The 56,036-nt window shown below is 69.2% G+C and carries 55 protein-coding genes and 1 tRNA gene (2 of these 56 only partly in view); 37 read left to right on the forward strand and 19 right to left on the reverse strand.

Going from position 1 to position 56,036, the window contains the following annotated elements; translation table 11 throughout:
• Both metG and AKH00_RS11060 read left to right on the forward strand, forming a co-directional pair.
• On the forward strand, positions 1-229 hold the 3' end of the coding sequence (metG, locus tag AKH00_RS11055; RefSeq protein ID WP_050722733.1) for a methionine--tRNA ligase. It extends 1,346 nt beyond the left edge of the window; only the last 229 of its 1,575 coding nucleotides appear in the window; its start codon lies off the left edge, out of view; it ends in the stop codon at positions 227-229.
• A gap of 27 nt (positions 230-256) precedes the next feature.
• Positions 257-1,132 carry a TatD family hydrolase gene (locus AKH00_RS11060; RefSeq protein WP_050722734.1) on the forward strand — a complete coding sequence of 292 codons (876 nt, stop codon included), beginning with the start codon at positions 257-259 and terminating at the stop codon, positions 1,130-1,132.
• Here AKH00_RS11060 and AKH00_RS11065 read toward each other — a convergent pair.
• Complete coding sequence (locus AKH00_RS11065) at positions 1,114-2,394, reverse strand: MFS transporter (RefSeq protein WP_050722735.1); 1,281 nt, start codon at positions 2,392-2,394, stop codon at positions 1,114-1,116. The genes AKH00_RS11060 and AKH00_RS11065 overlap by 19 nt on opposite strands.
• Positions 2,395-2,448: 54 nt before the next feature.
• On the opposite strand from AKH00_RS11065, the gene rsmA reads away from it, so the two are divergent.
• The 7 genes from rsmA to AKH00_RS11100 all read left to right on the forward strand — a co-directional run bounded on the left by rsmA (position 2,449) and on the right by AKH00_RS11100 (position 10,661).
• Positions 2,449-3,318, forward strand: a complete 870-nt coding sequence (gene rsmA / locus AKH00_RS11070; RefSeq protein ID WP_050722736.1) for a 16S rRNA (adenine(1518)-N(6)/adenine(1519)-N(6))-dimethyltransferase RsmA — start codon at positions 2,449-2,451, stop codon at positions 3,316-3,318.
• A 9-nt stretch (positions 3,319-3,327) separates the two neighbouring features.
• Positions 3,328-4,395 (forward strand): L-glyceraldehyde 3-phosphate reductase, encoded by a 1,068-nt coding sequence (mgrA, locus tag AKH00_RS11075; RefSeq protein WP_050722737.1) that lies wholly within the window; start codon positions 3,328-3,330, stop codon positions 4,393-4,395.
• A gap of 9 nt (positions 4,396-4,404) precedes the next feature.
• Positions 4,405-5,337 (forward strand): 4-(cytidine 5'-diphospho)-2-C-methyl-D-erythritol kinase, encoded by a 933-nt coding sequence (locus tag AKH00_RS11080; RefSeq protein ID WP_050722738.1) that lies wholly within the window; start codon positions 4,405-4,407, stop codon positions 5,335-5,337.
• 79 nt (positions 5,338-5,416) lie between these two features.
• The gene (locus tag AKH00_RS11085) at positions 5,417-6,457 is read left to right on the forward strand and encodes a LacI family DNA-binding transcriptional regulator (protein WP_050722739.1); all 1,041 of its coding nucleotides are present in this window, start codon (positions 5,417-5,419) and stop codon (positions 6,455-6,457) included.
• A 154-nt stretch (positions 6,458-6,611) separates the two neighbouring features.
• Positions 6,612-8,132, forward strand: coding sequence for a multiple monosaccharide ABC transporter ATP-binding protein (gene mmsA / locus AKH00_RS11090; protein WP_050722954.1), 1,521 nt, complete (start codon positions 6,612-6,614; stop codon positions 8,130-8,132).
• Complete coding sequence (gene mmsB, locus AKH00_RS11095; protein ID WP_050722740.1) at positions 8,129-9,481, forward strand: multiple monosaccharide ABC transporter permease; 1,353 nt, start codon at positions 8,129-8,131, stop codon at positions 9,479-9,481. The genes mmsA and mmsB overlap by 4 nt, the downstream gene beginning before the upstream one ends.
• A 58-nt stretch (positions 9,482-9,539) precedes the next feature.
• Entirely contained in the window at positions 9,540-10,661 is a 1,122-nt protein-coding gene (locus AKH00_RS11100) for a substrate-binding domain-containing protein (RefSeq protein ID WP_050722741.1), read from the forward strand.
• 188 nt (positions 10,662-10,849) lie between these two features.
• On the opposite strand, the gene AKH00_RS11105 is transcribed toward AKH00_RS11100, so the two are convergent.
• From AKH00_RS11105 to AKH00_RS11115, 3 genes are all read right to left on the reverse strand, one after another.
• Complete coding sequence (locus AKH00_RS11105; protein ID WP_050722742.1) at positions 10,850-11,089, reverse strand: hypothetical protein; 240 nt, start codon at positions 11,087-11,089, stop codon at positions 10,850-10,852.
• A 53-nt stretch (positions 11,090-11,142) separates the two neighbouring features.
• Entirely contained in the window at positions 11,143-12,528 is a 1,386-nt protein-coding gene (locus AKH00_RS11110; RefSeq protein ID WP_050722743.1) for an HNH endonuclease signature motif containing protein, read from the reverse strand.
• Positions 12,529-12,599: 71 nt separating this feature from the next.
• The gene (locus AKH00_RS11115) at positions 12,600-13,115 is read right to left on the reverse strand and encodes a GNAT family N-acetyltransferase (protein WP_050722744.1); all 516 of its coding nucleotides are present in this window, start codon (positions 13,113-13,115) and stop codon (positions 12,600-12,602) included.
• A 72-nt stretch (positions 13,116-13,187) separates the two neighbouring features.
• Here AKH00_RS11115 and AKH00_RS11120 point away from each other — a divergent pair, with 72 nt between their 5' ends.
• The 11 genes from AKH00_RS11120 (at position 13,188) to AKH00_RS11170 (ending at position 25,133) form a co-directional block, all read left to right on the forward strand.
• Positions 13,188-14,099, forward strand: a complete 912-nt coding sequence (locus AKH00_RS11120; protein WP_050722745.1) for a phosphotransferase — start codon at positions 13,188-13,190, stop codon at positions 14,097-14,099.
• Positions 14,100-14,113: 14 nt separating this feature from the next.
• Entirely contained in the window at positions 14,114-14,593 is a 480-nt protein-coding gene (locus tag AKH00_RS11125; RefSeq protein WP_050722746.1) for a mycothiol transferase, read from the forward strand.
• A 45-nt stretch (positions 14,594-14,638) separates the two neighbouring features.
• On the forward strand, positions 14,639-16,462 hold the full coding sequence (locus tag AKH00_RS11130) for an ABC-F family ATP-binding cassette domain-containing protein (RefSeq protein WP_050722747.1): 1,824 nt from the start codon (positions 14,639-14,641) through the stop codon (positions 16,460-16,462).
• Positions 16,463-16,560: 98 nt separating this feature from the next.
• Positions 16,561-17,520, forward strand: a complete 960-nt coding sequence (locus AKH00_RS11135; RefSeq protein ID WP_050722748.1) for an ABC transporter substrate-binding protein — start codon at positions 16,561-16,563, stop codon at positions 17,518-17,520.
• Positions 17,521-17,542: 22 nt separating this feature from the next.
• Positions 17,543-18,586, forward strand: coding sequence for a FecCD family ABC transporter permease (locus AKH00_RS11140; protein ID WP_050722749.1), 1,044 nt, complete (start codon positions 17,543-17,545; stop codon positions 18,584-18,586).
• A 3-nt stretch (positions 18,587-18,589) separates the two neighbouring features.
• A complete protein-coding gene (locus AKH00_RS11145) occupies positions 18,590-19,642 on the forward strand; it encodes a FecCD family ABC transporter permease (RefSeq protein WP_050722750.1) in 1,053 nt (350 codons plus the stop codon).
• Entirely contained in the window at positions 19,639-20,424 is a 786-nt protein-coding gene (locus AKH00_RS11150) for an ABC transporter ATP-binding protein (RefSeq protein ID WP_050722751.1), read from the forward strand. Before AKH00_RS11145 ends, AKH00_RS11150 begins: the two co-directional genes overlap by 4 nt.
• A gap of 40 nt (positions 20,425-20,464) precedes the next feature.
• Entirely contained in the window at positions 20,465-22,264 is a 1,800-nt protein-coding gene (locus AKH00_RS11155; protein WP_050722752.1) for a Na+/H+ antiporter, read from the forward strand.
• 138 nt (positions 22,265-22,402) lie between these two features.
• Positions 22,403-23,311 (forward strand): MetQ/NlpA family ABC transporter substrate-binding protein, encoded by a 909-nt coding sequence (locus AKH00_RS11160; RefSeq protein ID WP_050722753.1) that lies wholly within the window; start codon positions 22,403-22,405, stop codon positions 23,309-23,311.
• Positions 23,312-23,430: 119 nt separating this feature from the next.
• Positions 23,431-24,474 carry a methionine ABC transporter ATP-binding protein gene (locus AKH00_RS11165; protein WP_050722754.1) on the forward strand — a complete coding sequence of 348 codons (1,044 nt, stop codon included), beginning with the start codon at positions 23,431-23,433 and terminating at the stop codon, positions 24,472-24,474.
• Positions 24,474-25,133, forward strand: coding sequence for a methionine ABC transporter permease (locus AKH00_RS11170; RefSeq protein WP_050722755.1), 660 nt, complete (start codon positions 24,474-24,476; stop codon positions 25,131-25,133). Before AKH00_RS11165 ends, AKH00_RS11170 begins: the two co-directional genes overlap by 1 nt.
• An 18-nt stretch (positions 25,134-25,151) precedes the next feature.
• Here AKH00_RS11170 and AKH00_RS11175 read toward each other — a convergent pair whose 3' ends face one another.
• Positions 25,152-26,084: a pseudouridine synthase gene (locus AKH00_RS11175; RefSeq protein WP_200903838.1), complete on the reverse strand. Its 933-nt coding sequence runs from the start codon at positions 26,082-26,084 to the stop codon at positions 25,152-25,154.
• A 16-nt stretch (positions 26,085-26,100) separates the two neighbouring features.
• Complete coding sequence (locus AKH00_RS11180) at positions 26,101-27,036, reverse strand: GlxA family transcriptional regulator (protein WP_050722757.1); 936 nt, start codon at positions 27,034-27,036, stop codon at positions 26,101-26,103.
• A 116-nt stretch (positions 27,037-27,152) separates the two neighbouring features.
• On the opposite strand from AKH00_RS11180, the gene AKH00_RS11185 reads away from it, so the two are divergent.
• Positions 27,153-28,106 (forward strand): zinc-binding dehydrogenase, encoded by a 954-nt coding sequence (locus AKH00_RS11185; RefSeq protein WP_161804388.1) that lies wholly within the window; start codon positions 27,153-27,155, stop codon positions 28,104-28,106.
• Between the two features lie 22 nt (positions 28,107-28,128).
• On the opposite strand, the gene AKH00_RS11190 is transcribed toward AKH00_RS11185, so the two are convergent.
• Entirely contained in the window at positions 28,129-28,623 is a 495-nt protein-coding gene (locus AKH00_RS11190; RefSeq protein ID WP_050722759.1) for a MarR family winged helix-turn-helix transcriptional regulator, read from the reverse strand.
• A gap of 72 nt (positions 28,624-28,695) precedes the next feature.
• Between AKH00_RS11190 and AKH00_RS11195 the strand changes: the two genes are divergently transcribed.
• The 6 genes from AKH00_RS11195 (at position 28,696) to AKH00_RS11220 (ending at position 34,316) form a co-directional block, all read left to right on the forward strand.
• Positions 28,696-28,767, forward strand: a tRNA-Gln gene (locus tag AKH00_RS11195).
• 1 nt (position 28,768) lies between these two features.
• Positions 28,769-30,217 carry a bifunctional UDP-N-acetylglucosamine diphosphorylase/glucosamine-1-phosphate N-acetyltransferase GlmU gene (glmU, locus tag AKH00_RS11200; RefSeq protein ID WP_050722760.1) on the forward strand — a complete coding sequence of 483 codons (1,449 nt, stop codon included), beginning with the start codon at positions 28,769-28,771 and terminating at the stop codon, positions 30,215-30,217.
• A gap of 8 nt (positions 30,218-30,225) precedes the next feature.
• Complete coding sequence (locus AKH00_RS11205) at positions 30,226-31,260, forward strand: ribose-phosphate diphosphokinase (RefSeq protein WP_050722761.1); 1,035 nt, start codon at positions 30,226-30,228, stop codon at positions 31,258-31,260.
• 105 nt (positions 31,261-31,365) lie between these two features.
• Positions 31,366-31,821 (forward strand): FMN-binding protein, encoded by a 456-nt coding sequence (locus AKH00_RS11210; protein WP_050722762.1) that lies wholly within the window; start codon positions 31,366-31,368, stop codon positions 31,819-31,821.
• A gap of 18 nt (positions 31,822-31,839) precedes the next feature.
• A complete protein-coding gene (locus AKH00_RS11215; RefSeq protein ID WP_050722763.1) occupies positions 31,840-32,697 on the forward strand; it encodes an FAD:protein FMN transferase in 858 nt (285 codons plus the stop codon).
• A gap of 44 nt (positions 32,698-32,741) precedes the next feature.
• Positions 32,742-34,316: an FAD-dependent oxidoreductase gene (locus tag AKH00_RS11220; RefSeq protein ID WP_050722764.1), complete on the forward strand. Its 1,575-nt coding sequence runs from the start codon at positions 32,742-32,744 to the stop codon at positions 34,314-34,316.
• 131 nt (positions 34,317-34,447) lie between these two features.
• Here the strand turns inward: AKH00_RS11220 and AKH00_RS11225 are convergent, their stop codons facing one another.
• The 4 genes from AKH00_RS11225 to AKH00_RS18385 form a co-directional block, all read right to left on the reverse strand.
• Positions 34,448-35,920, reverse strand: coding sequence for a sensor histidine kinase (locus AKH00_RS11225; RefSeq protein WP_050722765.1), 1,473 nt, complete (start codon positions 35,918-35,920; stop codon positions 34,448-34,450).
• A 26-nt stretch (positions 35,921-35,946) separates the two neighbouring features.
• A complete protein-coding gene (locus tag AKH00_RS11230) occupies positions 35,947-36,675 on the reverse strand; it encodes a response regulator transcription factor (protein ID WP_050722766.1) in 729 nt (242 codons plus the stop codon).
• A 113-nt stretch (positions 36,676-36,788) separates the two neighbouring features.
• Entirely contained in the window at positions 36,789-38,243 is a 1,455-nt protein-coding gene (gene gndA / locus AKH00_RS11235; RefSeq protein ID WP_152926158.1) for an NADP-dependent phosphogluconate dehydrogenase, read from the reverse strand.
• A gap of 79 nt (positions 38,244-38,322) precedes the next feature.
• Positions 38,323-38,448, reverse strand: coding sequence for a hypothetical protein (locus AKH00_RS18385; RefSeq protein ID WP_268768105.1), 126 nt, complete (start codon positions 38,446-38,448; stop codon positions 38,323-38,325).
• Positions 38,449-38,668: 220 nt separating this feature from the next.
• Here AKH00_RS18385 and AKH00_RS11240 point away from each other — a divergent pair, with 220 nt between their 5' ends.
• Together AKH00_RS11240 and pth are read left to right on the forward strand one after the other, a co-directional pair.
• Entirely contained in the window at positions 38,669-39,298 is a 630-nt protein-coding gene (locus AKH00_RS11240) for a 50S ribosomal protein L25/general stress protein Ctc (RefSeq protein WP_050722768.1), read from the forward strand.
• Positions 39,299-39,414: 116 nt separating this feature from the next.
• Entirely contained in the window at positions 39,415-39,996 is a 582-nt protein-coding gene (gene pth / locus AKH00_RS11245) for an aminoacyl-tRNA hydrolase (protein ID WP_050722769.1), read from the forward strand.
• A gap of 44 nt (positions 39,997-40,040) precedes the next feature.
• Here the strand turns inward: pth and AKH00_RS18450 are convergent, their stop codons facing one another.
• Together AKH00_RS18450 and trpS are read right to left on the reverse strand one after the other, a co-directional pair.
• Positions 40,041-40,769: a hypothetical protein gene (locus AKH00_RS18450; RefSeq protein ID WP_327037268.1), complete on the reverse strand. Its 729-nt coding sequence runs from the start codon at positions 40,767-40,769 to the stop codon at positions 40,041-40,043.
• Between the two features lie 37 nt (positions 40,770-40,806).
• On the reverse strand, positions 40,807-41,811 hold the full coding sequence (gene trpS / locus AKH00_RS11255; protein ID WP_082297557.1) for a tryptophan--tRNA ligase: 1,005 nt from the start codon (positions 41,809-41,811) through the stop codon (positions 40,807-40,809).
• A 63-nt stretch (positions 41,812-41,874) separates the two neighbouring features.
• On the opposite strand from trpS, the gene AKH00_RS11260 reads away from it, so the two are divergent.
• From AKH00_RS11260 to AKH00_RS11270, 3 genes are read left to right on the forward strand one after another with little or no spacing between them, the layout of a single operon-like run.
• Positions 41,875-42,534: an SRPBCC family protein gene (locus AKH00_RS11260; protein ID WP_235556748.1), complete on the forward strand. Its 660-nt coding sequence runs from the start codon at positions 41,875-41,877 to the stop codon at positions 42,532-42,534.
• Positions 42,531-43,217 (forward strand): DUF4166 domain-containing protein, encoded by a 687-nt coding sequence (locus AKH00_RS11265; protein WP_050722773.1) that lies wholly within the window; start codon positions 42,531-42,533, stop codon positions 43,215-43,217. The genes AKH00_RS11260 and AKH00_RS11265 overlap by 4 nt, the downstream gene beginning before the upstream one ends.
• Positions 43,214-43,858: a DUF4166 domain-containing protein gene (locus AKH00_RS11270; RefSeq protein ID WP_050722774.1), complete on the forward strand. Its 645-nt coding sequence runs from the start codon at positions 43,214-43,216 to the stop codon at positions 43,856-43,858. The genes AKH00_RS11265 and AKH00_RS11270 overlap by 4 nt, the downstream gene beginning before the upstream one ends.
• Here AKH00_RS11270 and AKH00_RS11275 read toward each other — a convergent pair.
• The 6 genes from AKH00_RS11275 to sdhC all read right to left on the reverse strand — a co-directional run bounded on the left by AKH00_RS11275 (position 43,852) and on the right by sdhC (position 49,506).
• Positions 43,852-44,691, reverse strand: a complete 840-nt coding sequence (locus AKH00_RS11275; RefSeq protein WP_050722775.1) for an exodeoxyribonuclease III — start codon at positions 44,689-44,691, stop codon at positions 43,852-43,854. The two genes, AKH00_RS11270 and AKH00_RS11275, sit on opposite strands and share 7 nt — an antisense overlap.
• A 10-nt stretch (positions 44,692-44,701) precedes the next feature.
• On the reverse strand, positions 44,702-45,916 hold the full coding sequence (locus tag AKH00_RS11280; protein ID WP_050722776.1) for a YihY/virulence factor BrkB family protein: 1,215 nt from the start codon (positions 45,914-45,916) through the stop codon (positions 44,702-44,704).
• Between the two features lie 89 nt (positions 45,917-46,005).
• A complete protein-coding gene (locus tag AKH00_RS11285; RefSeq protein ID WP_050722777.1) occupies positions 46,006-46,773 on the reverse strand; it encodes a succinate dehydrogenase iron-sulfur subunit in 768 nt (255 codons plus the stop codon).
• Positions 46,774-46,775: 2 nt separating this feature from the next.
• Positions 46,776-48,602: a succinate dehydrogenase flavoprotein subunit gene (gene sdhA, locus AKH00_RS11290; RefSeq protein WP_050722778.1), complete on the reverse strand. Its 1,827-nt coding sequence runs from the start codon at positions 48,600-48,602 to the stop codon at positions 46,776-46,778.
• A 20-nt stretch (positions 48,603-48,622) separates the two neighbouring features.
• Entirely contained in the window at positions 48,623-49,066 is a 444-nt protein-coding gene (locus AKH00_RS11295; RefSeq protein ID WP_050722779.1) for a succinate dehydrogenase hydrophobic membrane anchor subunit, read from the reverse strand.
• Positions 49,066-49,506, reverse strand: a complete 441-nt coding sequence (gene sdhC, locus AKH00_RS11300) for a succinate dehydrogenase, cytochrome b556 subunit (RefSeq protein ID WP_082297558.1) — start codon at positions 49,504-49,506, stop codon at positions 49,066-49,068. Before sdhC ends, AKH00_RS11295 begins: the two co-directional genes overlap by 1 nt.
• A gap of 179 nt (positions 49,507-49,685) precedes the next feature.
• Here sdhC and AKH00_RS11305 point away from each other — a divergent pair, with 179 nt between their 5' ends.
• From AKH00_RS11305 to AKH00_RS11325, 5 genes are all read left to right on the forward strand, one after another.
• Positions 49,686-50,801: a mannose-1-phosphate guanylyltransferase gene (locus tag AKH00_RS11305; RefSeq protein WP_050722781.1), complete on the forward strand. Its 1,116-nt coding sequence runs from the start codon at positions 49,686-49,688 to the stop codon at positions 50,799-50,801.
• Positions 50,802-50,949: 148 nt separating this feature from the next.
• Positions 50,950-52,062 (forward strand): BMP family lipoprotein, encoded by a 1,113-nt coding sequence (locus AKH00_RS11310; protein WP_050722782.1) that lies wholly within the window; start codon positions 50,950-50,952, stop codon positions 52,060-52,062.
• Positions 52,063-52,204: 142 nt separating this feature from the next.
• Positions 52,205-53,719: an ABC transporter ATP-binding protein gene (locus AKH00_RS11315; protein WP_050722783.1), complete on the forward strand. Its 1,515-nt coding sequence runs from the start codon at positions 52,205-52,207 to the stop codon at positions 53,717-53,719.
• Positions 53,716-55,026 carry an ABC transporter permease gene (locus AKH00_RS11320; RefSeq protein ID WP_050722784.1) on the forward strand — a complete coding sequence of 437 codons (1,311 nt, stop codon included), beginning with the start codon at positions 53,716-53,718 and terminating at the stop codon, positions 55,024-55,026. Before AKH00_RS11315 ends, AKH00_RS11320 begins: the two co-directional genes overlap by 4 nt.
• Positions 55,026-56,036 carry the 5' portion of an ABC transporter permease gene (locus AKH00_RS11325; protein ID WP_442922393.1) on the forward strand. The gene runs 273 nt beyond the window's last position, so the window shows 1,011 of its 1,284 coding nt (coding positions 1-1,011); the start codon lies at positions 55,026-55,028; its stop codon lies beyond the right edge, outside the window. Before AKH00_RS11320 ends, AKH00_RS11325 begins: the two co-directional genes overlap by 1 nt.

The following is a 56,036-nucleotide window of genomic DNA, read 5'->3' on the forward strand; positions in this document are numbered from 1 at the left end:
CGGCACCGTGCTGTACACGTGCGCGGAGGGTCTGCGCGCGCTCGCGGTGCTGCTGTCGCCGGTCATGCCGGTGTCGACCGAGAAGCTGTGGATCGCGCTGGGCGCGGCCGAGACGCTCGGACGCCTGCAGGATCAGCCGATCCGCGAGTCCGGGGCGTGGGGCGTACTGAAGCCGGGCACGAGCGTCAACGGTCTCGCGCCGCTGTTCCCGCGCGTCGAACAGGCCTGATCGCGTCTCGTCCCGCCTGAGACAGCCATGCCTGAGACCTACGTGCAGCGCCGGGACGGCGACGGGCGCAAGGACCTGCGGTATCCCGCAGCTCCCGAGCCCCTCGCCGTGCCCGTGTACGACAACCACGCGCACCTCGAGATCCTCGACGGCGACGAGCCGCTGTCGCTGACCGAGCAGCTCGACCGCGCGGAGGCGGTGGGGATCGCCGGCGTCGTGCAGGCCTCGGGTGATATCGAGTCCTCGCGTTGGGCCGTGGAGGCCGCCGCGTCCGACCGTCGCGTGCTGGCCGCGGTCGCGATCCATCCGAACGACGCGCCGGCCTACGCCGAAGAGGGGCGTCTCGAGGAGGCGCTCGCGGTGATCGACGAGCTCGCGGCGCACCCGCGCACGCGGGCGATCGGCGAGACCGGACTCGACTTCTTCCGCACTGAGCCGGAGCGCCGCGACCCCCAGTTCGCGTCGTTCGAGGCGCACATCGCCCTCGCCAAGAAGCACGGGATCGCGATGCAGATCCACGACCGCGACGCGCACGACGCGGTGCTCGAGACGCTCGCCCGCGTGGGCGCGCCGGAGACGACGGTGTTCCACTGCTTCTCGGGCGACGACGCGATGGCGCGGGTGTGCGCGGATGCCGGATTCCACCTGTCGTTCGCGGGCAACGTCACGTTCAAGAACGCCCAGAACCTGCGCGACGCGCTCGCGGTGACGCCGCTCGACCGCATCCTCGTCGAGACCGACGCGCCGTTCCTCACGCCGACACCGCTGCGCGGCCGCCCCAACGCGCCGTACCTCGTGCCGATCACGGTGCGCTTCATGGCCGCCGAGCTCGGACTCGACGTCGACGAACTGTGCGCGCAGCTTGCCGCGAACACCCTGAGGGTCTACGGCTCGTTCGACTGAGGCTCTGCTCCTTCGACCGGCTTCGCGCTCACGATGTGCGAGATCGGACGCCACACGAGCAGCAGGGTGAGAGCCGATCCGGCGAACGCGAACCACCACGGCGCGGTCAGACCCCAGAGCTGCGCGATCACCCCGCCCAGGGCCTGGCCGATCACCAGACCGGCGAACACGCCGACCATGTTGACGGAAGAGACGCGGCCCTGGAGTTGGGCGGGCACGAGACGCTGCCGGACGGTCGTGGAGATCGTCGCCCACACGAACGCGTACGCGCCGAAGACGACCATGATGACGAGCGCGACCCACCCGGTGGTCGTGAGCGCGAAGGCCAGGTGCATGAGCACCTCGAGCGACAGCACGACCCGCATGAGCGTCGCGAACGAGACGTGCCGCTCGAGCCAGCCGAAGCTCACGGTCGCGAGGATGCCGCCAGCGGCCGACGCCGTGGTCAGGGCGCCATAGCCGATCGCGCCCATGTGGAGGTGCTCCGTGGCGTACAGCACGAGCACGCCCCACGGCGCCGCCCACGTCACGTTGAACACGAGGATGATGATCACCAGCATCCGGACGGGCGGGTTGCGCCACAGCCAGCGCAGTCCCTCGGCGATGTCGGTGTGCACGGGCGAGCGCGAGGCGGAGTCGCCGTCTGCGGCGGATCCGCGCGGCGGGACGGGGGTGCGCGCCATCCGCGAGATCAGCACGATCGCGAGCGTCACGCAGAGCACCTCGACGAGGAACGGCCATGCGGAGCCCGCCGCGAACAGGAACGCGCCGAGCGGCGGGCCGGCGAACTGGTTCGCGACGAGGTACCCGGCCTGCAGGCGCGCGTTGCCGATGCCGAGGTCGGCGGGCTTCACGAGCATCGGGAGCAGCGTGCTCCCCGCGGTGTCCACGAACACCTCGGCCGTCCCGTAGAGGAAGGCCACCGCGAGGACGATGCCGATGTTCGCCGTGCCCGTCACGAGGAACACGCACAGCGCGGCGAGCACGACGGCCCGCGCGGCGTTCGCGACCATCACGAGGCGTCTGCGGTCGAAGCGGTCGGCGATCGCGCCCGCGTGCAGCCCGAAGATCAGCCACGGGAGGAACTGCAGGATCGCCCCCGAGGCGACGAGGAGCGGCGAGGAGGTCATCGAGGCGATCAGCAGCGGGGCGGCGGCGAGGGCGACGCCGTCGCCGACGTTGCTGGTCCACGACGAGGCGAGCAGCCAGCGGAAGTCCCTGCCCATGCGGCGGGGCGCGACGAGTTCACCGAGAGAGGGCATCACTGAAGAGTAGTGGGGGCGGGGGACATCCAGGGGGTAGGGGACAATGGACACATGACCGTCACGCTGCTCGGCGCCTCCGAGATCCGCCGCCTCGCCGCCGAGCTCGATGTCACCCCCACCAAGAAGCTCGGCCAGAACTTCGTGGTCGACGCCAACACGGTCCGCAAGATCGTGCACGCCGCTCGGGTCCAGCCGGGGGAGCGCGTGGTCGAGGTGGGACCGGGCCTCGGCTCGCTCACCCTCGCGATCCTCGAGGCCGGGGCCTCGGTGACCGCGGTCGAGATCGACCACCGGCTCGCCGCCCGGCTGCCGCAGACCGCGGTCGAGCACGGCGTCGAGCCCGAGAGGCTCACGGTCGTGGATGCCGACGCGCTGCGTGTCACCGCGCTGCCGGGAGAGCCGTCCGTGCTCGTCGCGAACCTCCCGTACAACGTCTCGGTGCCGGTCCTCCTGCACTTCCTCGAGACGTTCCCCTATCTGCAGCGCGGCGTCGTGATGGTGCAGGCCGAGGTCGCGGAGCGCATCGCCGCGAAGCCCGGCTCGAAGATCTACGGCTCGCCCAGCGTCAAAGCCGCCTGGTACGGCGAATGGAAGCTCGCCGGAAACGTGTCCCGTCAGGTCTTCTGGCCCGTGCCCAACGTCGACAGTCTGCTCGTGGGCTTCGACCGCACCGAGAGCGAGCGCGGTTCCGAGGACGAACGGCGTCGCACTTTCGCGATAGTCGACGCGGCCTTCAACCAGCGGCGCAAGATGCTGAGGCAGGCCCTCTCGGGCCTGCTCGGCGGCTCCGCGGCGGCATCCGAGGTGCTGATCGCCGCCGGCGTCGCCCCCACCGCCCGGGGGGAGGACCTCACGGTCGACGACTATCAGCGTGTTGCGCAGGAGGTCGCCCGGGTCGGCGCCACCGCCGGCACGGACTAATCTGGCACCGTGACCGACTCTCCGCGCTTCCGCCCGAACGTCCCCGAACTCCACCGCCCGTACGCCGCCGACGAGGGCCGCTACCAGCAGTTCGACTACCGCCAGGTCGGCTCATCCGGCCTCTATCTGCCGCCCATCTCGCTGGGTCTGTGGTGGAACTTCGGCGACAACATCCCGCTCGACAACCAGCGCGCGCTCCTGCGCCACGCGTTCGACCGGGGCATCACGCACTTCGACCTCGCCAACAACTACGGGCCGCCGTACGGCTCGGCCGAGAAGAACTTCGGGCGCATCTTCGCCGAGGACTTCCGCCCCTACCGCGACGAGCTCATCATCTCGTCGAAGGCCGGCTGGGACATGTGGCCCGGACCCTACGGCGACTTCGCGAGCCGCAAGTACATCCTGGCGAGCGCCGAGCAGTCGCTGACCCGCATGGGCCTCGACTACGTCGACATCTTCTACTCGCACCGCGTCGACCCCGTCACGCCGATCGCCGAGACCGTCGGAGCGCTCGACACCCTGGTGCGCCAGGGCAAGGCGCTGTACGTCGGCATCTCCTCGTACAGCGCGGAGCGCACGGCCGAGGCCGTCGCCGTGGCGAACGAGCTCGGCACGCCGCTCGTGATCCACCAGCCCGCGTATTCGATCCTCAACCGCTGGGTCGAGGACGGGCTCACCGAGACGCTCGAGCAGTCAGGCCTCGGCGCGATCGCGTTCACGCCCCTCGCGCAGGGACTGCTCACCGACAAGTACCTCGGCGACGGCACCGCCGACCGTGCGCAGAAGCGCGGCTCGCTGCCGGACGCGCCGCTGAGCGACGAGGCCGTGCGCATCCTCCGGTCGCTGAACGAGATCGCCCGTGATCGCGGTCAGAGCCTCGCGCAGCTGGCGCTGCAGTGGACGCTGCGCAACCCGGTCGTCGCCTCCGCGCTGATCGGCGCCTCGCGGCCCGAGCAGCTCGATGAGAACATCGCGGCGGTGAACGGCCCCGCGTTCACCGACGAGGAGCTGTCGCGCATCGACGAGCTCTCCGGCTCGATCGACGTCGACCTCTGGGCGACCTCCACGGAGCTCTGACACTCCCGCATGACCTTCGCCGCCTCCACCGAATCCGTACACGTCCGCGCCCCGGGCAAGATCAACGTGTACCTCGGCGTGGGTGGCCGTCACGAGGACGGGTATCACGCGCTGGCGACGGTGTTCCAGGCGGTGTCGTTGTACGAGGACGTGATCGCGCGTCACGCCGACGACTTCTCGATCACGGTGTCGGGCGTCGACGATCCCGACAGTGTGCCGCTGGACGATCGCAACCTCGCGATGAGGGCGGCCAAGCTGCTCGCCGCCGCCGCCGACTACGAGGGCGGTGTCGCGCTCGAGCTGCGCAAGAGCGTGCCGGTCGCCGGCGGCATGGGCGGGGGCTCGGCCGACGCCGCGGCCGCGCTCGTGGCATGCGACGCGCTGTGGGGGACCGGGTTCTCGAACGCGCGTCTTCACGAACTGGCCGCGCGTCTCGGGGCGGACGTGCCGTTCGCGCTGCACGGCGGCACCGCGGTGGGCACGGGGCGTGGCGATCAGCTCAACCCGGCGCTCGCCCGCGGGCGCTTCGACTGGGTGCTGGTGCCGAGCGACCGCGGACTGTCCACCCCGCTCGTCTACACGCGCCTCGACGAGCTGCGCGACGACGAGGGCGCCCTCGCCGACGACCCGCCGCTCTCGCTCGACGTCCCCATCCCTGTGCTCCAGGCGCTGCGCTCCGGCGACCCCGTGCTTCTCTCCGAGAGCATCTACAACGACCTCCAGGAAGCCGCCCTGCACGAGCGTCCCGAGCTGGAGACGACGATCCTGCGCGGCATCCACGCAGGTGCCCTGCAGGGGATCGTGTCCGGCTCCGGACCGACCGTCGCGCTGCTGTGCGCGGACCCGGGTGCCGCCCGTGTAGTGCAGGACACGCTCCGGGGCCAGGGGATCGAGTCCCTCCACGTGCACGGTCCGGTGCCGGGGGCGCGCATCCTCTCCTGAGCCGTCTCCGAGGTGCGCCGAGCGCGTCGGAGAGCCATAATGGTGTGACGATGTGACCGTGCACATGCGAGGAGGCGTGATGTCCACCGCCTCCGACCGTGCCCGCTCTCCGAGCATCCGCGACGTCGCCCGCCTCGCCGGGGTCTCGCACCAGACGGTCTCCCGCGTGCTCAACGACCACCCGAGCATCCGGCCGGAGACCAAGGCCAAGGTGCTCGACGCGATCGCCGTGCTGGACTACCGCCCCAACCTCGCCGCGCGAGCGCTCGTCACGAGCCGGTCGAACATGCTCGGGGTGCTGTCCGCGACGATCGGCGAGTTCGGCCCGACGTCGTCGATCGCCTCGATCGAGGAGGCGGCGCGCGAGGAAGGGTACTCCGTCTCGACCCTGAACCTGCCGGCGACGTCGCCCGAGGCGATCGGCAGTGCTGTGCGGCAGCTGGCGCGGGAGCAGGTCGACGGAATCGTCGTGCTCGCCCCGCAGGTGCGCGTGTTCCACGTTCTGCGGGGGATGGCCGTCGACTTCCCGTTCGTCACGCTGCAGACCGCCTCCGGGTCCGATGGGGTGAGTCTCTCGGCCGATCAGGTCGCGGGTGCGAGGGCGGCGACCGAGCATCTGATCAGACTCGGACACACCGACATCCTGCATCTCGCGGGACCTCAGGACTGGATCGAGGCCGAGTCGCGCATGCGCGGATACCTCGACGCCCTGCGTGAGGCCGACCTCCCCACGTTCCCGCCGATCCGCGGCGACTGGACCGCGGACTTCGGCTACTTCGCGGGGCAGGAGCTGTCGCGCCGACGCGACTTCACCGCCGTGTTCGCCGCCAACGACCTCATGGCGATCGGGCTCCTGCACGGGTTCCGGGATGCGGGGATCCGCGTGCCCGATGACGTCAGCGTCGTCGGATTCGACGACATCCCCGTCGCGGCGCACGTCGCTCCCACGCTGACGACCGTTCATCAGGACTTCACGGAGCTGGGCCGCCGGGCCGTGCGGATCCTGCTGGCGCAGATCCGCGGGGAGCAGTCTCCGGTCTTCGGCCCCGTGCAGGCATCGCTCCGGGATCGGGAGTCCGCGGGTCCCCATGTCGCGCGCGTCGCGCACGTGTCACGGTAACGACACGAATTCGCGCGTCGGACTTGACATCGTTCCGTCCACCGGAGTTACATATACCAATGTGAACGGTCACATCGCACGTGACCGCACGTAGCGAGGAAGAACCGTGAGCACCACAGCAACGTTGCCGGTCGTGTCAGGCCCCATCCTGGAGATGCGCAGCATCACCAAGGAGTTCCCGGGCGTCAAGGCACTGTCTGACGTCTCGATCACCGTCCGCGCGGGGGAGATCCACGCCATCTGCGGCGAGAACGGCGCCGGGAAGTCGACCCTCATGAAGGTCCTCTCCGGCGTCTACCCGTACGGCTCCTACGATGGCGACATCCTGCTGTACGGCGAGGAGCAGCGATACAAGGACATCGCCGCGAGCGAGCAGGCCGGGATCGCGATCATCCACCAGGAGCTCGCGCTGATCCCCGAACTCTCCGTCACTGAGAACATCTTCCTCGGCAACGAGATCCGCAGCTTCGGCCGCATCGACTGGCAGGCGCAGAAGCAGCGCGCGATCGAGCTCCTCGCCCGCGTCGGGCTCAAGGAGGACCCGGACGTCGCGATCAAGACGCTCGGCGTCGGCAAGCAGCAGCTCATCGAGATCGCGAAGGCGCTCAACAAGGACGTCAAGCTGTTGATCCTCGACGAGCCGACCGCGGCGCTCAACGAGAACGACTCGCAGCACCTGCTCGACCTGATCCTGGGCCTCAAGGCCAAGGGCATCGCGTCGATCATGATCAGCCACAAGCTCAACGAGATCGAGCAGATCGCCGACGAGATCACGATCATCCGCGACGGACGCACGGTCGAGACCCTCGATATCTCGCGCGGCGAGATCAACGAGGACCGGATCATCCGCGGCATGGTCGGCCGTTCGCTCGAGAGCCGGTACCCCGACCGCACGCCCGAGATCGGCGAGGTCTTCTTCGAGGTCAAGGACTGGTGGGTGCAGCATCCCTCCGTCGCAGAGCGCATGGTCGTCAAGGGATCGAGCATGAACGTCCGCCGCGGCGAGGTCGTCGGCATCGCCGGGCTCATGGGCGCCGGCCGCACCGAGTTCATGATGAGCCTGTTCGGGCGCTCCTACGGCAACTTCCAGTCCGGGACGATCGTGAAGGACGGCGAGGAGATCGTCATCCCCGACGTCTCGACCGCGATCAAGAACGGTCTCGCCTACGTGAGCGAGGACCGCAAGGTGCTCGGCCTCAACCTGCTCGACACCATCAAGCGCTCGGTGGTCGCCGCCAAGCTGTCGAAGATCACCCACCGCGGTGTCGTCGACGAGCGCGAGGAGTTCTCGGTCGCCGAGCGCTACCGTAAGGCGCTGCGCATCAAGACCCCGTCCGTGGAGGAGGGCGTCGGCAAGCTCTCGGGAGGCAACCAGCAGAAGGTCGTCCTGGCGAAGTGGATGTTCACCGACCCCGACCTGCTGATCCTCGACGAGCCCACCCGCGGCATCGACGTCGGCGCCAAGTACGAGATCTACGCGATCATCAACGAGCTCGCCTCCCAGGGCAAGGGCGTCATCGTCATCTCGAGCGAGCTGCCCGAGCTCCTCGGCATCTCCGACCGCATCTACACCGTCTTCGAAGGTCGGGTCACCGACTGCATCCCCGCCGATCAGGCCACACCCGAGGCCCTCATGCGCAGCATGACCTCCGCGACCCAGAAAGCATCCGCATGACCACCGACCTCACGACAACGAAGCGCGGCTTCCACTTCGGCGACATCCGCAAGATGTTCGGGAGCAACGGCACCTCGACGCTGCGCCAGTTCGGCATCCTCGGCAGCCTCATCGTCATCATCGTGCTGTTCGAGATCTTCACGCTGCTGCGCAACGGTCCGAACGGCGCGACGCTGACCCCGGGCAACGTCATCAACGTCATCAACCAGTACTCGTTCATCCTGATCCTGGCGATCGGCATGGTGATGGTCATCATCATGGGCCACATCGACCTGTCGGTCGGCTCGGTCGCCGCCTTCACCGGCATCATCGTCGCGAAGTCGATGGCCGAGTGGAACCTCCCCTGGCCGCTCGCGATCGTGCTCGGCCTCGGGGTGGGAGCTCTGGTCGGCGCCTGGCAGGGATTCTGGGTGGCCTACGTCGGAGTACCCGCGTTCATCGTCACGCTGGCCGGCATGCTGTTCTTCCGCGGCGCTCAGCAGTGGATCGGCGACGCGCAGACCATCCCGGTGCCGAAGGGCTTCCAGTACATCGGCACCGGCTACCTCCCCGAGGTGGGCCTGCCGCTGCCGTTCAACGTGCCGACCATGATCCTCGCGCTGCTCGCCGTCGTCTGGCTGATCTTCTGGGAGATCCGCACGCGCCGCGTCCAGCACAAGATGGGCTCCGAGAGCGCCCCTGTCTGGGTGAGCTCTGTCAAGGTCGTGCTCCTCTCGGTCGTCGTTCTCGCCGCGGGGTGGATGTTCGCGACCGGTCGTCCCGGCACGAGCTTCCCGGTTCCCGGACTCATCCTCCTGGCGCTCGTCATCATCTACTCGTTCGTCACCCGCAACACGGTGTTCGGCCGTCACATCTACGCGGTCGGCGGCAACCGTCAGGCGGCGCGTCTGTCGGGCGTCAAGGACCGCTGGGTCGACTTCTTCGTCATGATGAACATGTCGGTCATGGCAGCGCTCGCCGGCATGATCTTCGTCGCCCGCTCGCAGGCCTCCGGCCCGAACGACGGCACAGGCTGGGAGCTCGACGCGATCGCCTCGGTGTTCATCGGCGGCGCGGCCGTCGCGGGCGGCATCGGCACCGTGATCGGCTCGATCATCGGTGGTCTCGTCATGGCCTTCCTCAACAACGGCCTCGCGCTGCTCGGTCAGGGCGCCGACGTCGTCTCGATGATCAAGGGTCTCGTGCTTCTGATCGCCGTCGGCATCGACGTCTGGAACAAGCAGCAGGGCCGCCCGTCGATCATCGGCTTCATGACGCGTCGCTTCCGCCAGCAGGAGGCCGCGACCGAGACGTTCGAGCCCAACAAGACCTATCAGGCCCCACCCGTCGACAAGACGAGCGGAAAGTAAGCGGTTCCACAGCGCACAGCACGCGCCGGATCCGTCACACATCAGAGAAAGAGATCACATGAAGAAGATCATCGTCACCGCGACAGCGCTCGTCGCGACGGCTGCCTTCGCGCTCACCGGCTGCTCGGCCGAGCGTGGCGGCGACACCGGATCGGGTTCGAGCGACGAGGCCTCGAAGGGCTTCGCAGCCGACGCCACGATCGGTGTCGCCCTTCCGGACAAGACCTCGGAGAACTGGGTCCTCGCCGGCAAGCTGTTCGAGGACGGACTCAAGGAGGCCGGCTTCAAGGCGGACGTGCAGTACGCACCGGCCACCAACACGGTCGCCGAGCAGCAGAACCAGATCCAGGCCATGGTCACCAACGGCGCCAAGGTCATCATCATCGGCGCGAAGGACGGCAAGCAGCTGGCCACGCAGGTGCAGGCAGCCAAGGATGCCGGCGCCTACGTGATCGCGTACGACCGCCTGATCGAGAACACCGACGCGCTCGACTACTACGTCGCGTTCGACAACTTCAAGGTCGGCAACCTGCAGGGCCAGGCGCTGCTCGACGGTCTCGCCGAGCGTGCGGGCCACGAGGCTCCGTACAACATCGAGCTGTTCTCGGGCTCCCCGGACGACGCGAACTCCGCGGTCTTCTTCGACGGCGCCATGGAGGTTCTGCAGCCGAAGATCGACGACGGCACGCTGAAGGTCGTCTCGGGTCAGACCGAGATCGCCCAGACCGCGACCGAGGGCTGGCTCGCCGAGAACGCCCAGAACCGCATGGACACGCTGCTGACCGGCTCGTACAGCGGTGACACCGTGCTCGACGGCGTCCTTTCGCCGAACGACACCCTCGCCCGCGCCATCATCACCTCGGTGCAGCAGGCCGGTCGTCCCGTCCCGGTCGTCACGGGTCAGGACTCCGAGGTCGAGTCCGTGAAGTCGATCATGGAGGGCATCCAGTACTCCACGATCAACAAGGACACCACGCTGCTCGTCGCGCAGGCCATCAAGATGGTCGGCGAGCTGCAGAAGGGCGACGAGGTCGACGTGAACGACACCGAGTCCTACGACAACGGCTCCAAGGTCGTCCCGTCGTACCTGCTCGACCCGGTGATCGTCACCAAGGAGAACGCCGCCGAGGCGTACGCGAACGTCCCGAGCCTGCTCGAGATCGTGAAGTCGTACCAGTAAGCACTTCGCGCACGACGGGAGCCGCCCGGGTCACACGACCCGGGCGGCTCCTTCGCGTGCGGCGGTTCGTTCGCGCGCAGCAGTGACGTCGCCTGCAGCGGCTTCTTGGCCCGCAGCGGTGCTTTCACGCGCAGCGACGATCGTGTCGGCGGCCTGGCCGGCGCGCGGTCAGCAGTGGTCGTCGGGCGTCACGACTTCGGCTTCCAGGACCGGCGCCCCATGTTCCTGGACGAACCGGAGTTCGAACTGCTGTGCTTCGGGCGCGTAGCCGACTGCTGTGCTTCGGGCGGGTAGCCGAGAGGCATGGTGGTTCCGGTCGAATCCTGGAAAGCGACGGTCGACACGTCCAGGCATGCGGTCGCCATGGCGGATCCGTCGGATCGGGTGCTGAGCACGTCGAACCACTCGATGACGATCTCGCCGGTCATCGTGAGTTCGTGGGCGTGAGTCAGAAGGAGCGCGCGTCAGAGGGGAGTGCGCGTCAGAACGGCGCGCGCGCAGGCGCAGGTGCTGTCGGCTCCGGTGTGAACGTCACGGTGTTCTGAGCCGGCGGCTTGTCTATGTAGACGCGACCCGTCGGGCTGGTCCACTCCAGGATGCCGCCGCGCCGTTGACTGACGTGCCAGGGGGAGTGGTGCTTCAGCACATGGTGTCGTCGGCAGAATTGCGCGAGGTTCGTGTCCCGGGTCTCGCCGCCGGTTGCGGCATCGTGATTGTGGTCGAGATCGCATTTGCTCGCTGCGATCCCGCACGCCGGGAATCGGCACCGACGATCTCGCGCCCGGAGGTGCCGCCGCAGATGCTCGCTCGGCCGGTAGCGGTCGACGGCGAGCATGCGCCCGGTGACCGGGTGAGTGAGCACACGATCCCATCCCGCCGTGGAGCCCGCGAGGACGCGAGCGGTGTCGACGTCGATCGGCACGACACCATCGAGCTCTGCGGGAGGAAGCGCCGGCACGTCGTCGAACGCGAGCGAGGTCGATGCCTGATCGTCCATCAGAGTCAGCGCCGGCACGGTGATCTCGACCCGCGCCCGGATCGCACCGAGCATCCCGTCGATGGTGTCATGACCGCTGGGCGTGCCGGTGAGCACGAGATCGGTCAGCAGGTCGGCGCGGATCTCATCGACCGTGCGCTCATCGACCGTGCGCCCGTCGGGCGATGACTCATCCTTGCCCGAGCCACCGTCTTCGCTCGCGCTCTCCCGTGCAAGGCGGCGGTTCTCGTCTCGCACGGCGTGAGCAGCTTGCGAGAGGCGGTCGAACATGCCGTGCACGAGCACAGCAGGAGCGTGGACGTGGAGATCTGCCATGCCGTCATCGGCGTCCGTCATCCAGACGCGGCGCGTTGCACGCGCCTCGCGGTGTCGCTCGTCGATTGAGCGCGCGAGCAACCGCTCAGCCTCACGCCGAGCGCGGGGCCGCAGCCTGTTCGCTGACTCCTCCGCGGCGAGCGGCACCATGGTCTCCGCATACGCCTCGCGATCTGCGTCATCGACGAGATGGGATCCGGCATCGACGATCACCCTCGAGTGCGCGGCGCTGATGCGACCGGCGCCCTGAGCGGCCCACACGGTCGGGAACTGCTCGACGAGCAGGGTCGCGTCGGCCATGCGTCGTTCGATCGTGCGGTCGCTCACGCGCTGCACGGCTCCGATCTCGGCCGCCACCGAACGGATCGCATGGTCGCCCCGGTCGGGATGGTCGCCCTGCCGGGCGATGTCGATGGCCAGACGCCCGGCGATGGCCAGCAGTCCGTCGCGCGCCGCCTGCATCGCGGCGAGCGTCTGCTCGGCCACCTGCAGCGACTCGACCAGGCCGGCGAGCGCAGCCATCTGCGAGTCCGTCGCGTCGATCAGTGCTGTCATGACCTGAGTCAACCATCTACCACTGACATTCGAACGAAGATTCGAACAAGCACGCGCCATATGCCGGAACGCTAGATGGCGACGCGTCCCATCCGTACCATCACCTGGCGTCCACCCTTCAGCGGTGCCAGGTGTTGCCAGCCTCGAGACTCGTAGAGTCGAACCGCCGGATCGTCGGCGGCATCAGACGTCTCGAGCAGCGCACGCTCGTGGGCGAGACCCGCGAGGAGTGCATCGTGAAGGCGCCCGCCGACACCGGACCGTCGTGCGCCAGGGAGCACGGCCAGCTCCACGATCTCGAAGTGTCCTCCGCCCCACTCCGTGATTCGCGGACCGACCTCCGCGAGGATCCGATCAGACCAATACTGTCCTCGTTCGCCGGTGTACCCCCACCCGAAGCCCGCGAGCTGCTCGTCCTCCCACGCGAGCACCAGTCGATATCCCGCACGCGAACGATGCCGATCCCACAGTGAGACGCGCCACGCCTCTGGGTCGCTCACGGGTCCGAACACCGACTCCCACACCGTGAGCACGGCGTCCCGGTGCGTGTCGGCTTCCGCCGCGGCCCGCGTCTCGATCGTGACCATGCCCCCATGGTGGCACCTGCCGGCGACGCGGGCGAGCCGTCGGCCGTACCCCTGCACGGCTAGGGTGGCCCGATGGCACGACTCGAATGGACGGATCTCCCCGACGGCATCCGCCAGCGTGTCGAGAAGGTCGCCGGATCGCCGGCGAGCGGGGCTCGTACTCAGCCCGGCGGATTCTCGGCGGGTATGGCGTCACGGATGTCGTTCGAGGATGGCCGGCGTCTCTTCGTGAAGGCTGTGCACGCGTCGTCGCAGGGAACCTTCGACCTGTACGAGAGGGAAGTCGGCATCCTTCGCACCATCCCGCGAGAGCTCCCCGCCGCCCATCTCGTCGAGTCGTTCACGCAGGACGATTGGACGGTTCTGGTGATCGAGGACGTCGAGGGGCGGCATCCGCGAAAAGACGCACCCTCCGATACCGCGACCGTGCTCGATGCGATCGCGGCGCTCGCCGCCGTGCCGCCACCGGCCGATCTGCCCTCTCTCGCGGATGAACTCGCGGAGGATGCGGAGTCGTGGAGGCGTCTCGAGGCCGCTGGTCTCCTGGATGAGACGACCCCGTGGTGCGTGGAGCACCTCGCCTTCCTCCGCACGCATGCGGAACGCGTCGATGCCGCGGTCGCCGGCGACCGTCTCGTGCACGGCGACCTGCGCACCGACAACATCCTCATCGACCCGTCCGGACGTGCCCGGCTGCTCGACTGGCCCTGGGCGGCCAGGGGTGCGGGGTGGGAGGACGCTCTGCTCTACCTCCTCGATCTGCGCGTGGCGGATGCCGAAGCCGATGTCGATCCCTTCCTCGCTCATCCCGTGTTCCACGGTTCCACCACCGAGGACCACATGTCCCTGCTCGCCGCGATCGGCGGGAACTGGTTCGAGAAGTGCCGGTGGCCGGCACCTCCGGGCATGACGGCTCTGCGCGACTTCCAGCGGCGGGAGGCGATCGCCTCCGTCGCCTGGATCGCGCAGATGTCGGAGGGGTGAGGGAGGATGCGCGCATGAGCCATCACCACGACGCCGACGCGCGGGTCTCCGCGCGGGATGACCTCGAGGCGCGCATCGAGCAGAGCCGCAGCCTGATCCTCGGCAGCCTCGACGGGCTGTCCGACGGGGAGGCGCGCGAGATCCTCATCCCCGGGCGGCCATCGATCCTCGGCGTCGTGCGGCACACCGCCTACGTCGAAGGGGTGTGGTTCGGCGAGGCGATCACCGGCCGTCCGCGCGCCGAGCTCGGGCTGCCCGTCGCCACCGCGAACTCCTGGAAGGCCAGGAAGACCGACACGATCGAGTCGGTCAGGGCCCACTGCCTGGAGATCCGCGAGCACGCCCGCTCGAACCTCGCGGATCTCGACCTCGACGACGTCGTCACCGGACGCCATCCGCGCACGGTCCTGAGCCTGTACACGCACGTGCTCGACGAACTCGCCTGGAACACCGGGCAGCTCGACATCCTCCGCTCGCTCGCCGACAGCCGCTGACCGCGGCCGTCGACGCCGTCACGCCCGACTACCCTGGAAGACGATATGGCACATCTTCTGGGGGCTGAGGCCCTGCACCTCGAGTACCCGACGAGAGTCGTCTTCGACTCCGTGACCCTCGGCATCGAGGAAGGCGACCGGATCGGCATCGTCGGCCGGAACGGCGACGGCAAATCGAGCCTTCTCGGAATGCTGGCCGGACGCAAGGAACCCGACTCCGGCCGCGTCACGGTGCGCGGCGGCACCACGATCGGCGTGCTCGACCAGGCCGACACGCTCGACGACGACCTCACGATCGCGCAGGCCGTCGTCGGCGACACCCCGGAGCATGAGTGGGCCGGCGACGCGCGCATCCGTGACGTCATCGAGGGGCTGCTGTCCGAACTTCCGTGGGATGCCCGGATCGGCGCGCTCAGCGGAGGTCAGCGTCGCCGCGTCTCGCTCGCGACGCTCCTCGCCGGCGACTGGGACGTCATCGCGCTCGACGAGCCCACCAACCATCTCGACGTCGAGGCCATCACCTGGCTCGCCGGCCACCTCAAGAAGCGCTGGCCCGCGAACTCCGGAGCCCTGCTCGTCGTGACCCACGACCGCTGGTTCCTCGACGAGATCTGCACCGAGACCTGGGAGGTGCACGACCGCATCGTCGAGCCCTTCGAGGGCGGCTACGCGGCGTACATCCTGCAGCGCGTCGAGCGCGACCGGATGGCGGCGGCGACCGAGGCGAAGCGGCAGAACCTCGCACGCAAAGAACTGGCCTGGCTGCGCCGCGGGGCCCCCGCCCGCACGAGCAAGCCCAAGTTCCGGATCGACGCGGCCAACGAGCTCATCGCCGATGTGCCCGAGATCCGCGACAAGGTCTCGCTGCAGTCGCTCGCGGTCTCGCGACTGGGTAAGGACGTCGTCGACCTGCTCGACGTGGGCGTCGCCTATCCGACGGAGGACGGCGGCACGAAGCGCGTGCTGTCCGACGTGGAGTGGCGGATCGCGCCGGGCGAGCGCACCGGCATCCTGGGCGTCAACGGCGCGGGGAAGTCGACGTTGCTCGGTCTGATCTCGGGCACGGTCGAGCCGACCGAGGGGCGCATCAAGCGCGGCACGACCGTCAAGGTGAAGACGCTCACGCAGCGACTCGACGAGCTCGAGCAGCACTGGAACGACCCGGTGCGCGTCGTGATCTCGGGCCTGCGCACCTCCTACACGATGGGCGCCGGTTCCAAGGCGCAGGACCTGACCCCCGGTCAGCTGCTCGAACGCCTCGGCTTCTCGTCAGCGCAGCTGTCGACGCCCGTGAAGGACCTCTCCGGCGGTCAGCAGCGTCGACTGCAGCTGCTGCTCGTGCTGCTCGACCAGCCCAACGTGCTGATCCTCGACGAGCCCACCAACGACATGGACACCGACATGCTCGCGGCGATCGAGGATCTGCTCGACTCCTGGTCGGGCACGCTCCTCGTCGTGAGTCACGACCGGTACTTCCTCGAGAGGGTCACCGATCAGCAGTATGCGATCCTCGGCGGTCGTCTGCGGCACCTGCCCGGAGGGGTCGACGAGTACCTGCGTCTGCGGCAGCTGCAGGATGCCGCGCCCACGACGACCGCCGCACCTGCGGCCGCGGGATCGGATGCCGCGCCAGTGGCCACCGGTCTGGACGGGGCGGCTCTGCGCGCCGCGCAGAAGGAGGCGTCGTCGCTCGAGCGCCGGATCCAGAAGCTCACCGAGCAGGTCGACAAGGCGAAGCACGCACTGGCCGATCATGACCAGGCGGACTACGCCGGGCTGGGGGAGCGGATGAAGAGGATCAGCGACCAGGAGTCCGAGATCGAGGAGCTCGAACTGCGCTGGTTCGAGCTCACGGAGCAGATCGGCTGATCGCGCGACACGCCGGGGCGTTCACTTAGGTTTGGCTACCCTAAGTCACCATCGATAAGGTCGAAGGACACTCTTCCGACGACAGAAATGGTCATGCCGTGAATCGCCGCCTCACCCTCGCCGCCCTCGTCTCCGCCTCCGCGCTGCTGCTCGCCTCGTGCGCCTCCGCAGACGCCGCCGGCGAACCTGCGGCGGACGGCGGCGACACCGTCACCCTCGTGCACCCGACGCTCGACGGGCTGGAGATCGACTTCGACGGGCAGCCCGAGAACATCGTCATGGACTGCTACGCCTACAGCTCCCTGCACGAGTACGGCATCGAGCCGGTGGCGCTGTTCGGCTACGAGTGCGATAACCCCTTCGTGATGGGTGACGCCGACATCAGCGACATCCCGGTTGTCGGCAAGGACGGCGAGATCGACGTCGAGAAGCTCGCAGAGCTCCGCCCGGATGCGATCATCGGGCAGGGCACGGCCGACGGCTGGCAGTGGTTCGACGAGGACGTGAACGCGCAGATCACGCGCGTCGCGCCGTTCGTCGCACTCCCCGGCAGCGAGACCATCGACGCCCGCATCGCCGACACCCGCGAAATCGCCGACTTCTTCGGCGGCGACGTCGCCTCCGAGGAGATCCTCGCCTCGGACGAGGACCTCGAGGCCGCGAAGGACGCCCTCCGCGCCGCCACAGCCGACAAGGGTCTGAACATCATGCTCGCGAGCCCCACCAAGGAGATGCTCTACACGGGCGTGGGCTTCGCGCAGGCCGACCTCCTCGAAGAGCTCGGCGCCACGATCGTCGGCGCCGAGGCTCCGGCGACGGGCAACCCGTGGGGACAGGTCGCGTGGGAGGACGCATCGACCTACCCCGCCGACATCCTGCTGATCGAGGGGTATGACGAGGACTTCTCCTTCTCGGCGGAGCTGTGGGACGCTCTCCCCGCCGTCAAGGCCGACCAGCTCGGGGCCTGGAGCTCCAAGGGCGCCATGACCGCGTCGACCTACGCGCAGTGGCTGAACGACGTCGCGGCTCTCGTGTCGGCATCCGCGAAGGTCGCTTGACCTCCTCCCACCTGAGCATCTGATGTCGCAGGTCTCGCTCGCCGAGCCGCGCCTCGACGGGGAACGCTCCGGTGCTCCCCGTCGCTGGGTCGGCCTGATCCCGCTCCTGATCCTCCTCGTGCTCGCGCTCGCCGCGAGCATGCTGGTCGGATCACGCACCGTGCCACCGGCCGACGTCCTGCACGCGCTGCTGCAGCCCGACCCCGACGACGCGATCTCGCAGACCGTCTGGTTCTCCCGCGTGCCCCGCACCGTACTCATCCTGGTCGCGGGGGCGGCGCTCGGCGTCGCCGGAGCTCTCATGCAGGCGGTCACACGCAACCCGATGACCGATCCGGGCATCCTCGGGGTCAACGCCGGCGCATCGCTCGCGGTCGTCGTGGGCCTCGCGTTCTTCGCGGTCACCGACATCTCCCAGTACATGTGGTGGTCGTTCGTCGGGGCGATGCTCACCTCGGTGCTGGTCTTCGCGATCGGCAACACCGGAGCGGCGCGCGGCAACCCGGTGCGCATGACCCTCTCCGGCGTGGCCCTCGGCGCGGTGCTGTCCGGCTTCAGCTCCGCCGTGCTGCTGTCGAACTCCGAGGTGCTCGAGCGGATGCGCGGCTGGTCGGCAGGCACCACGGCATCCCAGCCGCTCGACGCGACGCTCGCGATCGTGCCGTTCATCGTGGTCGGACTGGTGATCGCGCTGCTGAGCTCGCGCTCGCTCGACGTCCTGTCGCTCGGTGAGGCCTCCGCCGTCGCCATGGGCGCGCATCCGAACCGCATCCGGCTCGTCGTGCTCCTCGCGATCGCGCTGCTCGCGGGCGGCGCGACGGCAGCCGCGGGGCCGATCGGGTTCCTCGGACTGCTCGCCCCGCACGTCGCCCGCATGATCGTGGGCCCCCACCAGGGGTGGATCCTGGCGTACTCGGTGCTGATCGCCCCGATCGTGCTCGGATTCGCCGACGTGCTCGGCCGGGTCATCACGGCGGGGGAGGTGCCGGTCGGCGTCGTCACCGCGTTCATCGGTGCGCCGGTGCTCATCTGGATGGTCCGGCGCTTCCGGGTCTCGGAGGTCTGACGCATGACCGATCTCGACTTCGGCCGGACGATGCACCGGGTCGGCCCACCAGGCCGCCCGTGGATGCTCGTCGACGCCCGCTCCCTGCGTGTGTGCGCGGGGCTCTGGATCGCCACGGCCGCGCTCGCCGTGTTCGCGGTGTTCTCCGGATCCGCCCAGATCTCCTTCCCCGAGGCGATGGCCGCACTCGCCGGCCGGGGGGACGAGTACACGACGATGGTCGTGCTGGAGTGGCGTGCCCCGCGCATCGTGATCGCGGTGCTGCTCGGCGCGTGCCTCGCGATGAGCGGAGCGATCTTCCAGAACCTCACCGGGAATCCACTCGGCTCGCCCGACGTGATCGGCTTCCAGACCGGTTCGTACACGGGGGCGCTCGTGGTGATGCTGCTGCTCGGCGGAGGGTCGGCGGCGACCATGGGCGGCGCGCTGGTCGGCGGCGTCGCGACGGCGTTCCTCGTCTTCCTGCTCGCCTCTCGCCGCGGTGCCGTCCGGGGAGTGCGGCTCATCATCGTCGGGATTGGCGTGAGCGCGATGCTCGCGTCCGTGAACGTGTGGATCCTCCTGAACGCGACCGTGGAGGATGCGATCATGGCGGGGCTCTGGGGTGCCGGCAACCTCTCGGGTGTCTCCTGGCCTACCGTTGCGACCACGCTCGCGGGCTCGGGTGCCTTCATCGTCGCGGCACTCCTGCTGAGCCGTCCGATGCGCCTCATGCAGATCGGCGTGCCGTTCGCCACGGCCCTCGGCCAGAACGTCCGCCTCGTGCAGGTGTGTGCGATCGTGGTGGGCGTGGGCCTCACGGCGCTCGCGACCGCGACCGTCGGGCCCATCTCCTTCATCGCGCTCGCCGCCCCGCAGATCGCGCGTCGCATCGTGCGCTCCGACGGTCTCGCCCTCGGGCCGACCGCCGCGGTCGGGTCGCTGCTGCTCCTGCTCGCGGATGTCGTCGCGCAGCGCATCCATCCCGATTCGCCCCTGCCCGTCGGCATCGTGACCGTCTCGATCGGCGGACTGTACTTCCTCTGGCTGCTGCTGAGAGAAGGGAAGAGAAGATGACCCGTCTGACCGTGGCTGAGGCCGCGCTCGGCTACGCCGACCGCATCGTCTGCGAGGAGGTGTCGGTCGAGATCCCCGACGGCGCCTTCACGGTGATCGTGGGTCCGAACGCGTGCGGCAAGTCCACGCTGCTGAAGAGCCTGACACGCTTGCTGCAGCCCGCCCGGGGCAGCGTGCTCCTCGACGGGGAGAGCCTGCATCGCCTGCCGACCAAGCACGTTGCACGTGAGGTGGGACTGCTGCCGCAGGGCCCGGTCGCGCCCGACGGCATCCGCGTGATCGATCTCGTGTCGCGCGGCCGGTACCCGCATCAGAAACTGTTCTCGCCCTGGTCTCCCGACGACGAGGCCGCCGTGGCGGAGGCCATGGATGCGACCGGCATCCGTCACCTGTCCGGCCGTCTCGTCGACGAGCTCTCCGGCGGGCAGCGGCAGCGCGTGTGGATGGCGGTCGCCCTCGCGCAACAGACGCCCATCCTGCTCCTCGACGAGCCGACGACGTACCTCGACCTCAGCCACCAGGTCGAACTCCTCGAGCTGTGCCGTGCACTCAACCGCGCCGCGGGCACGACGCTCGTCGCGGTGCTGCACGATCTCAACCAGGCGGCGCGGTACGCCGATCACATCGTCGCGATGAAGGACGGCGCGGTCGTGGCGAGCGGACGGCCGGGTGAGGTGATCACCGAATCCCTCGTCGCGCACGTGTTCGGCCTGGACGCTCGGGTGATCGCCGATCCCGAATCGGGCAGCCCGCTCGTGGTGCCGCGCTGGTCGCACGGCTGAGAGAGGAATATCCTTCTCCCATCTGCGTTGGGAGACAGGGATGGAAGGCCTCGAAGTAACCGTTCTGATCGGACTCACGATCCTCGTCGGAGCGCTGCTCGCACCCCGCGTCCGACTCGCTCTGCCCCTCGTCCTCGTCATCCTGGGACTCGCGCTGGGTTTCGTGCCGCAGCTGCGGGAGATCCAGCTGCCGCCCGAGACCGTGCTGCTGCTGTTCCTGCCGGTGATGCTGTTCTGGGAGAGCCTCACGACCTCGCTGCGCTCGATCCGCCGCGACTTCCGCTACATCCTGCCGATGAGCACGCTGCTCGTGGTGGCGTCCGCGTTCGCGGTCGCCGGCATCGGCCTGCTGTTCGGGATGCCGTGGGAGACCGCACTCATCCTCGGCGCGGCGGTCGCCCCGCCCGATGCCACCGCGGTCGCGGCCCTGGGGCGCCTGCTGCCCCGCCGGATGTTCATGAAGCTCAAGGCCGAGAGCCTGACGAATGACGGCACCGCCCTCGTGCTGTACGCGATCGCGGTCTCGCTCGCGCTGGGCGGCAACATCACGCCCCTCTCGGTGACCATGTCGGTGCTGATGTCCTATCTCGGCGGCGTCGCGGCCGGTGTCGTGATCGCGGCGCTCGGCTACCTGCTGCTGCGTCGCTCCTCGTCGACCGCCGTCATCAACGTGACCCTGCTGCTCATCCCGTTCTCGGCGTTCCTGCTCGCCGAGATCGTGCACGCCTCCGGAGTGCTCGCCGTCGTCGTCGCGGGCCTGATCGTGGCCTGGGTGTCTCCGCGGGTGACCACGGCGTCGTCCCGTCGTCAGGCGGATGCGGCCTGGCCGTTCGGGGTGTTCCTGCTCAACGGCGCCCTCTTCGTCCTGATCGGGCTCGAGGTGCAGTACGTGGCGCACGAGATCTCCGGCGCCGAGATCGGTCGGCTCGTCCTGATCACGCTCGCCGTGTGGGCCACGCTGCTCGTCGTGCGCTACGTCTTCCAACTGCTGAACGTCGTGTTCCAGCGGCAGACCGGCCCGAGGCCCGCGCGCGGTGCCAGGGCGCGAGCACGTGCGGTGTCGACGGTGGCCGGGATGCGCGGCGCGGTGTCGCTCGCGATCGCACTGTCGGTTCCCGCGTCGGCTGCGACGGGCGGGGAGATCGCCGGGCGCGACGAGATCGTGTTCGTCACCGCCGGCGTCATCCTGTTGAGCCTGCTCGTGCAGGGGCCGCTGCTGCCCGCGATCGTGCGCTGGGCGCGGTTCCCCGTCGACCACGTCGAGGCCGAGGAGTACGAGCTCGCTGAGCGCACGATCTCCGGAGCCGCTCTCTCGGCGCTCGACGATCTCGCGGTCGAGCACGGCATCGGCCAGGAGGTGCGCGACCGCGTGCGCGCCGAGGGATACCAGATGCTGGAGTTCTCGAACGCCAAGGCGCTCGCGCGCGAGCAGGCGATCGTGGACGCTGAGGCGAAGGCCCTCGACGACCTGCTCGGCGATCCCGACCCGCTGGGCGCCGCGGGATCCGCCGGGGAGAGCATCGGGGGAGGGGATGCCACGCCGAGCCTGGTCCCCGCGGATGACGGGCGGGAGTTCGACGACGACGGAACCTCCGCCGAAGGCGAGGTGCGCACGCTGCAGATGATCGCGACCTCCACGGACGTCGACGTGATGCAGCGGTCGCCGCTGCTGCGGCACGAGGAGCACACGCGGCTCAAGCTCGCGCTCCTGGAGCGCAAGCGCGAGGTGCTGCTGGGGCTCCGCCGCTCGGGTGCGGTCGACGACCTGATCGTGCGTCGCATCTCCGCCCGGCTCGACCTCGAGCAGGTGCGGTTGCAGGGCATCGAGGAGTACGACTGACGCGGTGCCGTCGACCCGCGCGTCCTGAAGCCAATACTCCGATAGATCGCGCGTGACGCTCTGTGACGCCCGATTGTCGAGTCGTCGCCCGGGCTGCCTAACGTATTCGAGTCCCCCAAGAGAGGAATCCGTACTCACATGTCCCGCCGCACCACCACCCTCCTCGCCGCGCTCACCGCGGTCCCGCTCGTCATCGCCCTGTCGGGCTGCGCGACGGCATCCTCCGACGCCGGCTCCGGCGACTCGGGCTCGGCCGACGAGACCGTCAAGATCGGCGTCGTCGGCAAGGGCGACGCGCAGTGGGCCCCGTTCGTCGAGGCCGCCGCCGACGAGGGCATCACGGTCGAGCTCGTGGACTTCGGTTCCTACGAGCAGCCGAACCCCGCACTCACCGAGGGCGAGATCGACCTGAACCAGTTCCAGCACATCGTGTACCTCGCCGAGTACAACAACGCCTCGGGCTCCGACCTGACGCCGATCGGCTCGACCGCGATCTACCCGCTGGGCCTGTACTCCAAGAAGTACGACGACGTCGACGACATCCCCGAGGGCGAGACGGTGGCCGTGCCGGACGACGCCTCGAACCAGGCGCGTGCGCTCAACGTGCTGCAGCAGGCGGGGCTCGTCGAGCTCAAGGACGGCGGCACGCCGTACTCCGACCTCGCGCAGGTCGACACCGAGAAGTCCAAGGTCAAGATCACGGCCCTCGAGGGTGCGCTCATCCCCACCTCACTGCCCGACGTCGCGGCCGCGATCATCAACAACGACTTCGTGGAGGACGCCGGCCTCACGTTCGACGACGCGATCGCACAGGACGACCCCGAGGACGCCAGCGCGCTGCCGTACGTCAACATCTTCGCGGCACGCGCCGAGGATGCCGACAACGAGACGTACCTCAAGCTCGTCGAGATCTTCCAGACCAACGCCGACGTGCAGGCAGGGCTCCAGGAGTCCTCGGGCGACACCGCCGTGGCGCTGCAGACTCCGGTCGAGGACCTCGTCTCCACGCTCGCGAAGGTCCAAAAGGACGCCGACGCGAAGAAGTGACTCCGTGCGGGGTGAGAACCGCCCCGCCTGATGCGAGAGAATCGGGTGGCGCCTCGTGCGTCACCCGATTCGTCGTTCCCCGCCGCACGAACCCACCGACCATCCATCTCGGAGCAAGCATGCCCATCGTGAGCCTGGCCACCGTGTCGAAGGCCTATCCCGCCCGCACCCCGGGCGACGGCGAGGTCATCGCCGTCGACGAGGTGACCCTCGAGATCGAGAAGGGTGACGTGTTCGGCATCATCGGGTACTCCGGCGCCGGCAAGTCGACGCTCGTGCGCCTGATCAACGCGCTCGAGCCCGCGACCGGCGGCACCATCCACGTCGACGGCGTCGACATCACCGCGCTGCCCGAGAGCGCGCTGCGCAAGGTCCGCAGCGGCATCGGGATGATCTTCCAGCAGTTCAACCTCTTCTCCTCGCGGACCGTGAAGGCCAACATCGCCTATCCGCTGAAGCTCGCCGGCTGGTCGAAGGCCGACATCGAGGAGCGCGTGACCGAGCTCCTCGCGTTCGTCGGGCTGTCCGACAAGGCGAAGGCGTATCCCGAGCAGCTGTCCGGCGGGCAGAAGCAGCGGGTGGGCATCGCCCGGGCCCTCGCCACGAAGCCGGCGATCCTCCTGGCCGACGAGGCCACCAGCGCACTGGACCCGCAGACCACGCACGAGGTGCTCGACCTCCTGAAGCGCGTGAACCGGGAGCAGGGCGTCACGATCGTCGTGATCACGCACGAGATGGACGTCATCCAGACCATCGCGACCAAGGTCGCCGTCATGGAGCGTGGGCGCGTGATCGAGCAGGGCGACGTCTTCGACGTGTTCTCGGCCCCGCAGAACCCGGCCTCGCAGCGCTTCGTGGGAACCGTCGTCAAAGGCGTGCCCTCGCCTGCCGAGCTGGCGGTGCTGCGCGAGCGGCACGCTGGACGCATCGTGACGCTCTCGTTCCGCGACGGAGACTCCTCGCAGGCCCAGGTCTTCCTCGACCTCGCCGCGGCCGGACTCGACTTCGAGCTCGTGTACGGCGGGATCAACGACATCCGCGGCCGGGCGTTCGGGCACCTGACGCTCGCGATCCGCGGTGACGGCGCCGCGATCGACCGCACGCTCGCGACGATCGGCGAACGCGTCGAGGTCACGGAGCTCGCCGGAGAGGAGGCCCGCTGATGGATCGTCTGATCGAACTGGGTCCTGAGTTCTGGTCCGCCGCGCTCGAGACGCTGTACATGACGACGTTCGCCCTCGTGCTCGGCGGCATCCTGGGTCTCGTGATCGGCGTGATCCTGTACGTCACCCGCCCCGGCGGCCTGCTGCAGAACGGCGTCGTGGCGGCGATCGCGAACCTCGCCGTGAACTTCTTCCGGCCCATCCCGTTCGTGCTCTTCGTCGCGGTCGCGCAGCCCTTCGCGCGGGTGGTCGTCGGCACCGGCATCGGCACCACGGCCGGGGCGTTCATCATCGGCATCGCGGCGGCCTTCGCGATCGGCCGCATCGTCGAGCAGCACCTGGTCTCTGTCCCGCCCGGCGTCATCGAGGCCGCGAAGTCGATGGGAGCGAGTCCGCTGCGGATCCTCTTCACGGTCGCGATCCCTGAGTCGCTCGGGCCGCTCATCCTCGGCTACACGTTCGTCGTCGTGGCGCTGATCGACATGACGGCGATGGCAGGTCTGATCGGCGGCGGCGGGCTCGGAGCCTTCGCGCAGATCTACGGCTTCCGTCAGTTCGAGCCCGTCGTGATGTGGGCCGCGATCGTGCTGATCGTCGTGTTCGTGCACCTCGTGCAGATGCTCGGCGCGCGGCTCGCGCGCAAGGTCATGCGCCGGTAGCGCGCCCCGTCGCGGTGGTCAGGATGCGGCGCGGGATGCCGTCGGCGCGAAGTCGAGCGCGCGCCGAGTCGTGAAGACGCGGTCCTCGCCGCTCAGCGGATCGACGAAGTGGAGTTCGCGCGCGAGCAGCTGCAACGGCCGGCTGAAGTCGTCCGGTGCCTCCGGGAGGAGCTCGGGGTAGAAGCCGTCGTGCAGGATGCCGAGGCCGAGCGCCGCGAGGTGCACGCGCAGCTGATGCATCTTGCCGCTGTGTGGACGCAGCAGCGCATGCACGACGTCGTCGTCCGTGTGCAGCACGTCGATCAGCGTCTCGGAGTTGGGTGCGAGCTCCGGCTCGACGCGCACGCGCACCTCGCCGCGATGCTTGACGATGTGGTTGCGATACACGAGCGGGTAGGAGCTGGCATCCCAGTCCGCGGGCCGCGCGGACACCGCCTCGTACACCTTCTGCACCTGTCGGCGCTCGAACATGAGCTGGTAGGCGCCGCGTGTCGCCGGGCGGGCGGAGAACATCAGCAGCCCGGCCGTGGCGCGGTCGAGGCGGTGGATCGGCGCGAGCTCGGGGTTGTCGAGCAGGTTGCGAAGGCGCACGAGCGCCGAGTTCTGCAGGAACCGGCCGCCCGGCGTCGTGGGCAGGAAGTGCGGCTTGTCGATCACGACGAGGTCGGCGTCCTGGTGCAGCACCTCGATCTCGAAGGGCACCTCGCCCTCCACCGGCGGCTCGCGGTAGTACCAGACGAACTCCTCGGCGCCCAGGGGCGTATCCCGAGCGAGGGGCCGCCCGTCGCGGGCGACGATCTCGCCGCGGTCGAAGCGCACCAGCAGGCGCTCGGGGTCGAGGTGGAAGAAGCGCTCGACCATGTACGCCGCGACCGTGGGCCACTCACCCTTCAGGGGGACGTGCAGACGGGTCGCCCCGACGCCGTCGCGCACGGGGAGAGGAGAGGGCATACCCATTCGACCCACCCTACGCGGCGCGCGCGAAGCGCGATCTGTACTGCTGGGGCGACAGGCCGATTCGGTCGCGGAAGTGCTTGCGCAGCGCCGCGCCGGTCGCGAAGCCGGAGCGCGAGGCCACGTCGTCGATGAGCAGGTCGGTCGTCTCGAGCAGCTCGCGCGCCCTGTCGACGCGGGCGTCGGCGAACCAGTCGCCCACTGTCCGTCCGGTCTCGGAGCGGAACCGGCGGGTCAGCGTGCGCACGCTCATACCGAAGCGCTCGGCGACCTCGGCGAGGGAGAGCGGCTCATGGATGCGCGACGACAGCCACGCCTGGATGTCGCTGGCCGAGCCGGCGGCGGCGGTGGGCAGGGTGGGTCGGGCGATGAACTGCCGCTGACCGCCTCCGCGGTGCGGGGCCGCCAGCGTCACCCGCGCGACCTGCGCGGCGACCGCCGCCCCATGGTCCTTCGCGATCAGATGCATGGTCGCGTCGACGGCCGCCGAGGCTCCGGCTGCGGTGAGCACGGTGCCGCTGTCGACGAAGAGCTCGTCCTCCCGGAGGCGCACGCGGGGGAACCGGCGAGCGAACTCGGTCGAGGCGCACCAGTGCGTCGTGGCCTCGAGACCGTCGAGCAGGCCGGCGGCGGCGAGCGTGAACGCGCCGGTGCAGTAGCTGACGATGCGGCGGTCGGCGAGGGCGGCGAGGCCGATCGGGTCGCCGGACACCTCGGCGTCGCTCCACGGCGGCACGATGATCGTGTCGGCGGTGTCGAGCGCGGACCGGTCGGCCTGCGGCGTCACGGAGAAGTCGGCGTTGGTCGCCACGGGGAGACCGTCCAGGGTGCAGGTGGTGACGGAGTAGAGGGGGACGCCGTCCTTCTCGGCGGCGCGGAAGAACCGGGCGGGCACGCCGAGCTCGTAGGGGAACACCCCGGGGAGGGCCACGACGACGATCGAATGCATGGCTCTATCGTGACACATGTTGTCCATCCGGCCACTATCCGGCCGGGAGGCTGCCGAGGATGCTGGGACAGCGGCCCCGGATGCACCGGGACGCCGCCCGACAGAAAGGCAGCGCCGTGCGCTCAGCGAAGTACACCGGACCGGGGTCCGCCGCCCAGGTCGTCTCGATCACCGTGATCGACGCCCCTCGTCCCGCCGCCGACGAGGTGCTCCTCCGCGTCGGCGCGGCGGGGCTCAACCCCGTCGACGTCAAGATCCGCGCCGCCGCGACCGACTTCGGTGTCATCCGCTACTCCGATCGCCCGGGATGGGACGTCGCCGGCGTCGTGGTCGCGGTCGGCGACGACGTCGAGGAGTGGGCGGCCGGTGACCGGGTCCACGCGCTCGCCGGGTTCCCCCGCGCGGCGCACACCCTCGCCGAGTACGCCGCGGTCGCGGCATCCGATCTCGCGCGCATCCCGCGGGCGTGGAGCACCGCACAGGCCGGGGCGGCCCCGCTCGCCGCCCTCACCGCCTGGCAGGCGCTCGACGCCGCGGGCGTGCGCGCCGATGCGGGCGCGGGGCAGCGGGTGCTCGTGCTCGGGGGCTCCGGCGGAGTGGGGCACTTGGCGATCCAGCTCGCCGTCGCCCGCGGGGCCTCCGTCGTCGCGACCGCGAGCCCCGGCAAGCACGACCTCGTCCGCTCGTGGGGCGCGGACGAGGTCGTCGACTACCGCGACGAGCAGGCGCTCGCCGCGATCGCGCCCGTCGACGCCGTGATCGTCACGGTCGACGGAACACTGCCGCCGCGTGGGGCCGTCGCCCCCGGCACCTCCGTGATCAGCATCACCGGTCTGACGAACGCCCAGCGCGCGCAGCTGGCCGAGTGGGGCGCCTCGCCCGTCGAATGGATCCTCGTGCACGCGGACGGGGTGCAGCTCGGGGAGATCGCCGACCTCGCGGATGCTGGACGCGTGACCGTGCACCTCGACGCGGAGTTCCCGCTCGACGAGCTCGTCTCCGCTCAGGAGCGCGTCGAGACCGGACGCGCGACGGGAAAAGTCGTCGTGATCGTCGACCCGGAGGTCTGATCGCCGCGACTCCGGGCCGTGGTCAGGCGTCGAAGCTCAGGCTCAGCTTGCGGAGCAGCGCGGCCAGGCGGTCACGATCGCCGCGCGACAGGCCCTGCAGCAGATCGGCCTCGACGTCGACCAGGCGCGTGATCGCGGCATCCACCCGGATCCGGCCGTCGTCCGTGAGCGTGACCAGCACGCTCCGGCCGTCGGCCGGGTCGGCCTCCCGTCGCACGAAGCGTCGGCCGACCAGTCGGTCGATGCGGTTGGTCATGGTGCCGCTGGAGACCAGCGTCTGCTGCAGCAGCTGCTTGGGGGAGAGCTGGAACGGGGAGCCGGCACGCCGCAGCGCCGACAGCACATCCCACTCCCAGGGTTCCAGGTCGCTGCGGCGGAACACGTCCCGCCGCGCACGATCCAGCAGGCGGGTGAGGCGGTCCATGCGCGACAGCACCTCGAGCGGCGAGAAATCGAGGTCCGGTCGCTGGGTGTTCCACGCGCCGACGATCCGGTCGACCTCATCCGCCTCGCTCATCCGTCCATTATCGCGGGAAGCGCATGGGCAGACGTGGCAGACTTGACGGGCGGCCTCCTCGGGGCGCCGCGGTCCGCCGTGGTGTAATGGCAGCACGACAGCCTTTGGAGCTGTGAGGTCTAGGTTCGAGTCCTGGCGGCGGAGCATGACCGGAAACGACAGCGTCGCAGGCAGCGACCTCGCCATCATCATCCTCGCTGCGGGCCAGGGCACGCGCATGAAGTCGCGACTCCCCAAGGTGCTGCACCCGATCGGCGGGCGCCCGCTCGTCGGGCATGTGCTCACGACGGCCGCGCGGCTCAGCGCCGCCCACGTCGAGGTCGTCGTGCGGCACGAGCGCGACCAGGTCGTCGCAGCGCTGTCGGAGAGCTACCCCGACGCGGTCTTCGTCGACCAGGACGAGGTGCCCGGCACCGGTCGTGCCGTGCAGGTCGCGATCGACGCGCTCCCCGCCGAGTTCGACGGAGACGTGCTCGTGCTCTCGGGCGACTGCCCGCTGGCGGACGCCGACACGCTCACCGGCTTCCTCGACGCGCACCGCACGGCGGGCGCTCCCGCGACGCTCATGACCGCCGTCGTCGACGACCCCACGGGGTACGGCCGCGTCATCCGGGACCCCGACGGCGGCGTCGACCGCATCGTCGAGCAGAAGGATGCGAGCGCCGACGAAGCCGCGGTCCGGGAGATCAACGCAGGGATGTACGTCTTCCGCGCGGCGACACTGCGTCGCTACCTGCCGGAGATCGGCGTCGACAACGCCCAGGGCGAGATGTACCTCACCGACGTCCCGGGGCTGCTCCGTCGCGACGGAGACCGCGTCGCGGCATCCGTCGTCTCCGACGTCACCGTCACCTACGGCGTCAATGACCGTGCGCAGCTCGCCCTCGTCGGCCGCCTGCTCAACGAGCGCATAGTGCGTCGCTGGCAGCTCGAGGGCGTCACGGTCGTCGACCCCGCGACCACCTGGATCGACGACGACGCCGTGCTCGCCCCCGACGTCACCCTGCTGCCGCACACGCAGATCCTGCGTGCGACGAAGATCGGCGCAGGGGCGATCATCGGCCCCGACACCACGCTCGTCGACTGCGAGGTGGGCGAGGATGCGATCGTCCGCCGCAGCGATGCGACGCTCGCCGTGATCGGCGCCGAGGCGACCGTCGGCCCCTTCTCCTTCCTGCGGCCCAACACGGTCCTCGGCGCGAAGGGTAAGATCGGCGCGTACGTCGAGACCAAGAACGCCGAGATCGGCGAGGGCAGCAAGGTCCCGCACCTGTCATACGTCGGCGATGCGACCGTCGGCCGCGGCGTCAACCTCGGCGCCAGCACGATCACCGCCAACTACGACGATGTCAACAAGCACCGCACCGTGGTGGAGGACGAGGTGCACACGGGGTCGCACACGACCCTCGTCGCGCCCGTTAGGCTGGGAGCAGGCGCCAAGACAGGTGCCGGAGCCGTCGTCCGCAAGGACGTCCCCGCCGGTGCTCTTGCCATGAGCGTCGCCCCCCAGCGCAACATCGAAGGCTGGGTCGAGAACAACAGGGCAGGCACGGGAGCGGCGGACGCCGCGGCCCGGTCGCGAGCGGCGGAGTAGGCGGACTGATGGCGCGCAAGAAGAAGACGGTCGATCTGGATCGGGACAACGGCATCGCCCCTGGTCTCGTCGCCAAGACCAAGAAGCGGCTCGTCGTCGCCGGCGGACGCTCGCACCCCGAGCTCACGGCGGCCGTCGCCGCGGCTCTCGGCACCGAGGTCGTGCCCACCGAGCACCGCACGTTCGCCTCGGGTGAGATCTACGCCCGCTTCGAGGTGTCGATCCGCGGCTGCGACCTCTTCCTCATCCAGACGTTCGGCGAGCCGGTCAACGAGTGGCTGATGGAGACGCTCATCATGATCGACGCGGCCAAGCGCGCCTCCGCCAAGCGCATCACGGTCGTCGCGCCGTACTATCCGTATTCGCGTCAGGACAAGAAGGGCCGCGGCCGCGAGCCGATCAGTGCCCGCCTCGTCGCCGATCTGCTCAAGACGGCCGGCGCCGACCGCGTCATGAGCGTCGACCTGCACGCCGCGCAGATCCAGGGCTTCTTCGACGGTCCCGTCGACCACCTGTTCGCCAAGCCCGTGCTGCTCGAGCACTTCCAGCGCACGCTGAGCCCCGCCGACCGCGAGATCCTCACGGTCGTCTCGCCCGACATGGGCCGCGTCCGCGTCGCCGACACGTGGTCCGACAGCCTCGGCGCCCCGCTCGCGATCATCCACAAGCGTCGCGACCCCAAGGTCGCGAACCAGGTGTCGGTCCACGAGATCGTCGGCACGGTCGAGGGTCGCACGTGTCTCCTCGTCGACGACATGATCGACACGGGCGGCACGATCGTGAAGGCCGCGCAGGCGCTCAAGGCGAACGGCGCGCACCGTGTCATCGTCGCCGCGACCCACGCGATCTTCAGCGACCCCGCCTCGGAGCGGCTGCAGGATGCGTCGATCGACGAGGTCGTCGTCACCGACACGATCCCGCTGTCGGAGTCGCGTCGCTGGGACACGCTCACGATCCTCCCGATCGCCCCGATGCTGGCGCGTGCGATCCACGAGGTCTTCGAGGACGGCTCGGTCACGAGCATGTTCGGCGGCGACGCGTAGCCCGAGCTTAGGCGACGCTAACCTCGGGCACAGCCGGTCCATAGCCAGGATCCCTACGGTCGATTCAGCGACATACAGTCGTCTCGACCGAGCCGGAGGACCATCATGATCCGCACGACCGTACCGACCACTGTCCGCAAGGGCTCCGCCGTCCTCGGAGTCGCGGGGCTCCTCGTGCTCGCCGGATGCTCCGGCAACGCCGATGCCGAGTCCCCCGCATCCGACACGAGCACGCCCTCGTCCGACTCCGGCGCCGCGGGCGGCGACTACAAGGACGGCACCTACACGGCCGACGGCTCCTACCAGACGCCGGAGACCGTCGAGACGATCTCGGTGACGCTGACGATCGCCGACGGCGTCGTGGAGGACGTCGAGGTGACGGGCGACCCGCAGGCACGCGAGACAGAGCAGTACCAGGGGCAGTTCATCGACGGCATCTCGGACGAGGTCGTCGGCAAGTCCCTCGACGAGCTGAACGTGAGCCGCGTCGCCGGCTCCTCGCTCACGAGCGGCGGCTTCAACGAGGCCGTCGACTCGATCAAGGAGCAGGCCGCGGCCTGATCTCGGAGAGCCGCGACCATGGCGATCTGGCGCTTCGACGCGATCGGCACCGTCTGGGAGATCGAGACCGCGAGCGAGCTCGACGCTGTCAGACGCGACGGCGTGAGCGCCCTGATCGGGCGGTTCGATCGGGTCTGGTCGCGGTTCCGCCCCGACTCAGAGGTGCACAGGCTCGGACGCGAGGGAGGGATGCTGGCCTCGGCAGACGCCGCGCCCATGCTCGACGCCTATCGCGCGGCGTCGGCCGCCACGCATGGCGGCGTGAATCCGCTCGTGGCCGACAGCCTCGTCGCGCTCGGCTACGACCCCGACTACTCGCTGGTCGCGGGGGAGCCCGTGCCCGCGATCGCGCACTGGACCGGGATCGTCCACTGGGATGAACGCGGCGCGACGGCATCCGCTCCCGCGCTGCTCGACGTGGGCGCGTTGGGCAAGGGGCGGCTGGTCGACCTCGTGGCCGCGGAGCTCGCGGATGTTCCGGGCGATGTCGTCGTCGACGCCGGCGGTGACATCCGCGTGCGTGGCGGCGCCGTGCGCATCGGCCTCGAGCATCCCTACGACGCCACGAAGGCGATCGGCGTGGCGGAGGTGCAGGATGCGGCGCTCTGCGCCTCGGCGGCGAACAGGCGCGCCTGGGGCGACGGACTGCATCACGTCCTCGACGCGCGCACCGGCATCCCGGTCCGCACCTGGGTGGCGACCTGGGCGATCGGCGCCGACGCGATGCACGCCGATGCGGTCGCCACGGCCCTGTTCTTCGACGGCGGCCCGGACCTCGCCGCGCAGTGGGGCGTCGAGTGGGTGCGGATGTCGACCGACGGACGTGCCGAGCGCTCGCGGGACTGCCCGGTCGAGCTGTTCACCGCGCGCGGCTAGCGCGGACCCTGCCCTCACCACTCCGAGTACGGAAGAGTAGACCCGTGATCACCTCCCTCACCGCCCTCCGGCAGCGCGTGCTCGCACTCCTCGGCGGCATCTCGATGTACCGCCTGGTGCTGTTCGCGCTCCTGGGCCTCGCGGTCATCGCGATCGTCCTGTCGGCTCTCGGTGTGATCGTCTCTCCGACGCCGCTCGAGATCGTCGCCTCCTTCGCGGTGCTCGCGGTCGTCATCTCCGTCGTGGATGCCGCGGCGCAGCGCCTCCTGCGGCTCCCGTGGCGTATCGAGTCCTCGCTCGTGACCGCCCTCATCCTCCTTTTCGTGCTGCGTCCGGGTCTCGAACCCGCGACGCTGCTCGGTCTCGCGATCGCCGGCGTGGTCGCGAGCCTGTCGAAGTACCTGATCGCGTGGCGCGGGCGGCACATCCTCAACCCCGCGGCCTTCGGTGCCGCGGTCGTGTCGATCCTGGGGTCTTTCGGGGCGTTCGAGTGGCTCGGCACCTCGTCGTCGTGGTGGGTCGGCACGCCCTCGCTGTTCCTCCCCGTCGCCGTCCTCGGCCTCGCGGTGCTCTGGCGCACCGAGAAGGTGCGCATCGTCCTCGCGTTCCTCGTGATCGCGATCGCGGTGTCCGTGCTCCGACAGGCCGTACAGGCGCAGGAGTTCGACATCGCGTTCGACCTCGGGTCCGCTCTCTCCTTCGCGGTGCTGCAGTCGCCGTTCCTCTTCCTCGGCGCGTTCATGCTCTCGGAACCGCTCACGCTGCCGCCGCGTCGCTGGCAGCAGTTCTCCGTCGCGGCGCTCGTCGGCGTCCTCGCCGGGTGGCCCATCGCGATCGGCTCCCTGTTCACCCTCGGACAGGAGCGTGCGCTGCTGATCGGCAACCTCCTCGCGTTTGCCTTCGCGCTGCGAGGATCCGTGCGACTCGTGCTCGAGAGCCGCCGCTTCATCACCCCGACCGCGCAGGAGCTGACGTTCCGCGCACGGGGGAAGGTGCGGTTCCTCGCGGGCCAGTACCTCGAGCTCGACGTTCCTCACCACAGGCCCGATGCGCGGGGGACGCGTCGCGAGTTCAGCATCGTGTCGGCGCCCGCCGACCTGCCGACCCTGCGCATCGCCTACAAGAACGGCGATCAGAAGCATCCGTCCAGCTACAAGCGCGCCCTGGCCGCCGCCGAACCGGGAGCGACCCTCGCGGTGACCGGCACCTGGGGCGACTTCCTGCTCCCGCGCTCCGAGGCCCCCGTGCTGATGGTCGCCGCCGGCATCGGCGTGACGCCGTTCGTGTCGCAGCTGCGTCAGCTGCAGAGCACGGGGCAGCAGCGCGACGTCGTGCTCGTGTACGTCGCCTCGGACAGCAGCGAGCTGGCCTTCCGTGATGAGCTCGCGGCGACGGGCGCTCGCGTCGTGGTGTTCACGCGCGACGAGCCGGCCGACCTGCCCCCGCAGTGGATCTGGGCGCAGGGCGCGCGCCTCGACGCCGAGGGGCTGGAGCGCTGCGTGCCCGACATCGGGGTGCGCCACGCGTACATCTCCGGCCCGCCGAGGCTGATCGCCGACCTCGCCCCCGCCCTGCAGAAGGCCCGCACGCTCACGACCGACGCCTTCGCCGGCTACTGAGGCTTCGGCGCGCGTCCCGAACAGCGGGCCGCGTCCCGATCGGCTGACGGAATCGCCGGGTCGGTCGGCGGATCGGGACGACGTCCGCGGATCGGGACGTCGGTAGGTCGGGTGGGATGCCGGATCAGACGTCAGGCGCCGGCGGGCGTGCCGGGGTTGACGGGGATGCGCACGGTGAACGTCGTGTCTCCGGGTTCGCTCTGCACGGTGATCCGTCCGCCATGCCCCTCGACGATGGCTTTCGCGATCGCGAGGCCCAGGCCGGTGCCGCCGGTCTGACGGGCGCGAGACGTATCGGCACGGGCGAACCTGGCGAAGAGTTCCTCGCGGACGCTCGGATCGATGCCGGGGCCGTCGTCGTGCACGCGCAGCACGGCGTCGTCGCCCTCGCGGCTCACGCTGAGGGTGATCTCGGTGCCTGCGGGGGTGTGCGTGCGGGCGTTCGCGAGCAGGTTCGCGACGACCTGATGCATCCGCCCCGCATCCCCCAGCACGACGATCGGCTCGTCGGGCACGTCGATGCTCCATCGATGGTCGGCGGCGGTGGGGCGTGCATCCGACAGCCCCTCCAGCGCGAGCTGGGTGAGGTCGACCGTGCCGTACACGAGCTCACGCCCCTCGTCGAGGCGCGCGAGCAGCAGCAGGTCCTCGACAAGCCGGGTCATGCGCAGCGACTGCGCCTGGATGCGCTCGAGAGAGGTCGTGGTGCCCTCGATCGCCGCGGGACCCTGCTGCTGGCTCAGAGCGCGCAGCGACAGCTCGGAGTACCCGCGGATCGAGGCCAGAGGCGTGCGCAGCTCGTGGCTCGCGTCCGCGACGAACCGACGCATCTGCTCTTCGTTCTTCTGACGTGCTGCAAGGGAGGAGTTCACGTGGTCGAGCAGCTTGTTGAGCGAGGCGCCCACGAGCCCGGTCTCGGTGCGCGGGTCGGCCTCCGCGGCGGGCACGCGCTCGGTGATCTGCACCTCTCCGCGGTCGAGGGGCTGGTTCGCGACGCGCGTCGCGGTCGCGGCGACCGCGCGCAGGGGTCGCAGCCCGACCCGGATCGTGATCGCGGTGGTCAGAGCGAGCAGGATGAGCCCGCCTATCGTCGCCAGCACGATGACTGTCAGCAGCGTGGTGAGCTGGTTCTGGATCTCGGTGCGGGGGAGACCGGTCACGACGTTCGCGCCGTTCGCGGCCTTCTGCGCGACGACCATGTAGGTGCCGAAGTCCTCGAGCGCCACCGTGCCGCTCCGTTCCCCTCCGAGCGCGGCGTCGATCTGCTGGAGGTCCGCGGTGGTCAGCGGCTGCGAGACTCCGCCCCACTCCCCTCGGGTGTCGGGGAACACGACGCCGCTGGTGCCGCCCTCCGAGCTCGATACCGCGAGCAGCAGGCCGGGCACGTTCGCGTTGTGGGACTCCAGGATGTTGTCGATGGTGGCATACTGTGCAGGGATCTGGCTGACCCACTGCGTGACCTGCGAGGAGTAGCTGTTCAGGCGGACCGCGAGCTGCGTCTCGAGGGTCGCTCCCAGAGTCGCGCTGGTGATGACCGCGACGATCACGAGGATGAGGGACACGAATCCGATCACGGCGGTCATGAGCCGTGTCTGCAGACTCATCGGCCGTCCCGCCACCCTCGTGGTGGTCACTGCGGGGCCTTGATCATGTAGCCGACGCCGCGCACGGTGTGCAGCAGGGGAGTGCGTCCGGCGTCGATCTTCTTGCGCAGGTACGAGATGTACAGCTCGACCACGGAGGATTTGCCGCCGAAGTCGTAGCTCCACACGCGGTCGAGGATCTGTGCCTTCGACAGCACGCGTCGCTCGTTGCGCATCAGGTAGCGCAGCAGCTCGAACTCCGTGGCGGTGAGCTCGATCTCAGTGCCGTCGCGCACCACCTCGTGGCTGTCCTCGTTCAGGGTGAGGTCGGCGACGCGGAGGATCGACTGCCCATCGTCGGCGGTGGCATGCCCGGTGCGGCGGATGATGGCACGCAGACGGGCGATGACCTCCTCGAGGCTGAACGGCTTCGTGACGTAGTCGTCGCCGCCGGCGGTGAGGCCCGCGACGCGATCGCCCACGGCATCCTTCGCGGTGAGGAACAGCACGGGCACGAGGTTGCCGGCTTCGCGCAGGCGTCGCAGCACGGACATCCCATCGAGGTCAGGCATCATGATGTCGAGCACCAGGGCGTCGGGCTCGAACTCCCGGGCGACCTGGAGAGCCTCCAGTCCTGAGGAGGCGGTGCGCACCTCCCAGCCCTCCATCCGCAGCGCCATCGCGAGAAGGTCCGTCAGCATCTGCTCGTCGTCGACGGCGAGGATGCGCAGCGGGGAGCCGTCGGGACGGCGCAGTTCGGGCAGGTCGTTGGTCATGACCCCATTCTGCGGAATCTCCTATGTGATTTCTATGGAGACCCTTATGCGTTGTCTGTGAACGATGAAGGCCCCGGCTGCAGCAGCCGGGGCCTTCATCGTGGAAGACACGCTCAGTGTGTGTCTTCGGCTTCGATCTCGGTGCGGTCGCCGGACCACTGGGTGTGGAAAGTGCCGTCCTTGTCGATGCGCTTGTAGGTGTGCGCGCCGAAGAAGTCGCGCTGGCCCTGCACGAGCGCGGCGGGGAGGCGATCGGCGCGGATGCCGTCGTAGTACGACAGCGACGAGGAGAAGGCCGGGGCGGGGATGCCGGACTGCGCGGCGGTCACGACCACGCGACGCCAGGCGGCCTGGCCGCGGGTGAGGGCCTCGGCGAAGTACGGTGCCGTCATGAGCACGGGAAGGCCGGGCTCTGCGGCGTAGGCGTCGGCGATGCGGTTGAGGAACTGGGCGCGGATGATGCAGCCGCCGCGCCAGATCTTCGAGATGGCGCCGAGGTCGATGTTCCAGTCGTACTCGGCGGCGCCGGCGCGGATCTCGTCGAAGCCCTGGGAGTAGGCGACGATCTTCGACGCGTAGAGCGCGAGGCGCACGTCCTCGATGAACGCGTCGACGTCCTCGGGAGCGACGGTGAACTCGTCGTCGGGGCCGGGGAGGGCGGCGGCGACGGCGCGCTGCTCGGGGTGGCTGGAGAGCGAGCGGGCGAAGGTGGCCTCGGCGATGCCGGAGACCGGGACGCCGAGGGAGAGCGCGGTCTGCACGGTCCACGCACCGGTGCCCTTGGCGCCGGCCTGGTCGACGATCACGTCGACGAGAGGCTGGCCGGTGGCGGCGTCGATCTGGCGGAGCACCTCGGCGGTGATCTCGATCAGGTACGACTCCAGTTCGCCGCGGTTCCACTCGGCGAAGATGTCGGCGATCTCGGCGGGCGTCTTGCCGGTGCCGCGACGGATGAGGTCGTAGGCCTCGGCGATGAGCTGCATGTCGGCGTACTCGATGCCGTTGTGCACCATCTTCACGAAGTGGCCCGCGCCGTCGTGGCCGACGTGCGTCACGCAGGGCTCGCCCTCCGCGACCGCGGCAATGGACTTCAGGATCGGACCGAGCGTGACCCACGACTCATCCGAACCGCCCGGCATGATCGACGGCCCGGTCAGCGCGCCCTCCTCGCCGCCGGAGATGCCCGCGCCGACGAAGTTCACGCCCGTCTCGCGTACGGCCTTCTCGCGGCGGATCGTGTCGGGGAAGTACGCGTTGCCGCCGTCGACGATGATATCGCCGGGCTCGAAGACCTCGAGCAGCGAGTCGATCACGGCATCCGTGGGGCGACCAGCCTTGACCATGATGATCGCGGTGCGCGGCTTCTGCAGGCTGTCGGCGAACTCCTGGTAGGTCTTCGCGGGGAGGAAACCGGCCTCGGGGTGCTCGGAGACGAGCGTCTCGGTCTTCTCGTAGCTGCGGTTGAAGATCGCCACCGTGTTGCCCTCGCGGCTCGCGAGGTTGCGGGCGAGGTTCGACCCCATGACGGCGAGTCCGACGACTCCGATGTTGGCTGATGCTCCGGGCACAGAAGGCTCCTCGATCGTGAAGGTTGGGATGCCTCCAGATTATCGCGGCGGGAGCCCGTCAGCCGCGCGTGTGTCGCTGTCAGTCCTTGCGGTAGCCCGAGCGGCCGAGCGAGAACAGTGCCGCGAAGGTCGTGACGGCAGCGCAGACGGTCATCGCTCCGATGACCCAGGCGATCACGTGCGAGAAGAGGGCGCCGTCGAGCATGAGGTGACTCCGTGTTCTGTACGAGGGAACGGTGTCCTCAGCCTACCGGGTGGTTTGGTACGATGAGGGGAGTACCTCGGCGAGGGATGCCTGCGCGCGTGCGCGCACATCCGTTATCGACGCGGCGAAGCAAGCCCGGTGGCTTTCCTCACGCGTCTGCGTCCGAGTTCGAATCCCAGACCACCGCGCAGCCTCGCTGCGTGCCCCGAAGGAGAACCCCATGTCTGAAGACACCAAGGTCGTCGCCGAGCTCCGCGAGAGCTTCGGCAAGGGCTTCGCCCGCCGCCTCCGCGCCGCCGGCAAGATCCCCGCCGTCATCTACGGCCACGGCACCGAGCCCGTGCACGTCGCACTGCCCGGCCACCAGGTCTCGCTCATCATCCGCCGCGCGAACGCGCTGCTCGAGCTCGACATCGCGGGCAAGGAGCAGCTCGCACTGGTCAAGGACGTCCAGAAGGACCCGGTGCACCAGATCATCGAGCACATCGACCTGCTCGTCGTGAAGAAGGGCGAGAAGGTCACGATCGACGTCCCCGTCGTCGTCACGGGCGAGTCCTTCGCCGGCACGATCGCCAACCTCGACGCGACCACGCTGTCGCTCGAGGTCGAGGCCACGCACATCCCGCAGAACGTCGAGGTCTCGGTCGAGGGTCTCGAGGAGGGCGCGCACATCACGGCCGCCGACGTCACGCTCCCCAAGGGCGCGACGCTGCTGACCGACCCCGAGGTCCTCGTGGTCGCCGTGACCGTGCCGGTCCTCGACCTCGAGAGCGACGCCGACGCCGAGACCGAGGAGCCCGCCGAGGGCGAGACCGAGGAAGAGGCAGCGCAGGAGGACGCCGCGGAGTGACCTCCGCCGGCGCAGCGCACAGCTGACTGCTCCACAGAGGGGGCGCGAGCAGATCGCGCCCCCTCTGTCGTATCCTGACCCGGGACCGCACGTCCCGGCATCCGAGAGGACGAGACATGGCATCCACCTGGCTGGTGGTCGGACTCGGCAACCCCGGCCCTCGCTACGAGGCCACGCGGCACAACATCGGTCAGATGGTCGTCGACGAGCTCGCCGCTCGCCGCGGGGAGTCGTTCCGCGAGCACAAGGGCGGTGCGCGGGTCGTCGAGACGTGGCTGCGCCCCGGCGGCGACAAGCTCGTGCTCGCCAAGCCGAACACGTTCATGAACGTCTCAGGCACTCCGGTCGCCGCGCTCGCGCGCTTCTACTCCGTGCCCGCGGAGCGCATCATCGTCGTGCACGACGAGCTCGACATCCCCTTCGACACCGTCAAGCTCAAGACCGGAGGCGGCCACGGCGGACACAACGGCGTGCGCGACATCGCCCGTGCCCTCACCACGCCGGACTTCCCGCGGGTGCGCGTCGGCATCGGGCGTCCGGTCGGACGTCAGGATCCGGCAGACTGGGTCCTGTCGCCTTTCGGCAAGGAGGAGCGCGCGAACCTGCCGATCCTCGTGTCCGACGGAGCCGACGCCGTCGAGCTGCTCGTCGCGGAGGGCCTTGTCGCAGCGCAGCAGAAGCACCACGCTCCGCGCTAGCGGTACGGCCGCACAGGGGGCCTGAGGTTCGGGCCGGCCCGGGGTCAGGTCGCAGGTAGGAAGCCGGATGCCGTCCCCGTGGCGATCGTGACGACCAGGACGACCCAGAAGATCACGGGGGCGATGGCGGCCACGACGAGAGCGGCGATCCCCGCCCCTCGGCCCTGCCGGCGGACGATGCCCAGGATCCCGATGACGATGGCCGCGATGCCGAGCACGGTGCCGGCCCAGAAGGCGATCTCGGCCCAGAGGACCTGATCCCGTGCGGGGGAGAGGGTCGAGAGCAGCTCGGGATCGTTCGTGTCGATGCCTGACGGGATGCGGACGCCGATCTCGAAGCCTGCGACGCCCGCGACGATCGGGACCACCACCCCGGCGACGATCGCGAGGACGAGGGCCAGGATGCCGAGGAAGCCGGACTTCCGTGCCGGGACTTCAGGTACCTGGTATCCGCCGGGCGACGGCGCGTAGCCGCCCACGGGGACCTGGTACGCGCCGGGAGGGGCGGCCTGGGGCGTAGGAGCCCCTGGTGCCGGGAACCCTGCCGGTGCGGATGCCGGGGGAACGGGAGGTCCGGCGTCGTATGCCGGCGGAGCGGGAGGTGCCTCACTGTATCCCGCCGGGGTGTACACAGGAGGGGCCGGTGGTGCTGTGGCGTATGCCGGGGGAGCGGGAGGTGCCTCGCTGTACGCCGGCGGGGCGGGCGCGGGGATGTGCTCGGGAGCAGGCTCGGGTGGGACGGAGCCGGACGGGGGCTGCTGCTGATCGCTCACGCCCCCATCCTAGGGCGCGGGTCCGACGGCGACCGGCTCAGACGCGGCGCAGCAGCCCGACGCGGTCGTACACCGCGGCGAGGGTCGCGTCGGCGACGGCATCCGCTCGTGCGGCGTTCGCCGCGAGGATGCGGTCGAGCTCGGCGGGGTCGGCGAGCAGGTCCAGTGCGCGGGCGCGCACCGGCTCGAACTCGTTCACGACCACCTCGGCGAGGCCCTTCTTGAAGTCCCCGTACCCGCGTCCCGCGTACTCGTCCTCGATCGCCTCGACCTGACGGCCGCTGAGGGCCGCGTAGATCGTGAGCAGGTTCGAGACGCCGGGTTTGTTCTCGCGGTCGAAGCGCACGGAGCCTTCGTTGTCGGTCACGGCCCGCATGATCTTCTTCGCGGACTTGGCCGGGTCGTCGAGCATCCACAGCACGCCGGCGTCGCTCTCCGCGGACTTCGACATCTTCGACGTCGGGCTCTGCAGGTCGTAGATGCGCGCCGTGTCCTTCTGGATCACGGGGCGCGGTACGACGAAGGTCTCGCCGAATCGGGAGTTGAACCGCTCAGCGAGGTCGCGGGTCAGCTCGACGTGCTGCTTCTGATCGTCGCCGACCGGCACGACATCGGTCTGGTACAGCAGGATGTCGGCCGCCATCAGCACCGGGTACGTGAACAGGCCGACGCTCGTGGCGTCGGCGCCGTAGCGGGCCGACTTGTCCTTGAACTGCGTCATACGCCCGGCCTCGCCGAAGCCCGTGATGGTCGAGAGGATCCAGGCGAGCTCCGCGTGCGCGCGCACGTGCGACTGCACGTACAGCGTCGACTGGGACGGCTCGATCCCGGCGGCGATGTACTGCGCGGCCGTGCGGCGGGTCTTCTCGCGGAGCTCCGCGGGGTCCTGGGCGACTGTGAGCGCGTGCAGGTCGACGACCGAGAAGTAGGCGTCGTAGGAGTTCTGCAGCTCCCGCCACTGCAGGAGCGCCCCGATGTAGTTGCCGATCTGGAGGGAGTCGGCGGAGGGCTGCATTCCGGAGTAGAGGCGAGGCTTGGTCACGGTTCAATCCTAGGCCGACGCGTCGGGCTCGTTGGCGCAGGAGTCGTGTCTAGGCTGATGCGCATGACCTCCCCGCGCCGTACCGACGGACCTCGGAAGCGGCGGGACGCCGCCCTGTACGTCGAGATCGTCATCCGCGCGCCGATGGAGCGGGTCTGGGAGCTGACGCAGGAGCCGGATGCGCACGTGCGCTGGGATGGGCGGTTCACGGCGATCCGGCCCACCGTGATCCGGGATGACGGTGCGCAGGAGTTCGTCTACGAGCTCGATCTCGGCGTCCACACGATCCGCGGCACCGGGGTGTCCCGTGGCGAACGCCGGGGGAGGGCGGGTGAGCGCACTTCCGCGCTCCTCTTCGACACGACGGACTGGCTCTCGCCCCTCGGCGCTGGACGCGGATACTGGCGGTACATCCCGACCGACGAGGGAATCCGCTTCCTCACGGGCTACGACTACGTTCCGGGGTGGGGACTTCTCGGACGGATCGTCGATCCACTCGTCACGCGGCGGTTCGTCTGGTGGCTCACCGCCTGGAGCTTCGACCGGCTCCGCCTCTGGGCCGAGGAGGGGATCCCCCCGGAGAAGACCGGCTGGTGGCGATCCCTCCGCCCCGGTCGTCGTCCACGCGCTCGCGCGGGTCGCTGCCTCTCTCGTCCGCCTCGTTCCGGAGACCGCACCATCATGCAGAATGCACCGTCCGCCCTCGCGGAGCTCGACCGATGACCGCCGCGACGGGCGTGTTCCGCCGCGCACTCGGACCGGACTTCGATCGACTGCACCCCCGCATGCAGGAGCGCTTCGGGGTCGGCGTGGCTGCGGGCTACGGATGCATCGGGCGGGGTGTCATGACCGAGGTCCGCCGCGGTCCGTGGTGGACGCTGCCGTTCCTCGGGATCGGCACGATGCGCAACATCCTGTTCCCCGACCGCGGGCGCGACATCCCCTTCCAGATCGACAACCATGCCTACGTCGATGGCCTGGGGCGGGAGACCGTGACGTTCGTGCGCACGATGCAGATCCGTCCAGCCCGTCGACGGCGCTTCGACGCGACCATGATCTACAGCGAGGACCGCGGTCGGATCGTGGACTATCTCGGAACGCACCAGCACCTCGCCGTCGACCTGGAACTCTCCGTGACCGACGACGGCGGTCTCCGTCTGACGTCGGGGGAGCAGAGATTCTATGAGGGACCGGTGGCGTTCCGTTTTCCGATGATGTTCAGCGGCCGGGCGTACCTGACGGAGCACTACGACGACGAACGCGACTGCTACGTCATCGATCTCGAAGTGCGCAACGACATCCTGGGCTTCCTGTTCGGCTACCGGGGTACGTTCGCCTGCGAGTTCGTGCCGGGCGGCGATGCGCCGGCGACCACCAAGCCCTACCGCGAGGAGGCACGGGAGTGATCGGAGGATCCGGAGTCCTCCTGGACGCTCTCGGTGAGGACGCCGATCGCCTGCATCCGACCCTCCGCGCGCAGATGTCGTCGACGATCGAGCGTCAGGAGTCGCACGGCGTGTTCGCGCTCGCCGGAAGTCGGCTCCGCCGCCTCAACGCCCTCGGCATCCCGGTCGTCGGTCGGGACGCTCTGGTGAGCGGATACGAGCGCGACGTCCCGTTCACTCTCGTGACGCTGTCGCGGCGGGACGGACTCGGGCGTGTGACGCTCGACACCACGCGGGAGTTCGGATTCCGCGGCGGCGTGCAGCGCATCACGGACCGAATCGTCGCGAGTTCGCGTCCCGGACTGGTGCGCAACGTGCTGGGGAGGGCGGGGCGGATCGAACTGATCCTGCGCTGCGACGTCACCGAGGGCGGTGCCCTGCGTATGCGCAGCGAGCGGGTGGCCGTGCGCCTCGCAGGAAGACGTTTCGCGCTCCGCGGGATCCTCCGCCTCGATATCCGGGTCGAGGATGGATGGGATGCCGTGCAGGAACGGCGAACCATCCGGATGAGCGCACGGAGCCCGATCGCGGGCACCGTTCTCGAGTATCGCGGGTGGTACCGCGTCGCGCCGCCCGAGGACCGACCCGGCTCGACTCAGTAGGTGTAGTCGACGACCACGGGGGCGTGGTCGCTCCAGCGCTGGTCGTAGGCCTCGGCGCGGGCCACGTGGTAGGCCGTGACGCGTTCGGCGAGGGCCGGGGTGGCGAGGTGGTAGTCGATCCGCCATCCGGAGTCGTTGTCGAAGGCCTGACCGCGCATCGACCACCACGTGTAGGGGCCGTCGACTTCGCCGTGGAAGCGCCGGCCGACGTCGACCCAGCCGAGTCCGGTGCCGGTGCTGCCGTCGACCCCCTCGACCTCCTGGCCGGCGGCGCCGAGGAAGCGGTCGAAGTACGCGCGCTCGCGAGGCAGGAAGCCGGCCTTCTTGCGGTTGCCGCGCCAGTTCCTGATGTCGAGCTCGCGGTGGCCCACGTTGAGGTCGCCCGTCACGAGCGCGAGGGCGTCGTCATGGGCGAGCTCGGCGAGTCGGATGCCGAACGCGTCGAGGAACTTCCACTTCTCGTCCTGCTTCGGGGTGTCGGCTTCGCCGGAGTGCACGTAGGCGCTCACCACGGTGAGCGGGCGGTCGCCGATCAGGAAGTCGGCCTCGATCCAGCGTCCCTTCGAGTCGAAGTCGTCCGGCCCGAACTGGGTGCGCGACACCAGCGCGGGGGTGCGACTCGCGATCGCCACGCCGGCGCGGCCCTTCGCGGTCGCCTCGTCGTGCACGAACGTCCAGCCCGGGAGGGCCGCCTCGAGGTGCTCGTCCTGACCGCGGACCTCCTGCAGGGTCAGGATGTCGACGTCGGCGGCATCGAGCCAGGAGCTCATCCCGTTGCGAGCGGCCGCTCGGATCCCGTTGACATTGACCGAGGCGATACGCAGGTGAGGCATGAGGACAAGCCTAACGAGGGTCTCCGACATCCTCGGACGAGCGATCCCGTTCCGCCCGTAGGCGCTGGATGAACGACGGCACCGGCTCGGGCAGCGGCGGCGCGGACGCTTCGAGATCGGCGAGGTCGGCTTCCGCCGCCCGCACGGCATGCGCCGCCGCCCAGGACCGGTACCACGGAGCATCCTCGCGTGCGTTTCGAGCCGCGTCCAGACGTATCTGGGCCGCCGCGACGAGCGTGCGATGCTCGTCGGCCCGCCGCTGAGCGTCCGACCTGTGGGTGAGGGGCAGATCGCGATCCCGCGCCGACACCGCGATCCACGACGACGCGACCAGCATCACGACGCCGTTCACGCGGAACCACAGCAGGAGCCCGATGAAGATCGCGAACGTCGCGAGCAGCGGGTTGCTCGGCGTGTAGCTCAGCAGGAAGCCCGCGCCGTACTGGAGGACCGTCATCGCCGCCCCGCCGAGCAGCGCGCCAGGCCAGATCGTCCGCCACTCGAGCGACGTGCCCGTCAGGAATCTGACCATGGCAGCGAGGGCGCTCGACAGCAGCACGAAGGAGACCACCACGGTTCCGACGCGGATGCTGAGCTCGCCGCCTGCCGATCCCGGCTGCCACCCGACGAGGCCGAGCAGCCAGCTCAGCGCCGCCGCGCTGGCCGAGCTGAGAAGAGACCCTGCCAGGAGCGCGACGCCGAAGATCAGCGCGGCGAGGAGGTCGCGGGCCTTGAGCAGCAGGTAGTTGCGCAGGTCCGGTGGCAGGCCGAAGATGTCCCGGGTCGCGCGACGCGAGAAGGTCACCCATCCGATGGCTGTCCAGATCACCGTCCCCAGAGCGATGAGGCCCGTGACGCTGAGCACGCCGGTGGTGCTCGCCGCGATCTCCTGCGCCTGATCCGGAGTGAACAGGCCGCCCTCAGCCTGGATCAGGTTCGGGATGTAGCTGTTGATGACGTCGATCAGCGCGTCGACGGCCTCTGTGCTGGCCCCGAGCCAGAGGCCCGCGACGGCGAAGGCGAGGTAGACGGCCGCGAAGATCGCGAACAGCGCCTGGTAGCTCACGCCGGCGGCGAGGAGGAAGCCGTTGTGCTGCAGGAAGTGTCGCCAGACGCGCACGGGGAAGAGGGCGAGAGTGCGACGCGTGATCGTCGTCGCGCGCTCCACGGCGGCGTCGATCCGGCCCTGTTCGGGCTCGGCTGCTGCTCGATCGGGGCGGGACACGTCTTCACCCTATCGGCGTCGATCGCGGGGTAGACGGCAGACGGGCGGCCTCCCGCAGGAGACCGCCCGTCCGCGTCGTCACCGCGTGATCAGGGGCGACCGCGCAGCACGGCCTGCTTGACCTCGGCGATGGCCTTGGTGACCTCGATGCCACGCGGGCAGGCCTCGGAGCAGTTGAAGGTCGTGCGGCAGCGCCACACGCCCTCCTTGTCGTTGAGGATGTCGAGGCGCACGGCGGCGTTGTCGTCGCGCGAGTCGAAGATGAAGCGGTGCGCGTTCACGATCGCCGCCGGGCCGAAGTACTGGCCGTCGGTCCAGAACACGGGGCAGGACGAGGTGCACGCGGCGCACAGGATGCACTTGGTCGTGTCGTCGAAGACCTCGCGGTCCACGATCGACTGGGTGCGCTCCTTGCCCTTCTCGGGCACGGAGTTCGCGACGAGGAAGGGCTGCACCTCGCGGTACGACGCGAAGAACGGCTCCATGTCGACGACGAGGTCCTTCTCGAGGGGGAGGCCCTTGATCGCCTCGACGTAGATCGGCTTCGAGATGTCGAGGTCCTTGATCAGCGTCTTGCAGGCCAGGCGGTTGCGGCCGTTGATGCGCATGGCGTCGGAGCCGCAGATGCCGTGGGCGCAGGAGCGGCGGAACGTGAGCGAGCCGTCGACCTCCCACTTGATCTTGTGCAACGCGTCGAGCACGCGATCGGTGGAGTAGAGCTCCACGTCGTAGTCGACCCAGTGCGGCTCGGAGTCGACCTCGGGGTCGAACCGGCGGATGTTGAACGTGACGATGAAGGACTGGATGCCGGTGTCCTCCGTGACCTCCGCGGGGGCCTCGGCGAGTGCGTTCGACATTCTCAGTACTTCCTCTCCATCGGCGGGTAGTTCAACTCGCCCTGCTCGTTCTTGGTGAAGACGACGGGCTTCCAGTCGAGCTTGATGTGGTCGCTCGGGTCGGACGAATGCGGGTCGCCCGTGAGGTACGCCATCGTGTGCTGCATGTAGTTCTCGTCGTCGCGCTTCGGGAAGTCGTCGCGCATGTGACCGCCGCGGCTCTCCTCGCGGTTCTGCGCCGCGTAGACGACCACCTCGGCGATGTCGAGCAGGAAGCCCAGCTCGACGGCCTCGAGGAGGTCGGTGTTGAAGCGGTGGCCCTTGTCGTCGACGTGCACGTTCTTGTAGCGCTCGCGCAGCTCCGCGATGACGCCCAGCACGTGCTGCAGCGAGTCGTGCGTGCGGAACACCTGCGCGCCCTTGTCCATCTCGTCCTGCAGCGTCTTGCGCAGCACGGCGATGCGCTCGGTGCCCTGGTTGTTGCGCAGGCCCTCGAGCATGTCGGACACGAAGGCCGCGGGGTTCTCGGGCAGCGGGACGAACTCGGCGGTCTTGACGTACTCGACCGCGTTGCGGCCCGAGCGCTTGCCGAACACGTTGATGTCGAGCAGCGAGTTGGTGCCGAGGCGGTTGGCGCCGTGCACCGACACGCACGCGCACTCGCCGGCCGCGTACAGGCCGGGCACGACGGTGTCGTTGTCGGCGAGGACCTCGCCGGCGTTGTTGGTCGGGATGCCGCCCATCGCGTAGTGCGCGGTCGGCATGACCGGGACCGGCTCGACCACGGGGTCGACGCCGAGGTAGGTGCGGGCGAACTCCGTGATGTCGGGGAGCTTGGTCTCGAGGACCTCCGCGCCGAGGTGCGTGCAGTCGAGCAGCACGTAGTCCTTGTGGGGGCCGGCGCCGCGGCCCTCTGCGACCTCCTGCACCATGCAGCGAGCGACGATGTCGCGCGGGGCGAGGTCCTTGATGGTCGGTGCGTAGCGCTCCATGAACCGCTCGCCGGAGGCGTTGCGCAGGATCGCGCCCTCGCCGCGCGCGCCCTCGGTGAGGAGGATGCCGAGCCCGGCGAGGCCGGTCGGGTGGAACTGGAAGAACTCGAGGTCCTCGAGGGGGAGGCCCTTGCGCCACACGATGCCCACGCCGTCGCCCGTGAGGGTGTGCGCGTTCGAGGTGGTCTTGAAGATCTTGCCGAAGCCGCCGGTCGCGAAGATCACGGCCTTGGACTGGAAGACGTGCAGCTCTCCGGTCGAGAGGTCGTACGCCACGACGCCCGCGATCTGCGTCGCGCCCGCGGCATCCTTCACCGTGATGAGGTCGAGCACGTAGAACTCGTTGAAGAAGTTGATTCCCAGCTTGACGCAGTTCTGGAACAGCGTCTGCAGGATCATGTGACCCGTGCGGTCTGCGGCGTAGCACGCGCGACGCACCGGCGTCTTGCCGTGCTCGGCGGTGTGGCCGCCGAAGCGGCGCTGGTCGATCTTGCCCTCGGGCGTGCGGTTGAAGGGGAGGCCCATGTTCTCGAGGTCGATGACCGCGTCGATGGCCTCCTTCGCGAGGATCTCCGCAGCATCCTGGTCGACGAGGTAGTCGCCGCCCTTGACGGTGTCGAACGTGTGCCACTCCCAGCTGTCCTCCTCGACGTTCGCGAGGGCTGCGGCCATGCCGCCCTGCGCCGCACCCGTGTGGGAGCGCGTCGGGTAGAGCTTGGAGATCACGGCGGTCTTGGCGCCGGGTCCTGCCTCGATCGCCGCGCGCATGCCGGCGCCGCCGGCTCCCACGATGACGATGTCGAACTGGTGGTAGTGCACGCCGTCGCGCACGAAGGAGTCCTGGGTCTCGGTAGTCACTTCTTCTTATGCCTTCTCTTCTACTTGCCCAGCGTCTGGCACTGTTCCCACAGCGTGCTCGACTCGGTCACTCCGAGGCACGGGTCGAACGTGAAGACCACGAGCGTGCCGAGGAGGATGAGCAGAGCCGCGGCGAGGCCGAGGGCCCAGACGAGCGCCTTGCGCGCCGTGTTGTTCGTGACGTAGTCGTTCACGATCGTGCGCATGCCGTTCGCGCCGTGGATCAACGCGAGCCACAGCATGATGACGTCCCACCACTGCCAGAACGGCGTGGCGAACTTGCCGGCGATGAAGGCGAAGTCGAGGGCGTGGATGCCCTCGCCGACCATGAGGTTGATGAAGAGGTGCCCGAAGATGAGGATCACGAGGAGCACGCCGGAGCCGCGCATGAAGAGCCAGCCCCACTTCTCGAGGTTCACTCCGCGGCGCGTGCGCACGGGGGCGGCGACGGTCTGAGCGGTCATCAGTGTCCTCCTCCGGCGCCGAAGCCGGCGAACGCGAGCATCAGGTGGCGCGGGACGAAGCCGGCCATGATGATGCCCCAGACGAGCAGCACGCCCCAGAACAGCTGGCGCTGGTACTTCGCGCCCTTCGACCAGAAGTCGACCGCGATGATTCGCAGGCCGTTCATGGCGTGGAACACGATGCCGGCGACGAGCACGACCTCGCCGAGGGCCATGATCGGGTTCTTGTACGTGCCGATCACGGCGTTGTACGCCTCGGGCGACACCCTGATGAGCGCCGTGTCGAGCACGTGCACCAACAGGAAGAAGAAGATGGCGACTCCGGTGATGCGGTGAAGCACCCACGACCACATGCCTTCGCGACCCCGGTAGAGGGTGCCGCGGGGGGTCTTGGACGTGGTTTCCGAAATCGACGGTGTCAAGCGAGCGCTTGTGGACACGGTCGTCCTCCCTGGATCGATGTGACTCGGTCGCGTGCACTGCGCCCGTACAGGTTGACCCTGTCGAAGTCAGGCATGCCCGATCGACGTCCATCTTATTCCCGCGTGGAGCCTGCAGGCGACGAAGGGGACCCTAACCATCTCGATGTCGAGACAACACCTCGGGCTACGCTGACAGGGTGAGCCGACCCATCGAGAACTTCTACGCCGTCATCCCCGCCGGAGGAATCGGCAGCCGTCTGTGGCCGTTGTCGCGCGCGGACGCACCGAAGTTCCTGCATGATCTGACGGGATCCGGGCACTCCCTGCTCCGCGACACCTGGGACCGCCTCGAGCCGCTCACGGGACCCGACCGCATCGCCGTCGTCACAGGTCGCGCTCATCGGGCCGCCGTCGAGGCGGAGCTCCCCGGAATCGCCGACCTCAATGTGTTCCTGGAGTCCGAGCCCCGTGAATCCGCCGCTGCGATCGGACTGGCCGCCGCGATCCTGCACCGTCGCGACCCGGACGTCATCATCGGCTCCTTCAGCGCCGACCACGTCATCCGCGGGACTCGCGTGTTCGAGTTCGCGGTGAGGGACGCCGTGGAGGTCGCGCGCGAGGGGTACATCTGCACGATCGGCATCTCGCCGACGGAGCCCGCGGTCGGCTTCGGGTACATCAAAAGGGGCCCGGAGCTGGTGGTCGACGGAGCGCGGGAGGCCGCGCTCGTCGAGAGCTTCGTCGAGAAGCCGGACCTCGAGACCGCCAAGGCGTACTTCGCGAGCCGCGACTATCTGTGGAACGCGGGCATGTTCATCGCGAAGGCGAGCGTCCTGCTCGACGAGCTCGCCGCCAACGAGCCGGAGCTGCACGCCGGGCTCCTCGAGCTCGCGGAGGCGTGGGACGACCGCGAGCGCCGAGGGCCGGCGGTCGACCGCATCTGGCCGGGGCTCAAGAAGATCGCGATCGACTACGCCGTCGCTGAGCCCGCGGCGACCCGCGGACGCCTCGCCGTCGTGCCCGGCCACTTCGACTGGGACGACGTGGGGGACTTCGCCTCGCTCACGAAGCTCATCACGAACGGACGCAAGGGCGACCTGGCCGTGCTCGGTCCGAAAGCCCGCGTGCTGACCGATGCGGCGAGCGGCATCCTCGTCAGCCAGACGTCGCGTGTGATCAGCCTGGTGGGTGTGCAGGACATCGTGGTCGTCGACACCCCTGACGCCCTGCTGGTCACGACGGTCGAGAACGCGCAGCGCGTGAAGGGCGTCGTGGAGTCCCTCAAACTCACCGGTCGAGGCGACGTGCTCTGATGCGCACCCCGCGGTGCTCATGTGTCGCTCAGATTTCAGGTTCGTAACCATTCACCGAAGCCGCCCGCTCCGGTATGCGCGAATGACGAAACAGTAGGTAACTTTGATCGATCCGCGAGGGCCGCGGGTTCGTTGAGGGAGGCATGAGTTGACCATCTCCACCACCAAGAAGCTGCTCGGCGCCACCATCGCCGCGGGCGTCGTCTTCGCACTCGCCGGCTGCGGCCAGGCTCCGACCGAGTCGGGCGGCAACGGAGGCGGCGACGCTGCATCCGACTTCCTGCCGTGCCTCGTCTCCGACGCCGGAGGCTGGAACGACAAGTCGTTCAACCAGTCCGCCAAGGAGGGCATGGACCGCGCCGCGGACACCCTCGGCGTGAAGCCGCTCGAGTTCGAGTCGGCGAACGACAACGATTACGCCCCGAACCTCGAGACCGCCGTCTCCGAAGGCTGCTCGCTCATCGTCTCGGTCGGCTTCAAGCTGTCCGCCGCGACCGTCGAGTCCGCTCTCGCGAACCCGGACATCGACTACGCGATCATCGACGACTACGCCGACAACGACTTCGACGGCACGACGGACGCGCCGAACATCAAGCCCCTCGTCTTCGACACGGCCCAGGCCGCGTACCTCGGCGGTTATGCCGCGGCCGGTTGGTCGGCGCAGGCCGGTGTCAACAAGGTCGGCACCTTCGGCGGCATGCAGATCCCGTCCGTCGCCGTGTTCATGGACGGCTTCGAGCTCGGTGTCGAGAAGTACAACGAGGACAAGTCGGGTGCCGTGCAGGTATTCGGCTGGGACGTCGCTACGCAGGAGGGTTCGTTCACGGGCGGCTTCGACGCGAACGACACCGCGAAGCAGACCGCTCAGGGTGTGCTCGACCAGGGCGTCGACGTGATCCTCCCGGTCGGTGGCCCGATCTACCAGAGCGCCGCTGCAGCCATCAAGGACAGCGGCAAGGACACCCTCATGGTCGGCGTCGACAGCGACCTCGCCGTCGCCGACGAGAGCGTGGCTGACGTCACCCTCTTCTCGATCATGAAGGCGATCGACGTCGCCGTCGAGGACGCGACCATCGCGGCCTCGGAGGGCGACTTCGACCCGGCGCCCTACGTGGGCACCCTTGAGAACGAGGGCGTGAAGCTCTCGGGCTTCGGCTCGTTCGAGTCCGAGCTGCCCGACGGGCTGCTCGACGAGATCGCCGCTCTCCAGGAGCAGATCATCTCGGGCGACATCACGGTGGAGTCCCCGAACTCCCCGTAAGTCACAGCAGGTCCAGGGCGGGGCGAGTGGAGCAAGCGGCCACTCGCCCCGCGCCGTGGACGGACGACCGTCCTCAGCGCGCCCCGCGGAATTTCGCCGTCGCGCCCGGGACTCCACGGACACTTCTGGATAAGGTGCAGATATGAAGCTCGAACTTCGCGGCATCACTAAGCGATTCGGTAGCCTCGTGGCCAACGACCACATCGATCTGGTGGTCGAGCCGGGGCAGATCCACGCGCTTCTCGGTGAGAACGGCGCAGGCAAGTCCACACTCATGAACGTCCTCTACGGCCTTTACCAGGCCGACGAGGGAGAGATCCTCCTCGACGACGTCGTGCAGCGGTTCCGAGGCCCCGGAGACGCGATGAACGCGGGAATCGGCATGGTGCATCAGCACTTCATGCTCGTCCCCGTCTTCACCGTCGCCGAGAACGTCATGCTCGGGCACGAGCAGACGAAGGGCGTCGGACGCCTCGACATCGCGAAGGCCCGCGAGCACGTGCGTGCCGTCGCCGCGCGTTTCGGCTTCGACATCGACCCCGACGCGATCGTCGGAGATCTCCCCGTCGGCGTGCAGCAGCGCGTCGAGATCATCAAGGCGCTCTCGCGCGATGCGAAGGTTCTCGTGTTCGACGAGCCGACCGCCGTGCTGACGCCGCAGGAGACCGACGAGCTCATGGGCATCATGCGGCAGCTCCGCGAAGAGGGCACCGCGATCGTCTTCATCACACACAAGCTTCGTGAGGTCCGCGAGGTCGCGGACACCATCACGATCGTGCGTCTCGGGCGCATCGTCGGCGAGGCGTCGCCGACCGCCAGCAACTCCGAGCTCGCCTCGCTCATGGTCGGACGCGCCGTCGAGCTCACGGTGCAGAAGGACGCACCGCGACTGGGCGATGGCGGACTCGAGGTCGAGGGTCTCCGCGTGCTGACCCCGAGCGGTGCGATCGTCGTCGACGACGTCGCCTTCACCGTGCGACCCGGAGAGGTCCTCGCGATCGCCGGAGTGCAGGGCAATGGCCAGACCGAGCTCGTCGAGGCCATCGTCGGCCTCGCAGCCCGGGTCGAGGGCTCCATCACGCTCGACGGCACGCAGCTCGTGGGCAAGAGCGTGCGCGCCATCCTCGACACCGGAGTCGGCTTCGTGCCCGAGGACCGTAACGAGGACGGACTGGTCGGAGGGTTCTCCGTCGCGGAGAATCTGATCCTCGACCGCTCAGACGACCAGGCGTTCAGCCGCGGGGGCACCATCCGCCGCGCCGCACTCGAGGAGTTCGCGAAGGAGCGGATCTCCGAGTACGACATCCGCACGCAGGGCCCGCACACCCCCGCGGGCACGCTGTCCGGGGGAAACCAGCAGAAGGTGGTGATCGCACGCGAGATGAGCCGCGAGCTGCGCCTCCTCGTCGCCGCGCAGCCGACCCGCGGTGTGGACGTCGGATCGATCGAGTTCATCCACAAGCGCATCATCGAGACGCGCGACGCCGGGGTCCCGGTGGTGGTGGTCTCGACGGAACTCGACGAGGTCGCGGCTCTCGCCGACCGGATCGCGGTCATGTACCGAGGAAGCATCGTCGGCATCGTGCCCGGCGACACCCCGCGCGAGACGCTGGGTCTGATGATGGCGGGCGCCGCCGAAGGAGAGGCAGCCGCATGAGCGGGACCACACCGGGAGCGGACGATGCCGTCAAGGGCCTCCCCGCCGAACAGCTCCCGCGGGCGACCGGCCCGCTGACGGGAGACGTGCCCCCGCCCCCGCGCGGCAACGTCATCCTCAAGGAGATCCTGCGCGGGAGCGCCGTCTCGACGGTCCTCGCGATCTTCCTCGCCCTCGTCGTCGGCGGCGTCCTCATCGCGTTCACGAACGAGGACGTGCAGGAGGCCTCGGGCTACTTCTTCGCTCGTCCGGGCGACACGATCGCGGCCGCCTGGCAGGCGGTCTACAACGGTTATGAGGCGCTCTTCCGCGGGGCGATCTTCAACGCCCGTGGGGCCGACTTCGCCGCGCAGATCCGCCCGCTCACGAACACGCTGGGATTCGCCGCCCCCCTCATCGCCGCCGGCCTCGGCGTCGCGCTGGCGTTCCGCGTCGGCCTGTTCAACATCGGTGCCCGCGGACAGATGCTCATCGGCGTCGCGGTGGCCGGCCTGCTGACCTTCAACCTCGATCTGCCGATCTGGCTGCACATCCCCGTCACGCTCATCGCCGGCATCGCCGGCGGCGCCCTCTGGGGAGCCATCGCGGGACTCATCAAGGCCCGCACCGGCGCGCACGAGGTGATTCTCACGATCATGCTCAACTATGTGGCGTATTACCTGCTGCTGTGGATGATCCGGACACCGGGGCTCCTGCAGAAGCCCGGCACGAACCAGGCGCTCGGTTCGCCGACGCCGTCGTCGGCGCAGTTCCCTGAGCTGCTCGGCCCGAAGTTCCCGCTCCTCGATCTCGGCTTCGTGCTCGTGATCATCGCGACGCTGTTCGTGTGGTGGCTCATCGAGCGGTCCGCTCTCGGTCTGCGCATGCGCGCGGTGGGGGAGAACCCGCACGCCGCACGCGCCGCCGGAATCAGCGTGCAGCGCGTCTACGTGTACGCGATGCTGTTCGCCGGCGCGCTCGCCGGTCTCGCCGGCATGAACCAGGTCCAGGGCGCCGTCACGACGGGTATCACCGAGACGATCGACGCCGGTATCGGCTTCGACGCGATCACCGTCGCCCTCCTGGGACGCAGCCGCGCGTGGGGCACCTTCGCGGCCGGCATCCTGTTCGGTGCGCTGAAGGCGGGATCGTTCTCGATGCAGGCGCAGGACATCCCGGTCGACATCGTGCTCGTGGTGCAGTCGCTCGTCGTGCTCTTCATCGCGGCTCCGCCGCTGCTGCGCGCGGTGTTCTTCCTGCCCAAGTCCGATGCGGAGAAGGCCGCCAAGGCGAGAGCCAAGGCTGCGAAGAAGGCGGTGGCCTCATGATGTCGCTCGTTCAGACCGAAGCCGCCGACGGCACGGTCCAGCTCGCCACCGTGCGTGAGCGCCACCTCAAGGCGCCGATCGTGCTCGCCGCGGTCACCGTGCTCCTGACGCTCCTCTTCCTCCTGGTGCCGCGGAGCGGGACCAGCTCCTTCCGCCTGAGCGACCAGTCCTCGGCTCTCGCCCTGCCGGACGTCGAACTGCCCACGGGACCGACCATCTGGGTCGTGGTCGGAATCCTCGTGGTGCTCACGATCGCCGCCTTCCTCCGCGCGTGGAGCTACCGCAAGGCCTCCCTGTGGATCGCGGCCGGGTTCGGCGCGATCGCGGTCTTCGCGTTCCTCGTGTGGGCCGGTGCCGGCGGGCTCGTGCCCGTCACCAGCCTGCTCTTCGGCGCGGTGTCCCTCTCCGTGCCGCTGGTGTTCGGCGCGCTGGGCGGCGTCATCGGCGAGCGCGCCGGCGTCGTCAACGTGGCGATCGAAGGACAGCTGCTCCTCGGTGCGTTCTCCGCAGCACTGCTGTCGAGCATCACCGGGAGCCCGTTCATCGGTCTTCTGGGCGCCATGCTCGGCGGAGTCCTGGTCGCCAGCGTCCTCGCGGCGTTCGCGATCAAGTACCTCGTCGAGCAGGTGATCGTCGGAGTCGTGCTCAACGTGCTCGTCAGCGGTCTCACCGGCTTCCTCTACGGAGCCCTCCTGGCACCGCACGAAGCGGAGCTGAACAGCCCCGTGCGCTTCAGTCGCATCGAGATCCCGCTGCTCAGCGACATCCCGATCATCGGGCCGGTGCTCTTCAACCAGACCTTCATCGTGTACCTGATGTTCATCACCGTCGCGGTGGTTGCGTGGGGTCTCTACCGCACGAAGTGGGGCCTCCGGCTGCGCGCTGTCGGCGAGCACCCGCAGGCGGCCGACACCGTCGGCATCAAGGTGAACTCGACGCGCTTCTGGAACGTGCTCCTCGCGGGCGCGATCGCGGGGATCGGAGGAGCGTACTTCACGCTCGTCTCGGTG

The organism is Microbacterium sp. GCS4, from assembly GCF_001262495.1.
GTDB lineage: Bacteria > Actinomycetota > Actinomycetes > Actinomycetales > Microbacteriaceae > Microbacterium.

What these genes read in the sequence shown, in the direction of transcription:
- mmsB (WP_050722740.1), top strand. Translation starts at nt 8,129, where the DNA reads ATGACCACCGACCTCACGACAACGAAGCGCGGCTTCCACTTCGGCGAC.
- AKH00_RS11260 (WP_235556748.1), top strand. Translation starts at nt 41,875, where the DNA reads ATGACCTCCCCGCGCCGTACCGACGGACCTCGGAAGCGGCGGGACGCC.
- AKH00_RS11275 (WP_050722775.1), bottom strand. Translation starts at nt 44,691, where the DNA reads ATGCCTCACCTGCGTATCGCCTCGGTCAATGTCAACGGGATCCGAGCG.
- AKH00_RS11225 (WP_050722765.1), bottom strand. Translation starts at nt 35,920, where the DNA reads ATGAGTCTGCAGACACGGCTCATGACCGCCGTGATCGGATTCGTGTCC.
- AKH00_RS11130 (WP_050722747.1), top strand. Translation starts at nt 14,639, where the DNA reads ATGGCACATCTTCTGGGGGCTGAGGCCCTGCACCTCGAGTACCCGACG.
- AKH00_RS11060 (WP_050722734.1), top strand. Translation starts at nt 257, where the DNA reads ATGCCTGAGACCTACGTGCAGCGCCGGGACGGCGACGGGCGCAAGGAC.
- AKH00_RS11125 (WP_050722746.1), top strand. Translation starts at nt 14,114, where the DNA reads ATGAGCCATCACCACGACGCCGACGCGCGGGTCTCCGCGCGGGATGAC.
- AKH00_RS11150 (WP_050722751.1), top strand. Translation starts at nt 19,639, where the DNA reads ATGACCCGTCTGACCGTGGCTGAGGCCGCGCTCGGCTACGCCGACCGC.
- AKH00_RS11100 (WP_050722741.1), top strand. Translation starts at nt 9,540, where the DNA reads ATGAAGAAGATCATCGTCACCGCGACAGCGCTCGTCGCGACGGCTGCC.
- AKH00_RS11145 (WP_050722750.1), top strand. Translation starts at nt 18,590, where the DNA reads ATGACCGATCTCGACTTCGGCCGGACGATGCACCGGGTCGGCCCACCA.
- AKH00_RS11295 (WP_050722779.1), bottom strand. Translation starts at nt 49,066, where the DNA reads ATGACCGCTCAGACCGTCGCCGCCCCCGTGCGCACGCGCCGCGGAGTG.
- AKH00_RS11165 (WP_050722754.1), top strand. Translation starts at nt 23,431, where the DNA reads ATGCCCATCGTGAGCCTGGCCACCGTGTCGAAGGCCTATCCCGCCCGC.
- AKH00_RS11190 (WP_050722759.1), bottom strand. Translation starts at nt 28,623, where the DNA reads ATGAGCGAGGCGGATGAGGTCGACCGGATCGTCGGCGCGTGGAACACC.
- AKH00_RS11110 (WP_050722743.1), bottom strand. Translation starts at nt 12,528, where the DNA reads ATGACAGCACTGATCGACGCGACGGACTCGCAGATGGCTGCGCTCGCC.
- AKH00_RS11170 (WP_050722755.1), top strand. Translation starts at nt 24,474, where the DNA reads ATGGATCGTCTGATCGAACTGGGTCCTGAGTTCTGGTCCGCCGCGCTC.
- AKH00_RS11320 (WP_050722784.1), top strand. Translation starts at nt 53,716, where the DNA reads ATGAGCGGGACCACACCGGGAGCGGACGATGCCGTCAAGGGCCTCCCC.
- AKH00_RS11140 (WP_050722749.1), top strand. Translation starts at nt 17,543, where the DNA reads ATGTCGCAGGTCTCGCTCGCCGAGCCGCGCCTCGACGGGGAACGCTCC.
- AKH00_RS11065 (WP_050722735.1), bottom strand. Translation starts at nt 2,394, where the DNA reads ATGCCCTCTCTCGGTGAACTCGTCGCGCCCCGCCGCATGGGCAGGGAC.
- AKH00_RS11085 (WP_050722739.1), top strand. Translation starts at nt 5,417, where the DNA reads ATGTCCACCGCCTCCGACCGTGCCCGCTCTCCGAGCATCCGCGACGTC.
- AKH00_RS11230 (WP_050722766.1), bottom strand. Translation starts at nt 36,675, where the DNA reads ATGACCAACGACCTGCCCGAACTGCGCCGTCCCGACGGCTCCCCGCTG.
- AKH00_RS11175 (WP_200903838.1), bottom strand. Translation starts at nt 26,084, where the DNA reads ATGCCCTCTCCTCTCCCCGTGCGCGACGGCGTCGGGGCGACCCGTCTG.
- AKH00_RS18385 (WP_268768105.1), bottom strand. Translation starts at nt 38,448, where the DNA reads ATGCTCGACGGCGCCCTCTTCTCGCACGTGATCGCCTGGGTCATCGGA.
- AKH00_RS11115 (WP_050722744.1), bottom strand. Translation starts at nt 13,115, where the DNA reads ATGGTCACGATCGAGACGCGGGCCGCGGCGGAAGCCGACACGCACCGG.
- AKH00_RS11080 (WP_050722738.1), top strand. Translation starts at nt 4,405, where the DNA reads ATGACCTTCGCCGCCTCCACCGAATCCGTACACGTCCGCGCCCCGGGC.
- glmU (WP_050722760.1), top strand. Translation starts at nt 28,769, where the DNA reads ATGACCGGAAACGACAGCGTCGCAGGCAGCGACCTCGCCATCATCATC.
- pth (WP_050722769.1), top strand. Translation starts at nt 39,415, where the DNA reads ATGGCATCCACCTGGCTGGTGGTCGGACTCGGCAACCCCGGCCCTCGC.
- AKH00_RS11265 (WP_050722773.1), top strand. Translation starts at nt 42,531, where the DNA reads ATGACCGCCGCGACGGGCGTGTTCCGCCGCGCACTCGGACCGGACTTC.
- AKH00_RS11160 (WP_050722753.1), top strand. Translation starts at nt 22,403, where the DNA reads ATGTCCCGCCGCACCACCACCCTCCTCGCCGCGCTCACCGCGGTCCCG.
- AKH00_RS11215 (WP_050722763.1), top strand. Translation starts at nt 31,840, where the DNA reads ATGGCGATCTGGCGCTTCGACGCGATCGGCACCGTCTGGGAGATCGAG.
- AKH00_RS11240 (WP_050722768.1), top strand. Translation starts at nt 38,669, where the DNA reads ATGTCTGAAGACACCAAGGTCGTCGCCGAGCTCCGCGAGAGCTTCGGC.
- AKH00_RS11105 (WP_050722742.1), bottom strand. Translation starts at nt 11,089, where the DNA reads ATGACCGGCGAGATCGTCATCGAGTGGTTCGACGTGCTCAGCACCCGA.
- AKH00_RS11155 (WP_050722752.1), top strand. Translation starts at nt 20,465, where the DNA reads ATGGAAGGCCTCGAAGTAACCGTTCTGATCGGACTCACGATCCTCGTC.
- AKH00_RS11315 (WP_050722783.1), top strand. Translation starts at nt 52,205, where the DNA reads ATGAAGCTCGAACTTCGCGGCATCACTAAGCGATTCGGTAGCCTCGTG.
- AKH00_RS11180 (WP_050722757.1), bottom strand. Translation starts at nt 27,036, where the DNA reads ATGCATTCGATCGTCGTCGTGGCCCTCCCCGGGGTGTTCCCCTACGAG.
- AKH00_RS11120 (WP_050722745.1), top strand. Translation starts at nt 13,188, where the DNA reads ATGGCACGACTCGAATGGACGGATCTCCCCGACGGCATCCGCCAGCGT.
- AKH00_RS11210 (WP_050722762.1), top strand. Translation starts at nt 31,366, where the DNA reads ATGATCCGCACGACCGTACCGACCACTGTCCGCAAGGGCTCCGCCGTC.
- mmsA (WP_050722954.1), top strand. Translation starts at nt 6,612, where the DNA reads ATGCGCAGCATCACCAAGGAGTTCCCGGGCGTCAAGGCACTGTCTGAC.
- AKH00_RS11285 (WP_050722777.1), bottom strand. Translation starts at nt 46,773, where the DNA reads ATGTCGAACGCACTCGCCGAGGCCCCCGCGGAGGTCACGGAGGACACC.
- AKH00_RS11205 (WP_050722761.1), top strand. Translation starts at nt 30,226, where the DNA reads ATGGCGCGCAAGAAGAAGACGGTCGATCTGGATCGGGACAACGGCATC.
- rsmA (WP_050722736.1), top strand. Translation starts at nt 2,449, where the DNA reads ATGACCGTCACGCTGCTCGGCGCCTCCGAGATCCGCCGCCTCGCCGCC.